Genomic DNA, 56,216 nt, shown 5'->3' on the forward strand with positions numbered 1-56,216 from the left:
GGCGGTACCGAAGCCAAACCAGACCGTCACGATCAATGCGGAGCAGGTACCGAATCCGCTGACGGCGGAAGAGATGCGGGATTTTGAAGAGTCGCGCAAAGTCGCGCCGGAGTGGGGAAAGTTTGTTCCCGATCCGCTTGACCCGGAAAAGGGAAGGTATCTGGATCCCACCTTTCCCAACTTTGCCTCAATGTATGAACGCGAAGAATACAAAACACGCGAAGACGTGTATGCCAACAGCGGGCGCATGCGTTCACTCGAAACACAAGAGGAACTCCAGGAGCGGATCAACAATTACCGTCCCGAGCCGACCAATCACAGCACGCTTCCGTCGCATGCGGAGTTCATGAAACGGGTCGTGGCCTGGGACTTGCCGATTGGTTTTTGTGATGCTGCCGAGGACTGGGATTTCTGGGCTCGACTGATCAAGAAGGCTGACTGGACGCGAGGCTACGATCCGTACTTTACGGACGGTGTTCTCAAGGCTGTCGAAAAGCCGGACATGATCGACTGGAGCACAGTGGCGGAAGAAAAGAGCCGCGCCGACGCAAAACGAATCGAATGGGGGAATTCCAATGGTGCGTAACTTCGTCATTGTCGCGCTGCTGTTGCTGATGCAGGCCTGTAGTGCACCGCGCCCGTATTCGTTTAACCTCGCGGACTTTCTGAGCGCCAAGGAACTGCCTTACGACTCGTCACCCCAAGTCATTTACCGACTTGACGATCACCGGTTCGTGACGCTGGAGCGGTATCGTGATTGCTATCACGGCGAGACGTTCTATAACGATACGAAGGCGAACATTCGCAAGAAGATCGGAATTGGTTTGTTCGAGGATTTTCAAGGACGAATAGTCAACGCCGATCAGACAGGGATGAATATCGTACTGCCTCTTGCACTTCCACCTCGAATTTCATGCGGAGATCGAGGTTGTACCGTTCCGCTGTGGTACTCGACGGATGGCGGAGCGACTTTCCATCTTTTGACGTACATGCCTCATAGCTTCAAGCCGTTCGAGGATTCGAAGGACTATACGGTGGCGGTCACGAGCGACAAGCTGTTTATAGCCAAGAAATTCCAGTACAGAAGCGATCGCCCTGAATACGATCTAAACGTTCGACAATATACGCTTGCCCCGTTTGCTGATCGGAGCAAGCCTTATCAACCGATCGTTGAGTCGGATAGTGCATGGGCATCCAAGAAAAAGCTGATGCCGGACGGACTTCGCACTCCCTCCGGTCAAGACCGCATCACGTGCGATTCATCAATCAAGCCGACCAACCTGGATGCGCCGCTGGTGCGCTAATGTGCATCTCCCTCGCTGCAAGGAACGACATCATGAAAAATCCTGTTTATGGAAATCCCTATGGTGCGTAATCTCGTCATTGTCGGGCTGATGCTGATGATGCAGGCCTGTAGTACACAAAAGCCATATTCGTTTAACCTCGCGGACTTTCTGAGCGCCAAGGAACTGCCTTACGACTCGCCACCCCAAGTCATTTACCGACTTGACAATTACCGGTTCGTGACGCTGGAGCGGTATCGTGATTGCTATCACGGCGAGACCTTCTACAACGATACGAAAGCAGGTATCCGCAGGAAGCTTGGACGGGGTACCGTCGAGAATTTCCAGGGGCGAATCATCAATGCCGATCCGACTGGAATGAATCTCGTGTTTCCATCCGCAGTCGCGCCTTATACAGTTTGTGGCGACAGAGGATGCAACCCCGTCATGGCTTACTCAACGGATGGCGGCAACACGTTTCATGGGATGGTGTATGCGAGGCACATCTATAAGCCGTTCGAGGATTCGAGGAGATATACGATATCGGCAACGAAAGATCGTGTTTATATCGAAAAGCATCGTCAATATGATTCTTATGTCGTTTCATATCCATTGATTCCGGGATTTGTCTACGACGGCAAGAGCGACATACCTGACAGCAAGCATGTCGAATACGACACAACTGTCCCGCTCGGTTTAAGGACGCCATCGGGCCAGGACCGCATCACGTGCGACTCATCAATCAAGCCGACCAACCCGGATGCGCCGCTGGTGCGTTAGAACGCGCGTCCCTCGTTGCAAGGAACAACATCATGAAAAAATCCCGTTTATGAAAATTCGTATGGTGCGTAATCTCGTCATTGTCGCGCTGATGCTGATGATGCAGGCCTGTAGTACACAAAAGCCGCATTCGTTTAACCTCGCGGACTTTCTGAGCGCCAAGGAACTGCCTTATGATTCGCCGCCCCAAGTCATTTACCGAATTGACGATCACCGGTTCGTGACGCTGGAGCGGTATCGTGATTGCTATCACGGCGAGACCTTCTACAACGATACGAAAACAAGTATCCGCAGGAAGCTTGGGCGGGGTACCGTCGAGAATTTCCAGGGGCGAATCATCAATGCCGATCCGACTGGAATGAATCTCGTGTTTCCATCCGCAGTCGCGCCTTATACAGTTTGTGGCGACAGAGGATGCAACCCCGTCATGGCGTACTCAACGGATGGTGGCAACACGTTTCATGGAATGGTATATGCGAGGCACATCTATAAGCCGTTCGAGGATTCGAAGAGATTTACGGTTGCAGCAACGAAAGATAAGCTGTTTGTCGCCCAAGTCGATTATGGTGATGAAGACGGTGATCCTTACGTGAAAGAATACCCGTTGCTTCCGAATATCGATCTGAGTAAGCCATATCCTGCGGGCGTACGCAGTTCGACATTTTTGGCGTCGAAGAGACCAGGTCTTTTTTCGAAGCTTCGCACTCCCTCCGGTCAAGACCGCATCACGTGCGACTCATCAATCAAGCCGACCAACCCCGATGCGCCGCTGGTGCGTTAGAACGCGCGTGTCCCTCGCTGCAAGGAATAACACCATGAAAAATCCCGTTTGTCTCGGTGACTCCACAACACACGGCGGCACCGTCAAAACCGCCTCGTCCACGTTCGCCCTCGACGGCCGCAAGGTAGCCTTGCTACACGACATCGTGTCGTGCCCCGAGCACGGCGATAACCGCATCATCGAGACGGGCGTCGGTTATAGCGAAAGCGGGCGCAGGTGGGTCGTCGATCGGTGCCGCACAGAGTGCGGCAGCCATGTCGTTGCCCAATCGTCGGGAGTGTCGATCGCATGAGCATGCAATGGCACATGCGTCCGCCCTTGCCACGCGTATGCGGCAAGCCGCCGCCGCTATGGATCGCGTTAGCCATCTACGTCGTCATCCAAGCGGCCGGCGTGGTCATCACGGTGCTGACCTGGGGGCCGCAGCCGGTCGCGTCCGGCGACTTTTTTGTGCGCTTGCTGGTCTTGCCGCTTGCGCTGACGGTTGCTTTATGCGGGAGCCTCTACAGCGGCTACGAGCAGGAGGTCAACGATACGGACTGGTGGAACTTCCTGTGCCGGGAGACCCAGTCGAGTTGGCGACGCTGGGCGCAGCGGCGCGTCGTCATCGTCGCGAGCACGACACTCACACCGGAGGCCGAACTGGGCGAGCGCATGTTGGGCTTGGAAGGACCGCGTCCGGCGAATGCCGGTAAACGGCTACCGCTGGCGAACCATGACCAGGCATCCAGCGAAGCGCGGCTCGAAGGCGTACTCACCAGCCTGTTGACGCCATTGTCAGCGACGATTGCAGGCGTCGCGCGCACCCGCTCGATGCACGTCTACCTGCAATCGGCAACGCAGGACGATTTGTCCGAGTTGAGGCAGCTTTGGCAACGCCTGCGCCTGCCCGATCTCGTCTCGTTCTCATGGGTATCGCTCGATACGCCGCTGTCACTCACCGAACCTTGGTTTGGCAACGATCAACCGCCGGCGGAGTTCGTGCTGACCCTTGCTTGCCAACTGCATCGACCTGACCAGGCACCAGCCTGGTCGGAGGCCGCCATAGCGCTTCTCACCACCTCATCGGACGTGATGCGCAATTACCGTGGCAAGCGCAGGCCGCAGGCGTATCTGTTGCGACCAATCACGGCCGAAGCCGATGAGGTGACAGACGCAACCGCCGCTCTTCTGCGCGCGCAGCAGGTTCCGCCCGACCGGATCAAGCACCTGTGGACGAGCAGTCTACCTGGACATCTCCGGCACGCTACCGCAGCCGCGGTCAAGGACAGCGGGCTCGATTTGCCGACGCACGACCTCGATGAAGCGATGGGTGAGCCGGGGCCAGTCAGCCCGCTGCTGCTGCGCGCATTGGCGGCGCAGATCGTGCAGCACGGCCAAGGCGTACAACTGGTCGCCACGCCGACACGGCACGGTGTGCAACTGAACCTGATTGGCACACAGCTGGCGCCGGTTGAACCCGTCAAGTCCGAGTATTACCGGATGCTCAGTTTGTCTGCGACCATCGGCTTGATGGGGGTGGCCTGTTTGACGATGTTCGGAGCCGAGACGTTGGGCGTCATGAGACCGTGGATCGGCTGGGCGGTGCTGGCGCTCGTGATCCTGATGTTGCCGATCCAGATAGGCGGTTCGATACTGAACCGGCGTCTACTGGAAGACGACTTTTTCAGTGAGTTGCAACGGTCAAAGGAACGCACATGAGTAAGCTCGGGACACGCGATGCGTGGCACGAAATCGAACGCGAGGTTCGCAAGCGGGGGCGGTGGAGCAATCATCGCCGCTACGCCGTACTGTATCTGTTTTGGGTGGGCGCGATTCTCTGTGCGGTGTGGGAGACGATCGTTTGCTGGATGGCTGCACAGGCACTGGATAGCACCTGGCCGTTCATGCCAGGAGCTGGACTGTGGGCTGCGACGCTGTGTTGGGTTGGCCCGGACGCGCTTCGTCACTGGCGACAGCAGGTGGCGATGCGTCTGTATCACGAGGACATCGCCGACGGCTTATGTTCCGATCGGGCCATGCAGATCACGGCGGAGAACGGCTGGCGGTGGTACAAGCAGCAGGGTTCGCCGCTGTGGATCAGTTCGACACGCGTCCGCCCCAAGGTGCGTGTCGCGGACGCCTTCTATCGGTTGTGCGGTGACCTTCCCCTGCCTCGACGCATGCGCGGTCGCGACCTAATCCACCCACTTGACGAGTAGCCATCGAGAGTACTTTCGAGAACCAATTTAGGATTTGTCCCATATATTGTTTCGGCCGCTCTCCTTAAAGACATTGCCAGCAAACGGCGGCGTGACCGGTGCGTCACGCCGCCGTTTTCATTTGCGCGGCGAACAGGGAGGCGCAACATGCACGCGAAGACAAGGCCGGACGTACTGGCGGGGATGCGCGATCGAACGAAGCGGCGCATCGGCGCCAGGCTGCGGATCGCCGCAACGGGGATCGGCGCCGCGCTCGCGATGTCGGGCGCCGGTGCGGCCGGGCATGCGAACGCGGATGGCGTCGTGCGATTTACCGGCGTGCTCGTCGATCTGTACGACGTGACGTTCGACGCGCCGTCGATCGGGGTATCAAGCCGTGCGACGGCGGCGACGCTCCGGTTCGATGCGCATGGCCGGCGCTTGCCCGGCGCGCACGTGGCGCTCATGGGGCTGGACGGCCAGCCGATTTCCCGGTCGGCGGGAACTGCGATTCGCGCAACTTGGCACGACGCACGCGACAATCGCATCGTGTCGCTGGAATCCGGGCGCGCGCATCGCATCGGCCCGTACGGCGGCGTGGTGACGATTGCGGCGGATGAAGCAACGGGCGCCGTGGCGCCCGTCGTGATCCATATCCGTCATCCTTGACCGGCGAGAGCCGCGCGCATGCGGATCGCCGGCCACCGCCCGCGTGTCATTCGCCCTGTTCGGCGCGCGCGTAGATGTCCCAGCTCGCCATGAACAGCGCGGCGACGAGCGGCCCGATCACGAAGCCGTTGATGCCGAACAGCGCCATCCCGCCGAGCGTCGAGATCAGCACGACCCAGTCGGGCATCTTCGTGTCCTTGCCGACGAGGATCGGGCGCAGCAGGTTGTCGACGAGGCCGATCACGCCGACGCAGAACGCAACGAGGATCACGCACTTCCATACCGCGCCGATCATCAGGAAGTAGAGCGCGGCCGGCACCCACACGAGGCTCGCGCCGATCGCGGGCAACAGCGACAGGAACGCCATCAGCGCACCCCACAGCACGACGCCCTCGATCCCGAGGATCCAGAAGATCAGGCCGCCGAGCGCGCCCTGGACGAGCGCGACCGCGATGTTGCCCTTCACCGTTGCGCGCACGACCGTCGTGAATTTCGCGAGCAGCAGGTTCTTGTGCTCTTCGTCGAGCGGCAGCGCACGGCGCACGCGGCGGCCGATCTCGCCGCCGTCGCGCAGCAGGAAGAACACCATGTACAGCATCACGCCGAAGCTCACGACGAACTGGAACGTGTTCTGGCCGATGCTGAGCGCCTGGGCGGCGGCGAACTGGCTGATCTGCGCGGCGCCGTCGGTCAGCTTCTTCTGGATGCCGGGGATGTTGGTCAGCCCGTATTTCTGCAGCAGGTTCTGGATCGACGTCGGCAGCGCATGGATGATGTCATGGAAGTACTGCGAATAATTCGGCTGGGCGTCCTTGAGCTCCTGGTACACGTACGCGATTTCCTGCACGAGCGTCGCCGTGACGAACACGAGCGGCAGGATCACGATCAGGATGATCAGCGACATCGTGACGAGCGCGGCCAGATTGCGCCGCTTGCCGAAGCGTGCGGCCAGCCAGCGCTGCACGGGCTGGAACAGGATCGCGAGAATGGTGCCCCAGAAGACCGCGCCGGAGAACGGGGCGAGGATCCAGCAGAGTCCGACGGTGACCGCGAACAGCAGGAAGTAGAAGAATTTTTGGTGATCGTGTCCGCTATCCATGGGTGACATTCGCGCAGATTGATGCGTGGTTTGATTGAATCTCGTTGTCCCGCGCGCGATCGGTTCGCGAACCTCAGGTTCGCGCCGCAACGCGCCGCCGGGCGGCCCATGCGGAGTATGCCCGCAAAGGTGCCGCCATCATAGCCGCTGCGCGATGCACATGCGAAAACGCCGCGGCCGAGGCCGCGGCGCTGCCGGGAAGCGAACGCGGCGCGAGGCCGCGCGCCGCATCGTCAGATGTTGAGCTTGGTGACCTTCGTGCCGTTCACCGACAGGTCGCCCATGAGGCCCGCGTTGGTCAGGATCAGCACTTCCACCGGTGCGGTGGCCGTGTTGGAATCGACCGCGCCGTTCGCGCCGACCTTCACGACCGCGACCGACGCATCGGCGCCGGCCGACCAGCCGTCCGACTTGCGGAACGAGTCGAGCGCATCCTGCGTCATGAACAGGAACACGACCGCCTTCGATTGCGCGCCGGCCTGCAGGCCGACCGACAGCGACGACGTGTTGTAGTAGCCGACGGTGCTGCCGCCCACGCGCAGCGCGCCGTTGCCGGACTGGGCGCCGACGATGAAGCCGGCTTGCAGCACGTTCGGGAACACGAGGACGCCGCGTGCTTTCGAGACCAGGTCGCGCGAACCGGGCACCGTCGAATACAGGCGCGATAACGTCGCGTTCACGCTGGCGTCGATCGACTCGCGCTTCGACGCGCTGGCCGCGGTGCTATCGGGCTTGCCGGACGTGGTCGTGCAGCCGGCAAGGGCGAGGCTGCCGAGCATCACGGCAGCGGCGGCTTTCATGGCGAGGGATTTCTGCATGGCGTTTCTCCTTCGTTGTCTGATGAGTGACGGGCGAGGCGGGCGGCGGTGCACGCCGCCCCGTTCAACGGCGGGAAAGCAGCAAGCCCGCAACGAACGCAAGGCCCGCGACGACGCCGGCGGTTTGCCACGGGTTGTCGTGCACGGCCTGCGACACGCGTTCGGCCGATTCGCGCAGCCGGGCGGCCGCACTGCCCGATGCGTAGTCCAGCGCGCCGCGCGCTTCGTCGAGCCGGGATTGCACGCGCTTGCGCAGCGCGGCGATATCGCCATCGCCATCGTTTTTCAGCAGATCTTCCAGTTCGTCGACCAGCCCGCGCAGATCGTCGGTCACGTCGTCATGCAGATCGCGGGCAGCCGCGCGCGTCGTGCGGCCCACGCGTCGGCCGGTGCGACGGATATCGGACAGCCCGCGGTCCAGCTTGTGTTCGATCGAGTCGGTAAGCGCCATGGTGTTTATCCTCCTTTGATTCAAGGCAATTTGAAGATAAGAAGAATCGCTGCAACTTATGTGATTCACTTGATCCGATTGAGTTTCGAGACAAATTTTCAATTCGTCGGCGGAATCGCCGGGAAACCCCGTCGCGCGGGGCGGCGCAGCGGTTGAAAAAATTTCGTGCTTCGGGGCGATACAGCGTGTCGAGCAGCGGGTCGCAGTGAAGGTCCGGTAAATATGGCGCCGCCACGGGCATCAGGTAAATAGTGCCGTTGCAGGTTGGTTGTTGATGCAAATGCACTACTCGACGCCCGGTGGAGGCGCACGATTCGTGCCTGATGCCGGCTGGGTGCCGGTGTCGTTCAGTGCGACGTCGATGACGACGGGATCGTGGTCCGACGCGCGGTAGGCGTCCGGCGCGTAATAAGCCGCCCGTCGGGCACGCGTTTTGTAATCGGGCACGGGTTGTAGCGCGAGCGGTTCGTCCGCATTGATGTGCCAGAACCGCACGGCCTTCACGCGCGCGGCGAGCGGCGGCGTGGCGAGCGCATGGTCGAGATTGCCGGCTTCGCCGCGAAATACGTAGCTGTACGCAGCATCGCCGACGAAGCGCGCGACCAGGTTCGCGTAGCCGCGCGCTTCGAGCGTGCGGACCGGGTCTTCCTTCGCATAACTGTTCAGATCGCCGATCAGCAGCACACCGTCGGCCGCGACGCCCGTCGGCGACGTGGCGAGCCAGTCGGCGACGCGCGCGGCCGCCCGCGTGCGCGCCGCGTTCCAGCAGCCTTGGCCGTCCGACTGGTCGAGATCGGCGCCGCTCGCATGCGGGCAGTTCTTCGACTTCAGGTGATTGACCGCGACCGTGAGCGCACGCTTGCCGCCGATGCGCCGGAACGTCTGCGCGAGCGGCGGGCGGTGCCGGCCGCCGAGCGAGACGGTGGCGGCGCGCCCGACCGGCTCGACCGTGCGGCTGTCGTACAGCAGCGCGACCGCGATCGCGTCGCGGCCCAGCCCCGCGGTGCCGGGATCGACCGCGCGCCAGCCGTCGCCGAGTTGCGCGGCGAGCCGACGGATGGCGCTCGCGTCGCCGTGGCCGTTGTTCGCGATTTCCATCAGCCCGATCACGTCGGCGCGCAGCGCGCGCAACGCCGCGACGATCTTCGCTTCCTGGCGCGCGAACGCGGCCGGTGTTTTCGCGCCGCGATTGGCCGGCGCGTCGAATCCGCCGCCGTGGCCGTCGCCGTTGAAATAGTTGAAGACGTTGAACGACACGATGCGCACGTCGGCATCGGGATGCCGGGCCGGTGCCGCGGTGCGCGGGTTCGCGGCGGCATCGAATACGGGCGCCGTGCCGGCCGCCGGTTGCAGCCGCCATGTGCCGTAGCGCAGCTCGAGCACACCTTCGACGCCGCGTACCGTGTAGCCCGCGCGCAGCGTGTTGGCGGCGCTCAGCGCGGGCGGCGGATAGCGGACGGTCGGCGGGTCGCGTCGGTTCGAACCGTCGTCGAGCACGATGCGATTCAATGCGTTGGCCGCTGCCTGCGCGGCAGCGTCGGCCGGCGGCGCGACCTGGGTCGGCACGCGCAGCCGGCCGTTGCTCAGCACGATGCTGCCGTAGCGGCCGAGTTCGTAGGTATCGCTGACCGTCAGCGTTTGCGGCAGGCGTACGCGCATGGCTTCGTGTGCGGCGAGGACGGCGGGCGACGTGACCGGCAGCGTGAGCGCGGCCGGTGTGACCGTCTGCCCGCGGGCGCAGACGGCCACGCGGCCCGTCAGCGTCAACTGCGTCCGGCCGTATCGCTCGTCGACCTTGCCGGTGAGGTGCACGAGATCGCCGGGTTCGGCGCGCGCGTTCGGCGCGTAGACGAACAGGCCTTCCGAAACGCCCGGCCGGCGCTGCCGCCGTGCGTCGGCCTGCTGGACGAAGAAGCCGCCCAAGCCGTCGGCGCCGCCGAACGCCGCGGTGACGACCGCCTCGATCGACGTCGTTTGCCCGGCGAGCGGCGACGGACCGCCGGCGCGGCGGATCTCGGCAATCGCCGTGGCCGCGCCGCCGCAGCCGCTGCTGACCGGCGGCGCGGCGGGGGGGCGGTCGGGCGCAGAAGGCCACGGGCAGCACGACGGACAGCACGGCGAACAGCGCGACGGCAAACAGGGGCAGCGGGCGTGACATGGGGCGGTCCACAGGATGAAAATCCGACAGTTCGGGACCGCATCTTGAAGGCAAAATGTCAGGCTGCGGTCGAAATGGCCGTTCGGCCATTGCCGGTTGGCCAACGATGCGGCAAGCCGCTCCGCGGCTGTTACGCTTTCGCACCGGGCATCGTGTACCGCTCGTCCGCTGCATGCCGCCGCGCCCCGTTCCCACAGGAGAAATCCATGTCTTACATGCTGTTGATTGTCGAACCGACCGAACAGCGCGCCGAGCGCACGCTCGACGAAGGCCAGGCGCTCTATGCGCGGATGGTCGATTTCGCCGAGTCGCTGAAGGCGCGCGGCGTGCTGCGCGGCGTCGAGTCGCTGGAGCGGTCCGAGCGCGGCACGCGCGTGCAGGTGCGCGACGGCGAGACGCGGCTGCTCGACGGCCCGTTCGCGGAGGCGAAGGAGATGGTCGGCGGCTTCTTCCTCGTCGACGTCGACACGCGCGAGGAAGCGATCGAGATTGCGCGCCAGTGCCCGGCCGCGCAGTGGTGCACGGTCGAGGTGCGCGCGGTCGGCCCGTGCTTCCTGTGAGCGTCGCGACTCGGTATTTACCCTGATCTGTCGTGGCGCGTGTCGATCCGGCTGTGTTGCGCTCGTCGTCAGGGTAAGGCGCCGCGGAACGGGCGCCGCTTTCCACCGACGACAAGGAGTGAACGATGCGATTCATGATCATGATTCGGGCGAACGCGGTCAGCGAATCCGACGCGTTGCCGGACGACCGGCTGGTCGAGGCGATGACGGTCTATCACGAGGAACTGGCGAAGGCCGGCGTGCTGCTCGACGCCAACGGCCTGAGGCCGAGCGCCCACGGCTGGCGCGTGCGCTACACGGGCGGCAAGGACACGGTGATCGACGGCCCGTTCGCCGAGACGAAGGAACTGATCGCCGGCTATACGCTGATCCAGGTGCGCTCGCGCGACGAGGCGCTCGAATGGACGCGCCGGTTCCCCGCGCCGTTCGGCGCCGAGCTCGATTGCGAGATCGAGGTGCGGCCGCTGTTCGAGCTCGACGACCTCACGCCGAGCGATGCGGTCGAGCGGTTCCGCGATCTTCACGTCGGCCGCGGCCACGCCTGAATCCAACCTCACCGGGAGCACCCGTCATGCACAAGATGGTTTTCATCAACCTGCCGGTAGCCGACCTGCCGCGCGCGAAGACGTTCTACCAGGCGCTCGGCTTCGAGGTCGTGCCGGCCTATACCAACGAGCAGGCCGCCTGCATCAGGATCAGCGACACGATTTTCGCGATGCTGCTCGTGCGGCCGTTTTTCCAGACCTTCACCGACAAGACCATCATCGATCCGGCGACGCACATCCAGGTGCTGTCGTGCCTGTCGTGCGACAGCCGCGCCGAAGTCGACACGCTCGTCGCGAAGGCGCTGGCGGCCGGCGGGGCCGCGCCGCAGGCGCCGCGCGAGTATCCGAACATGTACGGCCACGCGTTCACCGATCCGGACGGCCACACGTGGGAGCTGATGGCCATGCCGCTCGATGCGTCCGCCCAGGGGCAGGCGTCGTGACGCATGAGGCGACGCATCGTGCGATCGAAGCGGTCTGGCGAATCGAGGCGCCGAAGATCATCGCGCGCGCCGCGCGCGTGGTGCGCGACGTCGGCGTGGCCGAGGAACTGGCGCAGGACACGCTCGTCGCGGCGCTCGAGCACTGGCCCGTCGACGGCGTGCCCGACAACCCCGCCGCGTGGCTGATGACGGCCGTGAAGCGTCGCGCGCTCGACCGGGTCCGGCAGGAGTCGCTTCATGCGGCCAAGCGCGACCAGCTCGGCCACGAGATGGACGCGCTCGAAGCGCACGTCGTTCCCGACATCGCGGATGCGCTCGCCGACGCGCGCGACGACGACATCGGCGACGACCTGCTGCGACTGATCTTCACGTCGTGCCACCCGGTGCTGTCGACCGACGCGCGCGTCGCGCTGACGCTGCGGCTGCTCGGCGGGCTGACGACGGGCGAGATCGCGCGCGCATTCCTGACGCCGGAGCCGACGATCGCGCAGCGGATCGTGCGCGCGAAGCGCACGCTCGCGGCGGCGCACGTGCCGTTCGAGGTGCCGGCCGCCGATGCGCGGCCCGCGCGGCTCGCCTCCGTGCTCGAAGTGATCTATCTCGTGTTCAACGAAGGCCATGCGGCGACGGCGGGCGACGACTGGATGCGCCCGGCGCTGTGCGACGAGGCGTTGCGGCTCGGCCGCGTGCTGGCCGGGCTCGCGCCGGACGAAAGCGAAGTGCTCGGGCTCGTCGCGTTGATGGAGCTGCAGGCGTCGCGCATGCATGCCCGTGTCGACGCGCAGGGCCGGCCCGTGCTGCTGCTCGACCAGGACCGCAGCCGCTGGGATCCGCTGCTGATCCGGCGCGGCCTCGCGGCGCTGGAGCGGGCGACGAAGCTTGGCGGCGTGCGCGGGCCGTATGCGCTGCAGGCCGCGCTCGCCGCGTGCCACGCGCGGGCGCAGCATGCGGCGGACACGGATTGGGCGCAGATCGTCGCGTTGTATGACGCGCTCGCCGAAGTCGCGCCGTCGCCGGTCGTCGAACTGAATCGCGCGGTGGCGGTGGGCATGGCGTTCGGGCCGGCCGCGGCGCTCGAACTCGTCGACGTGCTGCGCGACGATCCGGCGCTCGCGCGCTATCACTGGCTGCCGAGCGTGCGCGGTGATTTGCTCGCGAAGCTCGGTCGCGCCGACGAGGCCAAGCTGGAATTCCGCCGCGCGGCGGAACTGACGCGCAACGAGCGTGAGCGCGAATTGCTGCTCAAGCGCGCGATGGATGCGTGACGCGGCCCCTCGTGCATGAGCGGAGCGCGCGGCACCGCGCGTCGCCCGCGACCCGCCCCCGGCACTATCGCCCGCATTGAAAAAGCCTATTGGGGGATGCGGACGGGAGCGCCTAGATTGAAGAGCACGACGCGCGCCCGGCGCACGCATCGTTCCCCACATATCTGATCGGCCCGGCGTCGCACGCGGCCGCGCCGACTCGAACGGAGGCGCAAATGGCTCAACTCAAGGGCAGCAAGACCGAAGAGAACCTGAAGGCCGCCTTCGCGGGCGAATCGCAGGCGAATCGGCGCTATCTGTATTTCGCTTCGAAGGCCGACGTCGAGGGGCAGAACGACGTCGCCGCGCTGTTCCGCTCGACCGCCGAAGGCGAAACCGGCCACGCGCACGGCCATCTCGAATACCTGGAAACCGTCGGCGATCCGGCCACGGGCCTGCCGTTCGGTTCGTCGCGGCTGAATCTCGAATCGTCGATCGCCGGGGAAACGCACGAATACACCGACATGTATCCGGGCATGGCGAAGACCGCGCGCGACGAAGGTTTCGACGAAATCGCGAACTGGTTCGAGACGCTCGCGAAGGCCGAACGCAGCCACGCGAACCGCTACACGAAGGCGCTGGACAGTCTCGTCGACTGACGGGCCGCCGCAGGTCGCACGGCATCTCCCGCGCGACCGGCACGCGGCCGGCTGTTCGTTCATCGCCGCCCGCCTCGCGCGGGCGGTGCGCTTGCGCACATGCGCGCCATGCGGGAGCGCCCCATGCCCCACAAGGAAGGCAGTCTCGAAGCGCCGACCCGGCATCCGCTCGACTGGCAGTCCGAAGCGTTCTACGACCAGGCCGAGATCGATGCGGAAATGACCCGCGTATTCGACATCTGCGCCGGCTGCCGGCGCTGCGTGTCGCTGTGCGGCGCGTTTCCGACGCTGTTCGACCTGGTCGACGACACGCCGATGGGCGACATCGAGGACGTGCCGAAGGAAGCGTTCCGCAAGGTCGTCGACCAGTGCTATCTGTGCGACCTCTGCTACATGACGAAATGCCCGTACGTGCCGCCGCATGCATGGAACGTCGACTTCCCGCACCTGATGCTGCGCGGCAAGGCCGCGCGTTACAAGCGCGGCGAAGCGACGCTGCGCGACAAGGTGCTGTCCAATACCGATGCGCTCGGCCGTCTCGCCGGCATTCCGGTCGTCACGCAGACGATCAACGCGGTGAACCGCACGCCGCCCGCCCGCCACGCGCTCGAAGCGGCGCTCGGCGTCGATCGCAACGCGTGGCTGCCGGAATTCACACCGCGCACGTTCCGGCGCGCGGCCGGGCGCTCGGCGAACCCGCCCGTGCGCGACGGCGAACGCACGCCCGGCAAGGTCGCGATCTACGCGACGTGCTACGTGAATTTCAACGAGCCGGGAATCGGCCACGACCTGCTCGCGATCCTCGCGCACAACGAGATCCCGTACGAACTCGTCACGCGCGAAGCGTGCTGCGGGATGCCGCTGCTGGAGCAAGGCAACCTCGCCGGCGTCGCCGCGAAGCAGGCGGTGAACATCCCGGTGCTCGAACGCTACGCCCGTGAAGGCTATGCGTTGATCGGCGCGATCCCGAGCTGCGTGCTGATGTACAAGAGCGAGCTGCCGTTGATGTTCCCCGACGACGCGGCCGTGCGCGCGGTGGCCGACGCGTTCTGGGACCCGTTCGAATACGTGATCGCGCGGCATCGCGACGGGCTGCTGAAGACCGATTTCAAGACCGGCCTGGGCACCGTGTCGTATCACGTGCCGTGCCATGCGCGCGTGCAGAACATCGGCCGCAAGACGGCCGATGCGCTGTCGCTCGTGCCCGATACGCGCGTGAACGTCGTCGAGCGTTGCTCGGGCCACGCGGGCACGTTCGGCGTGAAGAAGGCATTTCATGCGGATGCGATGCGGATCGGCGCGCCGGTATTCAAGGCGATGGCCGAGCCGCGGCCGGACGTCGTGTCGTCCGACTGCGCGCTCGCCGGCCATCACATCGTGCAGGGCATCGACGAGAACGGGCTGTCGCCGGCGCCGCTCGCGCATCCGCTGACGCTGCTGCGGCGCGCGTACGGCATCTGAGCCGCGGCCGGCCATCCACGAGGACATCCATGACGCTGACCCGCGACTCCCTGCTGACGCTCGAAGCGTACGCGAAGATCCGCAAGGCCGAACATGCGCGGCTCGTCGCGTACAAGCGCCGCCGCGCGGTGGCGCTGGGCAACCACCTGCGCTTCCTGTTCGAGGACGAGACGACGATCCGCTATCAGATCCACGAAATGTTGCACATCGAGAAGATCTTCGACGAAGCCGGCATCGAAGGGGAGCTCGACGCGTATCTGCCGCTGGTGCCGGACGGCACCAACCTGAAGGCGACGATGCAGATCGAGTACGAGCACGAGATCGAACGGCGCGCGGCGCTCGCGCGGCTGATCGGTGTCGAGGATCGCGTGTACCTGCGGGTCGACGGGCATGCGAGCGTCTACGCGATCGCCGACGAGGATCTCGATCGCGAGAACGCGGAGAAGACGTCGGCCGTGCACTTCGTCCGCTTCGAGTTCGATGCGCCGATGCGCGCGGCGCTCAAGGGCGGGGCGGCGCTATCGATCGGCTGCGATCACCCGGCCTACACGATGCCGGCGCAGCGCATCGACGCGGACGTGAGCGCGTCGCTGGTCGGCGATCTGCGCTAGCGCCGCCGTCCCCCGCCGCGCGCCGCCCACGCCGGCTTTCTCCTTTCCGTCCCTGCGGGCCAGCAGCCGCCCCGCACGTCGTGCGGCGCGGCTGTCTGCCGGTTGCCGCGAAGTTGTAACAAGCGTGACGGATTTGCATGCGGGGACACATCGGGCGCATTGCGTCAGCGTCTTTTCATTACTCGCGGAGAAATAATAAAGAGATTGTGCGTGGAGATAATTTGATTCAACGCAAATTGAATGATTTACCGATTCGTGAATGTCTTGTTACGAATTTTCCCCTGATTTACCGATTTCGGGAAACGGTTTCGGAGATTGTTGCCGGCAGGGGCGGACCAGGCGGTAACCCCCGGTTGCGCGGCATTCTTCAGACGCTGCGGAGCCCCGCCGGACGGGCCTTTCCAGCCGCCGGCATAAAGATCCCGCAAAAAAATTCAAGCGTAAATGGATTGCCCGCCCATGGCAGGTTGTTTCAGTACGTAACATTAAGTCATTGTCATATTGAGATAAACCCTGAGGATGGTATGCTTCGTGCACAAAAATTCCCACATTGGAGTGAGACCGCGATTTGTGCGCCATTGCCGGGAATCGCGGCACCGTGAAAGTGCGGTGTCGCCCGGTATGCACAACGCCGGATAACCATAATGTGCAACCTGGCCGCCCCGCGACGCGATGTGTCGTGACGGCGCCGCCAATCGCAGCCCCGGCCTGGCTGCGTGGAGAGATCGACTATGTTCTTCGATGAGCTTAACGATGAAGAGTGGTTTCGCCTTTCAGCGCTGATCGCCGATGAACCCATCAGGCTGAACCGTCGTGGGCGTCCCCGTGCCGAACCGCGCGTCGTCGCGAACGCGGTGCTCTGGATCCTGACGACCGGGGAAGCCTGGTCCAAGCTGCCCGGCCGCTATCCGTCCGGGCCGACGTGCCGTCGTCGCTACGAGGAGTGGCTCGCGAACGGCACGCTGCTGAAGATGATCGACGTGCTGACCCAGTTCAGCGGGCGCACGTTCGCGTATATTCCGCCGCCGCCGGAGGCCGTCGTGCCGGCTCGCCGCGCGGAGCCCGCGCCCGACAACGACCGTTTGCGCGGCGTGTTCTGGCAGAACCCCGAATCGTGGCAATTGCCAGTTGCCCAGGCAAACGTTTGGCAGGGCGAGGGTGCGTCGCTGAGCGCGATGGCGGACGACCAGATGGACGGCCGCGCCGCCGTGTCGTTTACCGTGCCCGGCGCGCCGGGCACGGAGTTGCGGCATGCGCGGGCGTCGGCGGCGAGCTTCGCCGCGGCCGAGCCGCAGGTCGACGAGTATCGCGGCTATACGATCAGCGGCATCGCGCAGCCCGTGCAGAACCTGATGTATCGCGCGTGGGCCGAGATCTCGCAGGACGACCGTCGGGTCGAACGCTCGGGCCTGATCGGCCCGCGCTTCACCGATGCCGAGGCAGCCGAGCAGTACGCGCTCGACTGGGCGCGCCAGTGGATCGATCGCCACGGGGCGAGCGACGCACCGGCGTGCGAGCCGCAAGGCGAAGTGCTGGCCGGTTTGTCGGCGCTGGCGCGCGCGGAATCGGACATCAAGCGCTTCATCGCCGAGCGCCGCGCGGGCGCGTTGTCGGAAAGCCGCAACGATCCCGTGCAGTCGGAGCATCGCGAATACGCGTACCGCGTGGGCTGATCGCCGTTGCCGTGTCATGCGCGGCCCGTCGTGTGCCACGACGCCCGCGCGGAACTGCAGTGTCTCCCTGTCCGCGTTGCCCGGGCGCCGCCGTCGAAGCGGCGCCCTTTGTTGCATGCCGCGTTACTGCCGGCCGTAGGTATCGTCGAAGCGGACGATGTCGTCCTCGCCGAGATACGCGCCCGACTGCACCTCGATCAGTTCGAGCGGCATCTTGCCCGGGTTTTCCAGGCGGTGCGAGACGCCGAGCGGAATGTACGTCGATTCGTTTTCGGACAGCAGGAACGTTTCGTCGCCGCGCGTGATGCGCGCGGTGCCGCGCACGACGATCCAGTGTTCGGCGCGGTGGTGGTGCATCTGCAGCGACAGTTGCGCGCCCGGCTTCACGACGATGCGTTTCACCTGGAAACGCTCGCCCATGTCGACCGAGTCGTAGTGGCCCCACGGACGATGCACCTTGCGGTGATCGGTCGCCTCGGTGCCCTGTCGCGCCTTGATGTGCCCGACGATCTTCTTCACGTCCTGCACGCGCGATTTATCCGCGACGAGCACGGCGTCGGGCGTTTCGACGACGACCAGGTTCTGCGTGCCGACGCACGCGACGAGCCGGCTTTCCGAATGCGCGAACGTCGAGTCGGCGCCTTCGAACAGCACGTGGCCGCGGCCGACGTTCCCGGCATCGTCCTTCGGCGAGATCTGCCAGATCGCGTCCCACGAGCCGACGTCCGACCACCCCGCGTCGAGCGGCACGACGACGCTTTCGCACAGTTGCGGCAGGCTCGCGAGCGGTTCCATCACCGCGTAGTCGATCGAGTTCGACGGCGACGCGGCGAACGCATCGCGATCGACGCGGAAGAAATCGCCGTCTTCCTTGCCCTGTGCGACGGCCTGTTCGCAGGCCGCGTAGATCTCGGGTTCGAGCTGCCTGATCGCCTTCAGCCAGACCGACGCGCGCACGATGAAGATCCCGCTGTTCCACCAGTATTCGCCCGACGCGACGTACTGCTGCGCGAGTTCGAGGTGCGGCTTCTCGACGAAACGGTCGAGGCGGCGGACGTCGAGGGCGCCCGTTCCGGCGTCGCCCAGCGGCGCGCCGACGCGGATGTAGCCGTAGCCGGTTTCCGCGTGCTTCGGCACGATGCCCATCGTCGCGATCTTGCCTTGCGCCGCGCAGTGCACGCCGGCCGCGACGGCCGCGTGAAAGCGCGGCACGTCCGCGACCGCGTGGTCGGCGGGCATCACGGTCATCACCGCGTCGTTGCCGCCGGCGACGAGCCGCAACGCGGCGAGCGTCAGCGCGGGCGCGGTGTCGCGGCCGAGGGGCTCGAGCATGATGGTCGCGTTCTTGGCCGTCAGGCGCAGCTGTTCGGCGGTCGTGAAGCGGTGATCCTCGCCGCACACGATCAGCACGTCGTCGTTCAGCGGATGATCGGCCGTCAGGCCGTCGAGGCGCAGTGCGGTGGATTGCAGCAGCGAATGATCGCCGAGCAGGCCGATCAGCTGTTTCGGAAAGCGCTCGCGCGACATCGGCCACAGGCGTGTGCCGGAACCGCCGGCGAGAATCACGGGCTGCACGGCGAGGCGGGTACCGACGGCGGGCGTGCCGACGACGGGTGCGGCGGAAGAAGAATGGCGCGTTTCGGCGACCACTGCCGGAGCATTCATGATGACACTCTCCACGGTTGAAGTCAGTGCCTGTCGTTGTAGCATGAAGTAAATCGACAATAAAACCGGGCCCAATGCCGGATATCCGCCGCGCCGCGATCCGGGAGAATTTTCCGCGGTAGCACCGGCCGCAAATAAAAAAATAAAAAATAATTCCGGTAATCGGCCTGTCATGCCCGCCCGCAAAGGGTGAGCGGGAAGCGAAAAGATCGAGAAAAAATCCCCGTTCCCGACCGATTCGGGAAAACCTGCCGATTTAATTAAAAAAGATCGCGGCAAGAATTTCCGATTATTTTTCGAAATACTTGTGCGCTTGAGGCGGAATTTTCTTGTCGCTTCAATAGCGTCATGCAACGTTTGAATCGAATGTGCGGCACGGGTCGCGCAAGGCGCTGTTCGGCAAACGCCTGTTCAAAGAAGAGGAAACAGACATGTTGAGCGTGCTGGCGAGAGTCATCGATATCGCGATGGTCGTGACGGGCGCGCTGATCGCGGCCGCGCTGCACGACGGCAGCATCGGGCTCAACGACCTGCAGCGCACGACGGTGCTGTTCGACTGCCTGCTGGTCGTCGTGTTCTTTCCGGCCGTCGGCATCTACCAGTCGTGGCGCGGCAAGCGTCTCGTCGGGCTGGTGGTGCGCGTGGCGTTCGCGTGGCTCGCGGTCGAGCTCGCGGGCATCCTGATGAGTTTCAGTTTTCACCAGTCGGGCGACCTGTCGCGGCTGTGGCTCGGCTACTGGGCGCTCGTGACGATGGCGCTGCTCGCCGGCTCGAAGGCCTGCGTGCACGTCGTGCTGCGGCAGTTGCGTCGCGGCGGCTACAACCTGAAGGCGGTCGCGATCGTCGGCGGCACGCCGGCGGCGCGGCGGCTGATCGCGCAGATGCGCGCGCGGCCGGAAGCCGGCTTCAACCCGGTGTGCGTGTACGACGAAAGCGAGGCGCCGGGCGAAGTCGCGCTCGACGACGTGCGCATCGAGCGGCAGTTCGAATCGCTGGTGTGGCTGGTGCGCAGCCGCGCGATCAGCGAGCTGTGGCTCACGCTGCCGATCACGGAGGAGCGCCGGATTCACCAGATCGTGACGGTGTTCCGCCACGACTTCGTGAACATCCGCTTCATCCCGGACGTGCGCACGCTGTCGTTCTTCAACCAGGAAGTGGTCGAGGTGCTCGGCGTGCCGGCGATCAACCTCGCGGCGTCGCCGATCACCGACGTGCGGATCCTGCCGAAGTTCGTGTTCGACCGGCTGTTCGCGCTGGCGGCGCTCACCGCGCTCGCGCCGGTAATGGTGCTGATCGCGGCGCTGATCAAGCTGACCTCGCGCGGGCCGGTGTTCTTTCGGCAGAAGCGCAAGGGCATCGACGGGCACGAGTTCGAGATCTACAAGTTTCGCTCGATGAAGGTGCACCAGGAAGTGGCCGGGCAGGTCACGCAGGCGACCAGGAACGACTCGCGCGTGACGCCGGTCGGCCGGTTCCTGCGCCGCACGAGCCTCGACGAGCTGCCGCAGTTCATCAACGTGCTGAAGGGCGAGATGTCGGTGGTGGGGCCGCGCCCGCATGCGCTCGCGCACGACGACATCTACAAGGATCTGGTCAAGGGCTACATGTTCCGCTACCGGATCAAGCCCGGCATCACCGGCTGGGCGCAGATCAACGGCTATCGCGGCGAGACCGACCAGATCGAGAAGATGATGGGCCGCGTGAAGCTCGACCTGTACTACATGCAGAACTGGTCGTTCTGGCTCGACATCAAGATCGTCGTGCTGACGCTGTGGAAAGGCTTCACCGGCAGCAACGCGTACTGACACCGACGCGCCGGGTCGCGCAGGCATTCCGGTTTTCCGAATTTCGAATCATTGGTCAAGGGGTCCGACACATCATGAATCTGACTATCATCGGCAGCGGTTACGTAGGGCTTGTCACCGGCGCCTGTCTCGCCGACATCGGGCACGACGTGTTCTGTCTCGACGTCGACCAGGCAAAGATCGACATCCTGAACGACGGCGGCGTGCCGATCCACGAGCCGGGCCTGAAGGAAGTAATCGCGCGCAACCGCTCGGCCGGCCGCCTGCGCTTCTCGACCGACATCGAGGCCGCGGTCGCGCACGGCGACGTGCAGTTCATCGCGGTCGGCACGCCGCCCGACGAGGACGGCTCGGCCGATCTGCAATACGTGCTCGCGGCGGCGCGCAACATCGGCCGCTACATGACCGGCTTCAAGGTGATCGTCGACAAGTCGACGGTGCCGGTCGGCACGGCCGAGCGCGTGCGCGCGGCGGTCGCCGAGGAGCTCGCGAAGCGCGGCGGCGACCAGATGTTCTCGGTCGTGTCGAATCCGGAATTCCTGAAGGAAGGCGCGGCCGTCGACGATTTCACGCGGCCGGACCGCATCGTGATCGGCTGCGACGACGACGTGCCGGGCGAGCGTGCCCGCGAGCTGATGAAGAAGCTCTACGCGCCGTTCAACCGCAATCACGAACGCACGCTGTACATGGACGTGCGCTCGGCCGAGTTCACGAAATACGCGGCGAACGCGATGCTCGCGACGCGCATCTCGTTCATGAACGAACTGGCGAACCTCGCCGACCGCTTCGGCGCGGACATCGAGGCCGTGCGCCGCGGGATCGGCTCCGATCCGCGCATCGGCTATCACTTCCTGTACGCCGGTTGCGGCTACGGCGGCTCGTGCTTCCCGAAGGACGTCGAGGCGCTGATCCGCACGGCCGACGAGCACGGCCAGTCGCTGCAGATCCTGAAGGCCGTGTCGTCGGTCAACGCGACGCAAAAGCGCGTGCTCGCCGAGAAGATCGTCGCGCGCTTCGGCGAGGACCTGAGCGGCCGCACGTTCGCGCTGTGGGGCCTCGCGTTCAAGCCGAACACCGACGACATGCGTGAAGCGCCGAGCCGCGAGCTGATCGCCGAGCTGCTGTCGCGCGGCGCGCGCGTCGCCGCGTACGACCCGGTCGCGCAGCAGGAAGCGCGCCGCGTGATCGCGCTCGATCTCGCCGATCACCCGAGCTGGCTCGAGCGTCTCTCCTTCGTCGACGACGAGGCGCAGGCCGCGCGCGACGCCGACGCGCTCGTGATCGTCACCGAATGGAAGGCGTTCAAGAGCCCCGACTTCGTCGCGCTCGGCCGGCTGTGGAAGGCGCCCGTGATCTTCGACGGCCGCAACCTGTACGAGCCGGAGACGATGAGCGAGCAGGGCATCGAGTACCACCCGATCGGCCGGCCGGGCTCGCGCCAGGCCGTCGCCGCGCGCGTGCCGGGCGCCGCGCGCGCCAGCGCGTAACTCGTTTTTCGTCACTCGTTGCGAGACGCCATGTTCCGGAACATCCTGATCGTCTGTCACGCGAACGTCTGCCGCAGCCCGGCGGCGGAAATGCTGTTCAAGTCGCACGCCGCGTCGCGCGGCGGCCCGCGCCCGACGTTCCATTCGGCCGGCGTCCACGCGAACGACGGCGACGGCATCGATCCGGTGATGCGGCAACTGCTCGCCGAGCGGGGCGTCGATGCGACGACCCATCGCTCGCGGCGGCTGTCGCGCCGGATCGTGCGCGACGCCGACCTGATTCTCGTCAGCGAGCGTCGACAGATCGCGGCCGTCGAAGCGGTCGATCCGTTCGCGCGCGGCAAGGTTCACCTGCTCGGCAAGTGGGAAGGGGCCGAGATCGCGGACCCGCACGGCGGCCCCGAGGCCGACTACCGCGAGAGCTACTCACTGATCGAACGTCTGGTTCAAGGATGGCTACAGAAACTATGCTGAAACGCCCGATGCGCCCGGTGGCGCTTGCCGTCGCGCTGACGACTTTCCTGTCGGCCTGTGCAACCGCGCCCGGCAACTACCTCGACTCGTCGAACCTGAAGGACGAAGGCCGGCAGGAAGCGGCCGAAACCTATCCGGTTCATTACATCGACGCCAAAGTGGTGATGGACCAGCTGCAGAAAGCGCAGGTCGATCATCCGCTGCCGCCCGGGCGCTATACCGATCCGTCGCAGTACACGTATCGCGTCGGCCCGCAGGACATCCTCGGCGTCACCGTGTGGGACCACCCGGAGCTGACGACGCCGCAGGGCCAGTCGTTCTCGAGCGGCGGCAACACGACGCAATCGGTCGCGGGCGCGCTGCAGCAGCCGTATACGACCGCGCTGCCGGGCCAGGCCGATCCGTACGGCCAGACGGTCGCCGCCGACGGCACGATCTTCTTCCCGTTCGTCGGCCGCATTCGCGTGGCGGGCAAGACGGTCGCGCAGATTCGCGACGAGATGGCGTCCAGCCTCGCGCGCTACGTGAAGAACCCGCAGCTCGACGTGCGCGTGCTGTCGTTCCGCAGCCAGAAGGTGCAGGTGACGGGCGAGGTGAAGCAGCCGGGCCCGCTCGCGGTGAGCGACGTGCCGCTCACGCTCGTCGACGCGATCTCGCGCTCGGGCGGCTCGACCGCCGAGGCCGACCTGCAGCGCGTGCGCCTGACGCGCGACGGCAAGCTGTACACGCTCGACGCGAACGGCGTGCTCGATCGCGGCGAGGTGAAGCAGAACGTGATGCTGCAGCCGGGCGACATCGTCAACGTGCCGGATCGCAGCGACAGCCGCGTGTTCATCATGGGCGAGGTCAAGACGCCGGTCACGGTGCCGATGCTCAAGGGCAAGCTGACCATCGCCGACGCGCTGACCGCGGGCGGCGGGATTCTCGACACCGATGCGAACCCGCGCAAGATCTACGTGATGCGCGGGATGCGCGACAACCCGACGAAGCCTGAAGTGTTCCGTCTCGACATGACGCAGCCCGATGCGCTGATGCTGTCGAGCCGCTTCCCGCTTCAGCCGCTCGACGTCGTCTACGTCAGCACGGCCAGCTCGGTGCAGTTCAACCGCGTGCTGCAGCAGGTGCTGCCGACGATCCAGACGATCTTCTACATGCGGCAGATCACGCGCTGATAGCCCGCCGGGGCGGCGCCCGCCCCCCGGCACCACTCAAGCGGGAACGAATGGTGAACACGCAAGCGAAACACTCCTACGCGGACCTGACCGCGAAGACCGAGGAAGAGGACGTCGTTCTCGGCCAGTTGCTCCAGGTCATCATGGACGACATCTGGCTGCTGCTCGGCATCGCGGTGACGGTCGTCGCGCTCGCCGGCCTCTACTGCTTCATCGCGAAGCCGGTCTACCAGGCGGACGTGCACGTGCGGATCGAGGGCAACGACAACACGTCGCAGGCGCTCACGCAGACGCAGACGGGCGCGTCGATCAACAGCGGCCCGCAGCAGGCGCCGACCGATGCCGAAATCGAGATCATCAAGAGCCGCGGCGTCGTCACGCCGGTCGTCGAGCAGTTCAAGCTGAACTTCTCGGTCGCACCGAAGACGCTGCCGCTGATCGGCAGCCTCGCCGCGCGCCTCGCGACGCCGGGCGTGCCGTCGCGGCCGTGGCTCGGGCTGAAGTCGTATGCGTGGGGCGGCGAAGTCGCGGACGTCGATTCGATCAGCGTCGTGCCGGCGCTCGAAGGCAAGAAGCTCACGCTGACGGCCGGCCCGAACGGCACCTATTCGCTGGTCGACGAGAACGGCACGCGGCTGCTGGCCGGCCGCGTGGGCGAAGCGGCGCAGGGCGGCGGCGTGACGCTGATCGTGAGCAAGCTCGTCGCGCGCCCCGGCACGCAATTCACGGTGGTGCGCTACAACGATCTCGACGCGATCAGCGGCTTCCAGGCCGGCATCCAGGTGAGCGAGCAGGGCAAGCAGACGGGCGTCGTGCAGATCTCGCTCGAAGGCAAGGACCCGGACCAGACCGCCGCGATCGCGAACGCGCTCGCGCAGTCGTACCTGAACCAGCACGTGATCGCGAAGCAGGCCGAAGCGACCAAGATGCTCGACTTCCTGAAGGGCGAGGAGCCGCGCCTGAAGGCCGACCTCGAACGCGCGGAAGCCGCGCTGACGCAATACCAGCGCACGTCGGGCTCGATCAACGCGAGCGACGAGGCGAAGGTCTACCTCGAAGGCAGCGTGCAGTACGAACAGCAGATCGCCGCGCAGCGGCTGCAGCTCGCGTCGCTCGCGCAGCGCTTCACCGATTCGCATCCGATGGTGATCGCCGCGAAGCAGCAGCTCGCGGAATTGGAGGGCGAGAAGGAGAAGTTCAGCAACCGTTTCCGCAGCCTGCCGGCGACCGAGGTGAAGGCCGTCCAGCTCCAGCGCGACGCGAAGGTCGCCGAGGACATCTACGTGCTGCTGCTGAACCGCGTGCAGGAGCTGTCGGTGCAGAAGGCCGGCACGGGCGGCAACATCCATCTCATCGATTCGGCGCTGCGTCCGGGCGCGCCGGTCAAGCCGAAGAAGGTGCTGATCCTGTCGGCCGCCGTGTTCCTCGGGCTGATCCTCGGCACGGGCGTCGTGTTCCTGCGTCGCAACCTGTTCCAGGGCATCGAGGATCCGGACCGCATCGAGCGCGCGTTCAACCTGCCGCTGTACGGGCTGGTGCCGCTCAGCGCCGAGCAGGTGAAGCTCGACGCGGCCGCGGAGAAGGGCGGCAGCCGTGCGCGGCCGATCCTCGCGAGCCTGCGTCCGAAGGACCTGAGCGTCGAAAGCATGCGCAGCCTGCGCACCGCGATGCAGTTCGCGATGATGGACGCGAAGAACCGCGTGATCGTGCTGACCGGCCCGACCCCGGGCATCGGCAAGAGCTTTTTGACGGTGAACCTCGCGGTGCTGCTCGCGCATTCGGGCAAGCGCGTGCTGCTGATCGACGCCGACATGCGCCGCGGGATGCTCGACCGCTACTTCGGCCTGACGGTGCAGCCGGGCCTGTCCGAGCTGCTGAGCGATCAGTCGCCGCTCGAGGACGCCGTGCGCGAGACGCCGGTGCAGGGCCTGTCGTTCATCGCGGCCGGCACGCGCCCGCCGAACCCGTCGGAGCTGCTGATGTCGGCGCGCCTGCCGCAATACCTCGAAGGGCTCGGCAAGCGCTACGACGTCGTGCTGATCGATTCGCCGCCGGTGCTGGCGGTGACCGATGCGACGATCATCGGCCGCATGGCCGGCTCGACGTTCCTCGTGCTGCGCTCGGGCATGCATACCGAAGGCGAGATCGCCGATGCGATCAAGCGCCTGCGCACCGCAGGGGTCGATCTGGAAGGCGGGATCTTCAATGGCGTACCGCCGAAGGCGCGCGGCTACGGCCGCGGCTATGCGGCCGTGCACGAATACCTGAGCGCCTGATCGCATTTCACGACACCGGGCCGGCGCGAGCGGCGCCTGCCCGGCCGACTGGAGAATCCTTGATGAAAATTTCCGTGCTCGTTCCGACCTATCGGCGTCCCGCCGACCTCGCGCGCTGCCTGCTGGCGCTGCAGCGGCAGCAGCGGCTGCCCGACGAGGTGATCGTCGTCGCGCGCCCGGAGGACGACGCCACGCACGAACGGCTCGCCGATCCGGCGGTCGGCGGCGCGCTGCCGCTGCGCATCGTGCCGGTGGAGGTGGCGGGGCAGGTCGCCGCGCTGAACAAGGGGCTCGACTCGGTGAACGGCGACATCGTCGCGATCACCGACGACGATGCGGCGCCGCACCCCGACTGGCTCGCGCGCATCGAAGCCGCGTTCCTGTCCGACCCGCGCGTGGGCGCGGTCGGCGGGCGCGACTGGGTGCACGAGAAGGGCCGCCTGCTCGACGAATCGCGTGAGCGCGTCGGCCAGCTGACGCTGTCGGGCAAGATCATCGGCAATCATCACCTCGGCGTCGGCGGCGCGCGCGCGGTCGACATGCTGAAAGGCGCGAACATGAGCTACCGCCGCGCGGCGATCGAACGGCTGCGTTTCGACACGCGGCTGCGCGGCGCCGGCGCGCAGGTGCACAACGACATGGCGTTCAGCATGGAAGTGCAGCGCGCGGGCTGGACGCTGCTGTACGACCCGGCGATCGCGGTCGATCATTTCCCGGCCGAGCGCTTCGACGACGACCGGCGCGATGCGGCGTCGCTGAACGCGATCAGCAACGGCGCGTACAACCTGCAACTGACGCTGCGCGAGCATCTGCCGCCGCTGCGGCGCGAGATCGCGTGGTGGTGGTGGACGCTCGTCGGCACGCGCGTCTATCCGGGCTTCGCGCACGTGCTGCTGGCGCTGCCGACCGCGCGGCGTGCCCGCGTGCTCGCGCACTGGCGCGCGGTGCGCCGCGGCGCGCGCGATGCGCGTCGCACCGACCTTGCCCCCCACCGTGCGGCGATGCCGCCGGTGACGTCTTGAACGGCCTGCGCGCGTCGCGCGCGGCCATGCCCGGAGGGCTCGCATGACCACGAAGGCTGCAACGAACGTTCACGTCCATTTGTTCTACGGCGCCGATCCGCGGACCTACCGGAAAGGCGACGACATCGGCTGCCTGTACGGCTATCACCACGCCGAATCCGACGAATTCCGGCTGACCTATTCGCAGGACGGCCGCGAGAACCGCGTCGTGAGCATCGCGCGCCGCGCGCTGAAGGCGGCGCTCGGCTTCGATGTCGTGCATGCGTGGCGCAATCGCGCGGCACTGCTCGCGACCGACGTGATCTGGACGCACACCGAGCAGGAGCATCTGGCGGCCGCGCTGGTCCTCAAGCTCGCCGGCGAGCAGGGCAAGCGCCCGCTGCTGCTCGCGCAGAGCGTGTGGCTGTTCGACAAGTGGGGCAGCTTCGGCGCCCCGCGCCGCTGGCTGTACCGCAAGCTGCTCGCGCGCGCCGACGCGCTGACCACGCTCGCTCGCGACAATGCCGACCTGTGCCGCCGCTATCTCGGGCGCGAGGCCGAGTTCGTCTATTACGGGCTGAACACGCAGGATTTCCCGCCGGTCGAGCCGAAGCAGTGGCAGCCGAACCGGCCGTTGCGGATCGCCGCGATCGGCAACGACCGCGACCGCGACTGGCGCACGTTCCTCGCCGCGTTCGGCGGCGACGAACGCTACGACGTGCGGCTCGCGACGCGCCGCCGCGTGCCGCGCGAATGGCACGCGCCGAACGTGAAGATCGGCCCGGCGTCGGGGCTCGCGAAGCAGCACGAGCTGTACGCGTGGGCCGACGTCATCGTCGTGCCGCTGCGGCCGAATTTCCACGCGTCGGGCATCACGGTGATGCTCGAGGCGGCGGCCGTCGGCAAGCCGATGATCGTGTCCGACGTGGGCGGCCTGAGCGACTACTTCCCGCACGATACGGCCGCGTATGTGCCGGCGTTCGACGCGCAGGCGATGCGCCAGGCCGCCGACCGCTTCGTCGCCGATCCGGCGGCGGCGCTCGACTGCGCGCGGGCGGCGGCTGCCTGCCTGCGCGAGCGCGACCTGACCACGCAGGCGTTTGCCGAGCAGCACATGCGGATAACGCGCGACATGCTGCGCCGGCGCCGCACGCCCGCGGCGGCCGGCGTCGCGATGCCGCTCGCCGATTCGCATCCTTCGTCGCAGTGAGCGCGGACCGATGAGTACGATTGCCGCCGAACGCGCGCCGTCGCGCGCCCGCAGCTGGTTCGCCGAGCCGAAGCACTGGGCCGGGCAGGCCGGGCTGTGGACGTTGACCGCCGCGCTGATCGCGATCCACCAGGGCAAGGTGCTGACGCTCGCGTTCCCGGTGCTGGCCATCGGGGTCGGCATCTGGCTGTATTTCAAGAGCCCGGCGCGCTATGTCGGCTTCATGTGGTGGGTGTGGTTCCTGAGCCCGGAAGTGCGGCGCCTGGCCGACTGGTCGAAGGGCGCGTTCACGCCGACGAGCCTGATCCAGGTCGCGCCGCTCGCGGTGACGATGATCGCCGGCCTGGGGCTCATCCGGCATTACCGCGTGCTCGCGCAGCGGCGCGGGATTCCGGTGCTGCTGATCCTGTTCGGGCTCGTGTATGCGTACCTCGTCGGGATCGTGTCGAGCGGCGTGATGGCCGCGACCTACGACCTCGCGAACTGGCTGTACCCGATCCTGATCGGCTTTCACGTCATGGTGAATGCGCGCGACTATCCGGAGTATCGCGACGTGCTGCTGTCCACCTTCATGTGGGGCATGCTCGTGATGGGCGTGTACGGCGTCGTGCAGTACTTCGTGATGCCGCAATGGGACGTGCTGTGGATGGTCGGCTCGCAGATGGGCTCGCAGGGCGAGCCGGTGCCGTACGGCGTGCGCGTGTTCAGCACGATGAATTCGTCCGGGCCGTTCGCGTTCGCGATGATGGGCGCGCTGGTGTTCGTGCTGGTCGCGCCGCAGAAGATCCGCTGGTTCGCGGGCGCGGCCGGTTTCGTGTCGTTCGCGCTGTGCCTCGTGCGCTCGACCTGGGGCGGCTGGGTGATCGCGCTCGCGATCCAGCTCGTCCAATCGAGCAACCGCGTGCGGATGCGGATCCTGATCAGCGGCGTCGTCCTGGTGGGGCTGTGCGTGCCGCTGCTGACCGTCGGGCCGGTGGCCGACCGGCTCGGCCAGCGCCTGCAGTCGATCACGAACCTGAAGGACGACCGCAGCTACGACGACCGCAACAAGTTCTACGCGACCTTCGCGCAGACGGCGTTCACCGACGTCGCCGGCGAAGGAATGGGCGCGACCGGCGCGTCCACCAAGCTGTCGAGCGACAGCGGCGAGCTCGGCAAGTACGGCAGCTTCGACAGCGGCGTGATGAACGTGCCGTTCGTGCTCGGCTGGCCCGGCACGCTGCTGTATCTCGCCGGCGTCGTGATGCTGTTCGGCCGCACGCTGCGCGCGGCGTTCAAGCTGCGCAAGGACAAGTTCGTCGGCGCCTGCCTGAGCCTGTGCCTGTCGACCTTCGCGATGCTCGTGTTCACGAACTCGCTGATCGGCACCGGCGGCCTGCTGATGTTCACGGCCATTTTTTCGATACTTGCCGCGGCGCACTGGCAGAAGGCGCAACGCCTGCTGGCCGCCGCGCGTTCACGGGGAGGCGACCATTGAGAATCGCGATCGTCACGCACGTCGTGCGACACAACGACGGGCAGGGCCGCGTCAATTACGAAATCGCGCGCGCGGCGCTGGCCGAAAACTACGAGGTCACGCTGGTCGCGTCGCATGTCGCGCCCGAGCTGCTGGCCGATCCGCGCGTGCGCTGGGTGCCGGTGAAGGTCGGCGGCTTCTGGCCGTCGAATCTCGTCAAGCAGCAGGTGTTCGCGCTGAAAAGCGCGGCGTGGCTGCGCGCGCACCGTAGCGAATACGACGTGCTGCACGTGAACGGCTTCATCTCGTGGATCAAGGCCGACGTGAATACCGCGCACTTCGTGCACGGCGGCTGGTTCAAGAGTCCGTACTATCCGTTCGGGCCCGCCAAGGGGCTGTGGTCGGCCTACCAGTACGTCTATACGCGCGTGAATACCGTGCTGGAGCGCTGGGCGTACAAGCGTTCGCGCGCGATCACCGCCGTGTCGCAGAAGGTGGCCGACGAGATCGCCGGGCTCGGCATCGACAGCCGCAAGATCAGCGTGATCTACAACGGCGTCGATACGAGCGCGTTCGCGGGCGCGCAGGCCGACCGCGCGGCGTTCAAGCTGCCGGCCGACGCGTTCCTGCTGCTGTTCGTCGGCGATCTGCGCACGCCGCGCAAGAACCTCGGCACCGTGCTGAAGGCGCTGACGAAGCTGCCCGCGAACGTGCATCTGGCGGTGGCGGGCTACTTGCCCGGCAGCCCGTATCCGGAAGAAGCGCGCGCGCTCGGCATCGATTCGCGCGTGCATTTCCTCGGGCTCGTGAAGAACATGCCGACGCTGATGCGCTCGGTCGACGCGTATGTCTTTCCGTCGCGCTACGAAGCGATGAGCCTGTCGTTGCTGGAGGCGATGGCGGCCGGCTTGCCGGTCGTCACCGCGCGCACGGCGGGCGGCGCGGAAATCATCACGCGCGAATGCGGGATCGTGCTGGAGGATCCGGACGATCCGGCCGCGCTCGCGCAGGCGATCGGCGCGCTCGCGGCGTCGCGCGACACCTGTCGCGCGATGGGCGACGCGGCCCGCGAACTGATGACCCGTTTCGGCTGGGCGCACATGGGCGCCCAGTACGTCGCGCTTTACCGGCGCATCGGCCAACCCTCGCAGCCGTCCGCTTTCGAGCGGGTCGAGCATGCAATCACGCAGGAGCAACCGTGATGTCCCACTCTTCCCGGCCGATCAAATCGTTGCAGATCGGCATGCACTGGTTCCCCGAACGCGCGGGCGGCCTCGACCGGATGTACTACTCGCTCGTCGGCGCGCTGCCCGGCGCGGGCGTCGAGGTGCGCGGGCTCGTCGCCGGCTCGCCGAAGGTCGCCGACGACACGGGCGGCGCGATCCAGGGCTTCGGGCCCGCGTCGCAGCCGCTCGCGCGCCGGATGCTCGCCGCGCGGCGCGCGCTGCGCGACGAGATCCGCAGCGAGCGGCCGGACGTGATTTCGTCGCACTTCGCGCTTTATACGTTCCCGGGCCTCGACGTGACGCGCGGGATTCCGCAGGTGTCGCACTTCCAGGGGCCGTGGGCCGACGAAAGCCAGGTCGAGGGCGCCGCGTCGCTCGGGCAGCGCGCGAAGCGCTATCTCGAACAGGCGGTCTATACGCGCTCGTCGCGGCTGATCGTGCTGTCGCAGGCGTTCGGCCAGATCCTGACGCACCGCTACGGGATCGATCCGTCGCGGGTGCGCGTGATTCCGGGCTGCGTCGATACCGCGCAGTTCGACACGCCGCTCACGCCCGCCGAGGCGCGGCACAAGCTGCAACTGCCGCAGGACCGGCCGATCGTGCTGGCCGTGCGCCGGCTCGTGCGGCGCATGGGGCTGGAGGACCTGATCGACGCGATCGGCCTCGTCAAGCGCCGTCACCCCGACGTGCTGCTGCTGATCGCCGGCAAGGGCAAGATCGGCGAGGAACTGCAGCAGCGTATCGACGAAGCCGAGCTGCAGGACAACGTGAAGCTGCTCGGCTTCGTACCCGACCATCATCTCGCGGCGCTGTACCGCGCGGCGACGGTCAGCGTCGTGCCGACGGTCGCGCTCGAGGGCTTCGGGCTGATCACCGTCGAATCGCTGGCATCCGGCACGCCGGTGCTGGTCACGCCGGTCGGCGGGCTGCCGGAGGCGGTCGCCGGGTTGTCGAGCGATCTCGTGCTGCCGTCGACGGGTGCCGATGCGATCGCCGAAGGGCTCGGCGGTGCGCTGTCGGGCGCGATCGCGCTGCCCGACGAGGCCGCATGCAAGCGCTATGCGCGCGATCATTTCGACAACGCGGTGATCGCGCGACGCGTGGCCGGCGTGTACGAAGAGGCGATCCAGGCGGCGGGCTGACCGCCCGCGGCGCGCATCGCGCCGCTGAACCGCAGCGAACCGAAGCCGAACCGAAAACCCGACCGGCACACGTGCGCGGCCGGTTCGCGAGCCGGCCGCCCGTCTCGGGCGGGCCGGCTTTTCCCGTTCCATCCGCCCGGCCGGCGCGCATCATGCACGCCGCAGCGTCGCGGCCCACACGCCGAGCGCGGCCACACTGACTCCCGCACCGAGCACGCAGACACCCGTCCAGCCGGCGCGCGCATACGTCATCGTCGCCGCGAGCGCACCCAGCCCGCTGCCGATCGAATAGAACAGCATGTAGCAGCCGACCAGGCGCGCATGCGCGTCGGGCCGCGCGCCGAGAATCATGCTCTGGTTGACGACGTGCACGGCCTGTCCGCCGACGTCCAGCAGCACGATGCCGACGATCAGCAGCGCAATCGACGTATTGCCGAATGCGAGCGGCAGCCACGCGCAGGCAAGCAGCGCGAGTGCGGCGCCGGTCGTCGCTTCGCCGCGCCCGCGGTCCGAGAGCCGGCCCGCGCGGGCGGCGGCGGCCGCACCCAGCGCGCCGACGAGGCCGAACGCGCCGATCTGCGTGTGCGACATCGCATGCGGCGGCGCGCTCAGCGGCAGCACGAGCGCGCTCCAGAAGATGCTGAACGCCGCGAACATCAGCAGCGCGATCGCGCCGCGCACGCGCAGCACGCGTTCATCGCGCAGCAGCGACACCATCGAGCGCAGCAGCGCCGCGTAACCGATGCGTTCGCGCGGTGCGTGCCGATCGGGCAACAGCCGCGACAGGACGACCAGCATCGCGATCGCGAGCGCACCCGATACGAGATAGACGGCCCGCCACCCGGCGATGTCGGTGACGACGCCCGCCACCGAGCGCGCGGCCAGCAGCCCGACCACGACGCCGCCCTGCGCGGCGCCCACCACGCGCCCGCGTTCGCCTGCGCCGGCGAGCGTGGCCGAGCATGCGATCAGCCCTTGCGTCATCGCGGTGCCGAGCAGTCCGACCGCGACCATTCCCGCCAGCAGCGCGACGCGTGTCGATGCGGCGGCCACGCCGATGCAGGCCGCGGTCAGCAGCAGAAGCTGCACGGCGATCAGGTGCTTGCGGTTCAGCAGGTCGCCGAGCGGCACGACGAACAGCAGCGCGAGCGCGCAGCCGAGTTGCGTCGCGGTGATGACGCCGCCGACGGCGGCCTGCGACACGCCGAAATCCCGCGCGATCGAATCGAGCAGCGGCTGCGCGTAGTAGACGTTCGCGACGCTCGCCGCGCAGCAGACGGCCAGCAGCGCGACGCGCGCCGACGACAGGCGGCCGCCGTCGGCCGGATGAATCGCATCGGTTCGCGCGTTCGATGCAACGGTGCCGGAACGACAGGACGACTCCATGGTGCCCTCATGTAATGTAGTTGCAATTTGAAACTTGTTCGGAGTGTAGGGAAACTGGTTTTAAAATGCAACCTGTTGAGTGGCGGGCGACGGGCTCGCGCACGGATGGCCGGCATCGCCGCGAAGGCGGCCGGCGCGATTGCGGAGAGGAAGATGGCCAGGCAGAAAAGTCTTGCGGAATCGCCGTGCCCGGTGGCGCGCGCGACCGATATCGTCGGCGATCGCTGGGCGTTGCTGATCGTGCGCGATGCGTTCGACGGCGTGCGCCGCTTCGGCGATTTCCGCGCGAGCCTCGGCGTCGCGAGCAACATCCTGTCCGACCGGCTGAAGAGGCTGGTGGACGCCGGCGTGTTCGACGTCGTGCCGGCCTCCGACGGCACCGCGTATCAGGAGTACGTGCTGACCAAGAAGGGCGAGGGGCTGTTTCCTGTCATCGTGATGTTGCGGCAATGGGGCGAGGCCAACCTGTTCGCGCGCGGCGAGCCGCATTCGGTGCTGGTCGACCGCGGCACGGGGCGCGCGATCCGCAAGCTCGCGCTGCGGCACGACGACGGCCGGCCTTTGAAGGCGGCCGATACGGTCGTCAGGAAACTCGACGACGAGGCCGGCGCGGCACGGCGGTGAGCGTCATGTGCGACGGTTGCGCCGTCGGATAGACTGTCGCGATCTTCGTCGTCCGGAACCGCATCGCCATGACGCATCCGCTGGATTCCGCCGGTTATCGGCGCTTGCTCGACCTGCAGCACCGCATCTACGACCATGGCGTGCGCGAGGGCGTCGAGGACGGGCGCGACCATGCGGATCCGGCGCAGCCGCTGTGGCTGACCGATTTCAATCATCTCGACGTCGCGCCGCTGCTGGGCGGGCTGCATGTCCGGTATTTCGGCGAGGCTTGGGGCGAACCGCTCGACTGGACGCTGGAATGTCTGGCGGAACCGGACGTGGCGAGCCTCGTGACCGATCTGGCATTCAGCGGCCCGGACGAAGGTGCGAACGGCACGCGCGAATGGGATTTCGGTCCGCTGCTCGATTCGGATGCGCGCTTTCCGATGCTGCGGTCGCTGTATGTGCGGCCGACTGAGCCGGCCGATCACAACATGTCGATGATCGTGCGCCGGGATCTGATCATGCAGGAGGGCGGCGAGATTGCCCGGTTCGTCGCGAAGGCGCCCTGTCTCACCGAGCTGACGGTGCCGAACGCGCCCGATGCGCGCTTCTTCGACGTGCCGTTGCCGCACCTGAACCGGTTGTGCATCGGTGGCGGTAGCGACACGCAGCAGTTCATCGATCGTCTTGCCGGCAGCGACAACCTGCCGTCGCTCGGCTGCCTCGACTTCTCCGAATCGACGGAATTGCATCTGGCGTGGAAGCACGAGCGCGGCGCCGGCAGCGTGACGTCGTTCGACGCATACGAGCGTCTGCTGAAGAGTCCGGCCGGCCAGCGGCTCCGCGCGTTGTATCTGAGAAATACCTGTCTCGATCTCGATGCGCTCGAAACGCTGCAGGCGCTGCATCCGCGGTTGCAGTTCATGGTGATTCAGGCCGGCAGCGGTGGGTACGTGAGCCACTTCCGGCGCAACGTTTTTCCGTGGCGTCACCTGATCCAGCCCGACCCCGGCGACGCGTGATCGCACGCCCTCGATCGTGCGCCGACGCTGCCTGGCGCGCACCCGGTGCGCCGCGGTGCGCATCGGTCCGCACGCGGGTCGCGAGCAGTGCGGCCGCGAGCAGTAGCGCCACCGACACGACGGTTTCGATCCGCAACCCGCTGACGACCTGCGATCCACCGCCGCCGCCGGCGAGCGCGCCGAACGCCGCGACACCGATCGCACCGCCGGCCTGCCGCGCGGTATTCAGCACCGCCGACGCGATGCCGGCCCGTTCGGGCGCGACCGATGCGAGCACGGCCGTCGTCATCGCGGGCACCGCGAACCCCATGCCCGACGGAATCAGCAGGAACGGCACGAGCAGCACGCCGAGCGGCGTCGCCGCGTCGACGAAATGCAGCGACCCGTAGCCGAGCGCGGCGACCAGCGCGCCGGCCAGCATCGGCACGCGCGGGCCGTATCGGGCGACGGCGCGTCCGCTCGCGAGATTCGACAGCAGGAAGCCGCCCGTGAGCGGCAGGAATGCGAGCCCGGCCTGCAACGCCGATTCGCCGCGCGCGCGTTGCAGATAGAGCGTGAGCACGAACACGGTGCCGTAGTACGTGAGGTTCACGCAGATCCCGAACAGCACGGCCGCGCTGAACGCGGGACGGCGGAACAACGATAGCGGCAGCATCGGCGCAGCCGTGCGCGATTCGACCGCGATGAACGCGAGCGCGGCCAGCGCCGCCAGCGCGAAGCCGCCTGCCACGACCGGATGCGCGAAGCCGAGCGGCCGCCATTCGATCACGGCGCCGGTCAGCGCGGTCAGCATCGCGATCGCGACGAACTGGCCGCGCAGGTCGAGCGAGCGGCCCGGCGCAGCCTGTTCGCGGCGCGCGGGCACCCACGCGAACGTGGCCGCGAGCCCTGCCGCACACAGCGGCAGGTTCACGAGGAAGATGCCGCGCCAGCCCCACGCGGCGATCAGCAGGCCGCCGACGACCGGGCCGGCCGCGATCGCGATCGACCCGGCCGTCGTCCACCCGCCGACCGCGCGGGCGCGCAGGCGCGGGTCGTGCCGGCACGCGTCGTTGAGCAGCGCGAGCGAATTCGGCAGCATGGCCGCGGCGCCGACGCCTTGCAGCGCGCGGGCCGCGATCAGCATCGCGGGCGCGACGGCGGCGCCGCACGCGAGCGACGCAAGCGCGCGAACAGCAGCAGCCCGGCGATGTACAGGCGGCGTGCGCCGAAACGGTCGCCGAGCGCGCCGCCCGACAGCATCAGCACCGCGAACGCGAGCGTGTACGCATCGACGACCCATTGCAGGCCGGCGACCGGCAGGTGCAGATCGGCGGCGAGATGCGCGAGCGCGATAGTGACGATCGTCACGTCGAGCTGCGTGACGACGAAACCGATGCTGACGGTGGCGACGACGCGCGCGAGCGGCGGCGGGAAAGCAGGGGACGGTGTGGTCGTATCCATGCGTCCATCGTAGGCGGCGACGGACAGGCGATGTTTCAGCGGGACGTGAAGCGTCGATACGCGTGCCGACGCGTGCTGCCTGCTACGTGCGTCGCTGCGTATTCGGCGAGGCCGATGCGTTCAGTGCCGTTCGCCGCGCCAGCGTCCCGGCGCCATGCCGAAGCGCTTCGTGAACGCATGCGTGAACGTGCTTTGATCGGCGAAGCCGACGCTGCCCGCGATGTCGACGAGCGAATGCCGGCCGTCGGCGAGCAGCACGATCGCGGCGTCGAGCCGCAGCCGCTGCAGGTAGCGATGCGGCGTTTCGCCGAACGCGTCGACGAACAGTTGATGAAACCGGCGCATCCCGTAGCCGCAGTGCGCGGCGAGATCGGCGATGCGCAGCGGATCGGCGAGCCGCGCGCGCAGCCAGCGGTCGATGCGCGCGAAATCGAGGCCCGACGCGGGCGCGGCGATGCCCGCATCGTCGAGCAGCGCGTCGCACAGGCGCGCGGCGGCCTGCCACTGGAAACGGTGCGCGGCGGCCTGCCGTGCGTCGCCGGCCGGCGCATCGTGCTGCGCGGCCGCCGCCGCGACCTGCGCGACGAGCGACGTGAGCGCCGGGTCGATCGACACGGCGCGCGCATGGTCGAACAGCCGCCGCGGTACCGCGAGCGACGCCGCGGGCAGGTCGATCACGAGCTGGCGATTGTCGCCGAGGCCCGCGTAGTCGTGGCGCGCGCCGGCCGGAATCAGCCAGGCCGCGTGCCGGTCGATGCGCCGGCCGATGCCGTCCACCGCCATCACCATCGCGCCATCGACGCCGAGCACGACCTGGTGGAAGTCGTGCACGTCCGACGCTTCGCACGTGGCGTAGCGGCGCAGCGCGATGGCCGGGGAGGCGAGGCGTTCCATCGGGAAGGAACCGGCGGGATGCGGGGTCAGACGTCGAGCAGTTCGACTTCGAACACGAGCGTCGCATTCGGCGGAATCACGCCGCCTGCGCCGCGCGGGCCGTAGCCGAGTTGCGGCGGGATCGTCAGGCGACGCACGCCGCCGACCTTCATGCCTTGCACGCCTTCGTCCCAGCCCTTGATGACCATGCCGCCGCCCAGCACGAACGCGAACGGGTCGTTACGATCCTTGCTCGAATCGAATTTCTGACCGTCGGTCAGCCAGCCCGTGTAGTGGACGCTGACGGTCTTGCCGGCTTGCGCTTCCGCGCCGGTCCCTTCGGTCAGGTCTTCGTACTTGAGGCCCGATTCGGTCGTGATGACGGACATGATTTCTCCTGAAAGAGCGTGACGTAAAACCGCTATTGTAGGCGAGCGCGCCGCGGGCCGGCGCGTGCGGATTTCGTGCCGCCGTACGCGTGTCGTCAAGCGGGGCGGAGCGTCGCGCGCGGGATCGCCCGAAATGCGATTGGAACGCGCGTTTGAATTTTTCGCGTGTCGCGGGGCCGAGGTTGCGCCGCGGCAGTGCGCCGCGCGTATGAATCGATGCGACCGGCACGCGTTGCCGCAGGCTGCACGACCGGCGCCGGAGCGGCGAAAGGCCCGCCACATGGGGCTTGCGGCCTGATGGCGGCGCGCTGCATCGGGCCTGGCAGCTCGCCCGTACGCGAGTTCGCGCGTTCGAATCGCGCCGGGTCCGGGCTCCGTTCGAGCGCCGTTTTTTCCATCTTTCCGACCGTGCCCCGTTTGGAAGCGCGCATCTACCGCGCGGCTTGCGTGCGCCGGCGCGCGCGGCCTATCTTTACATCTGTCGATGTCAGAATTTGGCGGCGCGCGATGTGCCGCCCGGGCTTGCGCCGGCCGCGTCGGATGATGCCGCGCCGCTCGGCAACAGGAGAACGATGAACATGAAGTCAGCCGCTTCCGCCACCGCGGCCGGGATCATGCCGGTGCGTCGCGACCTGCGCTTCGACCTGCCGGTCGAACGCGCGAAGGACTGGCATGGCCTCGGGTCGCACGTGACCCATTTCTTCAACGCGCTGTCGCTGCTGTTTCCGGCCGGCGAGCGCTTCTTCATGGATTCGGTGCGCAACTACCGCGACCGGATCGACGATCCCGTGCTGAAGCAGCAGGTGCTCGGCTTCATTGGCCAGGAAGCGATGCACACGCGCGAGCACGTCGAATACAACGAGCTGATGCAGGCGAACCGGCTGCCCGCGCGCAAGCTGGACAAGCGCGTGTGGACGGTGCTCGGCTACATGAAGCGCAAGCTGCCGCATTCGGTGCAGCTCGCGCAGACGGTGGCGGCCGAGCACTACACGGCGATGCTCGCCGACTGGCTGCTGAGCGACCCGACGCGCCTCGACGGTTCGGTCGAAGGCTACCGGCAGATGTGGTTGTGGCACGCGCTGGAGGAAACCGAGCACAAGGCCGTGTCGTTCGACGTGTGGAATGCCGCGATGAAGCCGGGGCTGCGCCGTTACCTGATCCGCATCGGCGTGTATCTGCTGACGACGCTGACGTTCTGGCCGACCGTGTTCCTGCTCCATGTGACGCTGCTGCGGCGCGATCGCGGCGCCGGCCATCACGTGCGCGGCCTGCTGCGGGTGATCGCGTTCCTGTACGGGCCGCGCCGCGGGCTGTTCCCGCGCATCGCCGGCGAATGGCTGAGCTTTTTCCGGCCGGGCTTCCATCCGTGGGATCACGACAATCGCCACCATCTCGCGCGGGTCGACGCGCTGGCCGCCCGCTACGGCCAGCAAGGCGGCACGCCGGCCGGCCGCGGCCGCGCGAACGCGCCGGCACCGCTCGCGTCGGGCCGCTGACCCGGCCGCCCGCCGCCCGGCGGGGCGCCGCGCATGTTGCGTGCGTGCATCATCTGATTGCTTCCCACGATTGACGCAAATCAACCGGAACCGGTTGCGCGGGCGCCCGCCTGCCCGGCCGGCCGGTTGCGCGCGCATGCGCCGGCGCGCCGAGCGTGCATGCGCCGCGTCGTCGCAGGTAATCGCCGCGCGCCAGCACCGGCGCGGCTTCGCGCGAGCGGCGCCGGTCGCTTCCGGTCGCGCGCCGTGCCCGCCTCCGGGATAACACCCCTCTAGCCGCAGGCCGGCCGCATCGATATACCGTTCATGGCAACGTCGACCTCCGGCGCGATTCATGAGCGGGGGGATTTTATTCGGACGGAAATACGGCCAATATGTCGGTTCGATCGTGTCCGTCGTACGCGGCGGTGAGCCGGCGCGCGATACCAACGCCAAGCGGGGAACAACGATGGTTGCTAGGTCACCCGACGCAAACGGGCAGGCGGCGCCCGAGATGACGGACGTATCCGTCACCGCTCCCGAGGCCGGACGCAAGCTGTTCGTGATCATGCGCACGCCCGACGAGCCGTTGCTCGCACAACTGCGCGGCCTTGGCTGGGAGATCGCGGTCGCGAAGACGGCCGGCGCCGCGCAGAACATGACCTCCGGCGTGAGCGTGGCCGCGGGGCTGGTCGATTTCACCGGGTTCACGTCGCGCGACTATCCCGCGCTGAAGATGTGCCTGAGCCAGCCGGCGATCGGCTGGATTTCCATCGCGCAGGCCGGCATCACGATCGGCCCCGCCGTGCGCGAATTGATCCGCAGCTATTGTTTCGATTACGTGACGCTGCCGCTGCCGTACGAATGGATTTCGCACGTGCTCGGCCATGCGCGCGGGATGGCCGCGCTCGATCGCGTCGACGGCGCCGCCTATGCGGCGTCGATCGGCGAACACGGGATGATCGGCAACTGCGAGGCGATGCAGCAGTTGTTCAGCACGATCCGCAAGGTCGCGAAGACCGACGCGAGCGTGTTCATCTCGGGCGAGTCGGGCACCGGCAAGGAACTGACGGCGCTCGCGATTCACGAACGCTCCGGCCGCGGCAAGGGGCCGTTCGTCGCGATCAATTGCGGCGCGATTCCGCATCACCTGCTGCAGTCGGAGCTGTTCGGCTATGAACGCGGCGCGTTCACCGGCGCGAACCAGCGGCGCGCGGGCCGGATCGAATCGGCGAACGGCGGCACGCTGTTTCTCGACGAGATCGGCGACATGCCGGTGGAAAGCCAGGCGAGCCTGCTGCGCTTCCTGCAGGAAGGCAAGATCGAGCGGCTCGGCGGGCAGGAATCGATCGCGGTCGACGTGCGGATCATCTCGGCCACGCACGTCGATCTCGACGGCGCGGTCGAGGCCGGACGCTTCCGCGCGGATCTCTATCACCGGCTGTGCGTGCTGCGCATCCACGAGCCGCCGCTGCGCGCGCGCGGCAAGGACATCGACATCCTCGCGCACTACGTGCTGCAGAAATTCAAGTCCGACAGCGGCCGCAAGATCAGCGGCTTCACGTCGGCCGCGCTCGACGCGATGCGGCGCTACGAATGGCCCGGCAACGTGCGGGAGCTGATCAACCGCGTGCGGCGCGCGATCGTGATGGCCGAGAGCCGGCTGCTGACGCCGCACGATCTCGGGCTCGACACGCCCGGGGAAACCGAACCGGTGACGCTCGAACAGGCGCGCTCGCTGGCCGAGCGCACCGCGATCGAGAACGCGCTGCTGCGCAACGACCACCGGATCAACAAGGCCGCCGCCGAACTCGGCATTTCACGCGTGACGCTCTACCGGATGATGATCGAGCACGGGCTGAACGATCACGACAACACCGCCGGCAACGGAGGGAATGGCGACAGCGGCGGGCACGATGGCGCGCCGTCGGGCGACGCGGAGCATCAGCGGGTCGGATGAGCGGCTTCGCGCGCTGCGCGCGGTGCGGCTCACCGATAGGTCCACAGCCGGTGCAGCACGAACGTGACGGGCGGCACGCACAGCACGACCGCGACGATGCTCCATGCCCGGGCGAGCCCGAGCGCGTCGGTGCCGCGCGCCAGCAGCATCGTCGCGGCGAGGCCGGCCGTCGCGACCGCGAGAAAGCGCACGAAGTTGCCCCACGTCACCGGCGACGAAAAACTCCACAGCGTGTTGGCGAGATACGAGAACGCGGTCGAACAGGCGAACGCGGTTGCGTTCGCGATGACGGGCGTCGCGTCGAACGACGCGAACATCGCGGCGGCGATCAGCGCATGCAGCGCGGTCGAGCCCAGGCCCGCCACGCCGAAGCGGATCAGTCTCGCGCGCTCGGCGGCATGGAAGGTGCGGATCATCGTGGGCGGAGCGTTTGCGTGAAGTCGCGTGAGGTCGCGTGAAGCGGTGTCGCAGTATAGCCATGCGATCGGCCGCCGCGTCCAGCGTTCGGCAGCGACCCACGGTGCGGCTTGCCGCCGGCATGTAAAGCGCATGAAACATTTCGCGTCGGCCGCCGGGCGAATTTCCGCGGCGAAGCGGGCCGATCGGCCAGCCCGCCGCCGGTAAAAATTCCGCGCTCCATTGTTCAGCCTTATCCCGCAAGGCCCCCGCCGTTGCAAGGCCGGCACGCGCCGCGGCGCCCACGTTTCAGTTCCGTAACTTCCGGCATTCCACGGCCGTTCTGGCCGCCAGCCGGCCCGGTCACCGCCTTGTCCGGCCGGGCTCGCACGGCGCTGGCCCGGTCCTTGCGAAGAAGGTCATGCGAGAGTCGACGACGCGAGATTCGTCCGGTCAGGCAGCGAAAGCCGCCCGTACCGGCCAGGATGCGGTCCGCGGGGATGCGGCGGCCGGGCGCGGTGCGGCGGGCCGCGTCACGGCGAGCACGGCACGTCGTCGCCCGATCGCCGGGGCATCGGCATCGTCCGGTTGCCGGAAAAAACATCAGACAGCAAACGGGGTAGAAAAATGATCGATCGTCACACGCCGCGGTCCGCAGGCCGCGATCGCCGTGATTCGGGACATCGCCGCTCGAACGTCGCGCTGGCGGCCGACAGGCGTGCCTCGACAGGCCATCTCTCCGCGCCCGGTGCGAGGCGGATCCGGCTGGTTGCCGGTCATCCGCGCCGGGTCGGCACTTTCCTGCACGCGAATCCGATCCGCATGGGCATGTGCGCGCGGGCGCCGATACCGCGACGCCCGATCTTCGCCTATTGACGCGGGCGGCACGAGATCCGTTCGCATGACCCTCTTTGCCGCGAACGATTGATCCGTTATCCGAACGATGATCGACGCATCGTGCCGCGCGCGATGCAGGAAGACAGGCATTCGATGCAACGGCGAACCACGCGCCGCCGTTGCCATCCGGTTGAAGGGGAGGGGCGGTCGGACGCGCGCGACGGAAGCGGTATCCGTACGCGCGCGACGCCGTTTTTCAGCCGCCGTAGATGTCGAAGTCGAAGTACTTCGACGCGAGTCGCTTGTAGGTGCCGTCCTTGACCATGTCGGCGATCGCGCGATCGATTTTCGCCTTCAGGTCGGTGTCCTCCTGACGCAGGCCGATGCCGGCGCCGACGCCGAGCAGCTTTTCGTCGACGAGCTCGGGCCCGACGAACGTGTAGTTCGCGCCGCGCGGCGATTTCAGGAACCCGATCGCGGCCTGCACTTCATCCTGGAGCGCCGCGTCGAGGCGGCCGGCGATCAGGTCGGCATACACGCCGTCCTGGTTCTGGTACGACACGACGTTCGCGCCTTGCTTGCCCCAGTACGCCTTCGCATACGTCTCCTGCGTCGTGCCCTGCTCGACGCCGATCGATTTGCCCTTCAGCGATTCGGCGGTCGGCAGCAGCGACGAGCCCTTCTTCACGACGAGCCGCGTCGGCTGGTTGTAGATCTTCGTCGTGAAGCCGATCTGCTGCGCGCGCTGCGGCGTGATCGACATCGACGACAGCACCGCGTCGAACTTCTTCGCCTTCAGCGCCGGAATCATCCCGTCGAAATCGTTCTCGAGCCACACGCATTTCGCCTTCAGGCGCGCGCAGATCTCGTTGCCGAGGTCGATGTCGAAGCCCACGAGCTTGCCGTCCGGCGCCTTCGACTCGAACGGCGCGTAGCTCGCGTCGGTGCCGAAGCGGATCGTGGTCCAGTCCTTCGCGACGGCGGGGCCTGCGGATACCGCGAGCAGGGCGATCGAAACAGCGGCAATCAGTCTCTTCATGGTGCGTTCCTTGGGCAGGGTGCATCCGGGTTCCGGGCGACACGGTTTCCACGGACACGACTCGCGCCGTGACGCGGTGTCCGCCCGGCCATTAACGCAGAAAATAAAATAAGAGTCCAGAATGGACAAAAAATATCGATTTGCCGGATCAGCGTGACGAGCGATGGGTGCGACCCTTGCAAAAATACGAGAATGGACTAATCTTGTTAGTAAATTCGTTTCGAGACTAACCGTCATGTCACAGCCCGCTTACGAGTCGCATTCCGCCGTGCCGCACGCTTCGGTCGCGCAGATGTCGGCCGCCGGTCTGCGTGCGTTTTTCAACATCGCGCGCGACTGGGAGTTGACGATCGACGAGCAGATCGTGCTGCTCGGGTCGCCCGGCCGCTCGACGTTCTTCAAGTGGAAGGCCGCGCCGGAATCGGCACGTCTGCCGCGCGATACGCTCGAGCGCCTGTCGCTGCTACTCGGCATCTACAAGGCGTTGCAGATCCTGCTGCCGCAGCCGGCCGCGGCCGATGCGTGGGTCAAGCGGCCCAACGATGCCGCGCCGTTCGGCGGCAAGCGCGCGCTCGACCGGATGCTGGCCGGCAACGTCGGCGATCTGGTGGCCGTCCGGCAATATCTCGACGCGATGCGGGGTGGCTGGGCGTGACGACACCGATCGACGTCACCCGGTGGCCCATGACCACCGTCGACTGGGCGCCCGCCTATCGCGTGATTCCCACCCGTTTTCCGGCCATCAACCTGTTCGACCGCGTCGCGTCGGCGGACGATTTCGACGCGCTCTACGCGCTCGAATCGCTGACCAACGACCGCATCCGCAACGAAGTCGGCACGCTCGACCTCGTGCCGCCCGCCGAGCGCCGCTACGGGCAGGGCTGGGGGCCGATCATGGCCGCGTTCACGCACCTGAATCCGCTGGGCAGCCGCTTCTCGGACGGCAGTTACGGCGTGTTCTACTGCACGCGCTCGCGCGACACGGCGATCGCCGAAACGCGTTATCACAGCGGGCTGTTTCTCGCCGCGACGAAGGAGCCGCCGATGCGCCAGCAGATGCGGCTCTATACCGTGTTCGCGCACGGCGACGTCGCCGACGTGCGCACGTGGCCGCAGCGCGCCCCCGCGTTGCTGGATCCGGTCGACTACAGCGCGGGGCAGGCGTTCGGCCGCGCGGTGCGCGATGCCGGCGGCGCGGGGATCGTCTATCCGTCGGTGCGCGATCCGCGCGGCGAGTGTCTCGCCGCGTTCCGCACGACGCTGCTGCGCGACTGTCAGCATGCGGCCTATCTCGAATACAACTGGAACGGCTCGGTCGTCGATGCGGTGTTCGAACTGAATCAGGTCGGCTAGCGTTCGCGTGCGGGACGAAGCGCCGGCTGGCGCGTCAGGGCAGCGGCCAGTCTTCCGCGTGGCGCTCGCGTGCTTCGGCTTGCGTCATCGACCAGATGCGGCCGGTGCGCGGCTCGGCGAGCGTGAGCCACCCGGCCGGCGCGAACGCACCCGTGTCGATGAACCATTGCGCGCCGATCCGCTGCGGCTCGCGCACCGGCGTGTGTCCGGTGCAGGTCAGCGACAGCCCGGCCTGCACCGCCGGATCGGCGAGCCCCTGAACGAGATCGCGGCCCCAGATCAGCCGCTCGCGCACGTCGTGCGGATAGCTGCCGGTATCGAGATCCGCGTCCGAGCCGAAGAATTCCGCATGCAGCACGTTGAAGCGCGCCGGGCCGTCGCCGATCACGCGCACGAGCGGCAGTGCGTCGACGCGCGCCGCGTGCGCGCGCAGCCGTTCCGGCGGCAGGTCGGCGCCCCAGTCGCCGCCAATCCCGCGCCACGCGTCGGGCGGCAGCTTGCCGCGCGCGACGAGGCTCAGCACTTCCTCGTGATTGCCGCGCACGACGTGGCACCACGGCCGGTCGAGCAGGTCGAGCGCGGTGTCGGAGGCCGGGCCGCGGTCGACGAGATCGCCGACCGAGAACAGCCGGTCGCGGGCCGGATCGAAGCGGACGTCGTGCAGCAGCGCACGCAGCACGTCGACGCAGCCGTGCAGGTCGCCGACGACGAAGTCGCGGCCGGCCGTGTTCGCGGGATGGCGGCAGAGCAGGGCGGTGGCGGTCATCCCCTTATCTTAGGCGCTCCTCAGGCGCTCGCGCCCATCGCCATGTCACGCCGGAATGAGGATAATCGGGGCGCGTTTCGCGCCGGCGCCGTGGCGCAGCCGCGCACGCGGCCGAACCCTTTCTATCTGCTTTCGGAATCACACGATGACGCTTTATCCGCAGGTATTACGCAACCGGCCGCGCATGGTCTCGGCATTCGTCGCCGGCGTGCTGTGCGCGGTGCTGCTGCCGTTTCCGCTGCGAGCCACCGCGCGGGCGCTGATCGGGTGGGATTGCGCGGTCTGGTTGTATCTGGCGTTGATGTGGGGGCGCATGGTCACCGCGCATCATCACAAGGTGCGCGAAGTCGCGATCCGCGAGGACGAAAATGCGACGACCGTGCTGACCGTCGTGTGCCTTGCGACCGTCGCGAGCGTGGCCGCGATCGCGATCGAACTCGCGACCGCCAAGAGCGTCGGCTTTAGCGCGGGGCTCAGCCACTACGCGATCACGGGCGCGACGCTGTTCGGCGCGTGGTTCCTGATCCCGACGATCTTCACGCTGCACTACGCGCGGCTCTATTACGGCTCGCCGTGCAGCGACCGCGCGCTGCGTTTCCCGGATCAGCACCCGGAGCCCGACTACTGGGATTTCCTGTATTTCGCCTTCACGATCGCGGTCGCGTCGCAGACGGCCGACGTGTCGCTCGCGAATCGCGCCGCGCGGCGCTCGGTGCTCGCGCAGTCGATCCTGTCGTTCTACTTCAACATGGCCGTGCTCGGCTTGTCGATCAACGTCGCGGCGGGGTTGCTGAGTTGACGCCGATCACTTGAGCAGGTCGTACCGGCCGCCGCGTTCCAGCGCCCGCTGGTAGGCCGGCCGCGCATGGACCGTGTCGAGAAAGCGCGCGATCGCCGGATACCGGCCGCCGCCGCCGCGCGCGGTCGCGGCTTCGAGCGGAAAGCTCATCTGGATGTCGGCCGCGCTGAAGCCGTCGCCGACGAACCAGCCGCTGCGCGCCAGCGCGCCGTCGACATGGCCGAGATGCAGGTCGATCTGCGGATCGACGAAGCCCGACTGCAGCGTCGCGGCGATCTTGCGTGCGATCGGCCGCGCGAAGAACGGCATCGGCGCATGCGCGATTCGCAGCGCGACGAGCTTGAGCAGCAGCGGCGGCATCGCCGATCCTTCCGCGTAGTGAAGCCAGTACGTGTAGTCGTGCCGCTCGGGCGAGCCGGGCGGCGGCGCGAGGCGCCCGTCGCCGTAGCGTTCGACCAGGTATTCGATGATCGCACCCGATTCGGCGAAGGTGCGGCCGTCGTCGGTCACGACGGGCGACTTGCCGAGCGGATGGATCGCGCGCAATTCGGCCGGCGCGAGCATCGTCTTCGGATCGCGCTCGTAGCGCACGATCTCGTACGGCACCTCCAGTTCTTCGAGCAGCCAGAGCACGCGCTGCGAACGCGAGTTGTTCAGGTGGTGGACGGTCAGCATGTCGAGGTCGGAAGGGGGCGGGAACGTCATCATACCGAGCCCATGCGCCGCGTACGAGAATCGCGTCGTGTGCGCCGTCGCGGGCGCGTCGAACCGTCATGCGCGCCGCACCGCGACCCACGCCCCCCAGAACAGGCTCGCGAAAAAACGCAGCGGCGCGTCGAAGCCCGCGTCGCGCAGCAGCGCGAATACGGCTTCCTCGGACGCGGGCGGATCGGCGCCCTGCAGGATCTTCGCGAGTTGCGCGCGCACGGCGTCGGGCGTGGCGCCCTTCATGCGCCAGCGTTGCTGCCACGCGTCGAGCAGGCGCGGGTGGTCCGCGTAGCGGCGATGGTTGCCGGCGAGCACGAGCGGCGCGCCGGGCTTCAGGCGTCGCGCGATCGCGTGCAGCAGCGCGGCTTTCGCGTCGTCGCCCGGCACGTGATGCAGCACGCCGATCAGCGTCGCGCCGTCGAACGCGGGCACGTCGGGCAACGCGTCGACACCGTCCTCGACGAACGTCGTGCGCGCGCCGAAACCCGCGGCTTCGACGTTCGCACGCGCGAGCGCGAGCATCGGCGCGGACGGGTCGACGGCCGTGAATTGCCAGCCCGGTTCGAGCGCGGCCGCGACGCAGATTTCCTGTCCCGTGCCGCCCGCGCCGGCAACGAGGATCCGCGCATCGGTCGCACCGATCGCCGACGCGAGCATGCAGGTGGTGAGTTCGTGGCACGCATCGTAGCCGGCGAGCGCGATGCGCGATTGCTCGGCGTATTCGTGGGCACGCGACGGATCGAATTTCGCGGCGCTGGCGGGAAGCGACATGGCGGGTCCTCGGGTAGGGGCGGACGACATGTCCGCGAACATGGCGCAGAGCGTATGTGCGCGCGGCCCGCGCAACAAGACGACCCATCATTCCGGTATGCCGACTACCCGACTCAGCGGCGCATGCCGGCCCGTTTCCAGCGGCGATGTTCCAAGGGTCGATTCGTATTTAAAAATGTCTGACTACGATGCATCGACGGGGCGAATCCGGCGCATACTCGGTGCTCTCCCCCGCCTGGCCGTCGCATGCCGGGCTCCGATGCGCTGCGCCATCGGCGCGGCCATGCCGCTCGGTACGCACGAGGAGCGCATGATGTCCGATTGTCCGCACGATCCGTACGCGCAGCACTACATCCATTGTTTGCCGTTTGGCGCGCAGCCCTGCGGCGCGCTCAGCACGACGCCGCGCACGCATTTTCGCGTGTGGGCGCCCGGCAGCACCCACGTCCAGCTCGAACTCGATACCGGCTACGGCCCGATGCTCGTCCCGATGACGAGCGCCGGCCCGAACTGGTTCGAGGTCTTCGTCGACTGCGGCGCGGGCGCACGCTACCGCTATCGTCTCGACGATACCGTGTCGATTCCCGATCCCGCATCGCGCTCGCAGCCCGACGGGCTCGACGGCCCGAGCGAGGTCGTCGATCCGCGCGCGTTCACGTGGCGCAATACGTTCTGGCACGGGCGCGCGTGGGAAGACATCGCGCTCTACGCGATCCGCCCGCACGCGGTGGGCGGCTTCGACGCCGTGCGCCGCCGCCTGCCTCGGCTCGCGCGTCTCGGCGTGACCGCGCTGGAGCTGCTCGCGTCGCCGCACGACAGCCTGCCGTTCGCGCCGCTCGCGGCCGAAGGCGGCCCCGACGCGCTGAAGGCGCTGATCGACGATGCGCACGGCTACGGTCTCGCGGTGCTGCTGGAGCTCGACTACGCGCGCTTCGGCAGCGGCACCGATGCGCTGCGCCACTACGCGGGGCCGTTCTTCCATACGCGCGACGATCCGCTGCAGGCTGCCCCGCTCGCGCTCGATCATCCGGAAGTCTGCGATTTCTTCTGCGACAACGCGCTGTACTGGATCGACGAATACCGCTGCGACGGGCTGCGCCTGCGCGAAGCCGACCGGATCGGCGTGTCGTGGCTGCGCGAGATCGCGGATCGCGTGCGCGCCGCCGTGCCGGCCGACCGCCTGATCCACCTCGTGCTCGGCAGCGAGCGGCATCCGGCGCATCTCGCCGATACCCATTTCGACGCGCAGTGGAACGGCTGCGGCGAACGCGCGCTGCACCGGCTCACCGGGCGCGACACGTCGGCGCATGAAGGCATTTCCACGCACCAGTCGATTCACACGCTCGCCCGCGCGCTGACCGCGGCCGGCGCGGCATACCGGCCGGCCGCGTCGGCGGACGGGATGACCGCCGACAGCGGACTGTCGCTGACGTCGCTCGTGCTGTCCGACGGCGCGTGGCGCGACGGCGGCCCGGGCGATCGCGGGCAGGCGGCCGGTCTGGCCGCGCTCGCGCTGTCGCTGCTCACGCCGCAGATCCCGCTGATCTTCGACGAAACCGCGCGCGACCTCGACCGTGCGCATTTCGTGCAGTCGGCGCTCGCGGTGCGCGCGAAGCTGATCGCGCCGCGGCTGTCCGATTGCCGGCCGCAGGAAGCCCATGCGCTGAAGGCGGACGGCGATGCCGACGCGCTGTGCGCATCATGGCGGCTCGCCGACGACGAGACGTTGACGATCGCGTTGAACCTGTCGCCCGATGCGGTGCCGTTCGACGCCCCGGTCGGGCGGGTGGTGTTCGAGACGCCGGCACGCGCGCGCGACCGGGTCGATGAAGGGGAGTTGCCGCCGTATTCGCTCGTCGCGTGGCTGACGGGCGACGTCAATCGCTACGCGCTGACGCACGACGTGCGCCGCATGGACGACGGTTCGTGGCGCGGAATGCGTCCGAGCCTGAATGCATGAGCGGACGAACGCGTGAAGGGGGGCTGCCGGCCGCCTGCCGGAAAGCACCGAATCACCAGAACCCGCGAATGCCCGCGATGCCGTACGCGCCGTGACGGCGCGCGTCGTCGAGGTGTGCGCGCGTCATGCCGCCGAGCGCGAACACGGGCATCGCGGCCTGTGCGGCCAGCGCGTCGAATCGCGCCCAGCCGAGCGTCGGCGCACCGGGGTGGCTGAGCGTCGGCAGCACCGGCGACAGCGTGACGAAATCCGCGCCGGCACGTGCGGCCAGTAGCAGCTCGTCCTGCGCGTGGCATGCGGCGGACACCCATCGCCCGGCCGGCAGCGGCCGCTGCGCGGCGGCGCGCAACGCGGGGCCGTCGAGATGCCAGCCGGCGCCGTCGAGCCGCATCACGCCGGCCGCGTCGATCGGGCCGTTCAGCATCAGGTGCGCGCCGGCCGCGTCGCAGCGCGCGAGCGCCGCGGCGGCCAGCGACGCGAACCCCGCCGCGTCGAACGATTTCACGCGCAGTTGCACGAGCGTTTCGCCGCGTGCGAGCACGGCCGACAGCCGGTCGAGGAACGCGGCCCGATCGGCCGCCGACGCGGACGCCGGCTCCGGCGTGATCACGCAGCAGCGCGGCAGCGGCGCGTTCATCGCGCGATGCGACGCGCGGCCGTCATTCGTCGGCCTCTTTCGCGATCTTCGGATAGACGCGCACGAGCACGATGCGCGGCCCGTTCATCTTCTTCACGACGACGTCGAAGCGGTCGAACGCCACGCGCTGCCCTTCGGTCGGCAGGTCGCTCAACGCCTGGATCACGAGGCCGCCGACCGATTCCGCGCGGCCTTCGTCGATGTCGATGCCGAGCGCCTGCTCGAGCGACACGACGGGCAGGCTGCCCTTGCCCATCAGCGTGCCGTCGTCGAGGCGACTCCAGTCCGCATCGCCCTGGCGGAACTCGTCGTGGATCTGGCCGACCAGCGCGCCGAGCAGGTTGTCGAGCGTCAGGAAGCCGATCGGCTTCTCGCCCTTGTTGCCGACCAGCGCGAAGTGCGGCGCGCCCTTGCGGAAGCGGCGGAACAGCTCCAGCGCCGGCGTGTCGGGCTTCACGTACTGGACCGGGCGCACGTAGTCGGAGAGATCCTCGAGCGCGGCGCCCGCGTGACGCGCGAGCAGCAGGTCCTTCAGGTGGATCAGCCCGCTCACCTGTTCGCGCGACGCATCCTCGAACAGCGGATAGCGGCTGAAGCGGTGCCGCGCGACGATCTCCATGTTGTCGGGCAGCGGCAGGTCGCGCCGCAGGCCGATCATTTCATGGGCCGGCCGCATCAGGTCCGACACGGTCATCGACGAAAAATCGAGCGAATGCGCGAGCGTGTTCCATTCGTCGTTGCTGTACGTGCCGCGCGCCGGCTGCGCCGCATTGCCGGCCGCGCTGCGGCGGCTGCGCAGGATCAGCTTCAGCTCGTCGGTCGAATAGTGCGCATCGCCGCCGTGGTCGGCCGACAGCCCCGCGAGCCGCAGCACCGCGTTCGCGCTGGTGTTGAGCACCCAGATCGCCGGATACATCGCCCAGTAGAACGCGTAGAGCGGCAGCGCGACCCACAGGCCGACTTTCTCCGGCTGGCGGATCGCCATCGATTTCGGCGCCAGTTCGCCGACGACGATGTGCAGGAACGAGATCAGCGAGAACGCGAACACGAGCGAGATCAGGTGCACGACGCGTTCGGACTCGACGCCGATCAGGTCGAGCAGCGGGCCGAGCAGTTGCGCGAACGCGGGTTCGCCGACCCAGCCGAGGCCGAGCGACGCGAGCGTGATGCCGAGCTGGCACGCGGAAAGATACGCATCGAGCCGGCCGTGCACGATGCCGAGGATGCGCCCGCGCAGGCCGTGCTTGCGGGCGAGGGTCTTGACGCGCGTCGCGCGGAGTTTGACGAGGCCGAATTCGGCCGCAACGAAGAACCCGTTCAGGGCCACCAGGAACAACGCGCCGATGAGCGCGAAGATCTGTAACAAAGAATCGCTCCGGTTATGACAGGCCCGTCAGTATAGAGCCAGAAAGGAATTTGTAATGCGTCGGGCGACCGCTTGCTTACACCGGCGCCTCGCACGGAATCGAGAACGTGAGGGTGGCGAGCGCGCCGTCGGCGAACAGGTCGTGTGTGAACGTCCCGCCGTGCGCGAGGGCGACGCGCTGGCACAGCGCGAGTGTCCACGCGCTGCGTTTCGTGTCGCGCTCGCGCAGCATCTCGCGCCGTGCGAACGATTCGAACGCGTGCGGCTGGGCGGGATCGACGAGCACGTCGGCGTTCACGGTGCAGGTGGCGCGCGCGGTGAACTGCGCGCCGTCGCGCGTGCAGGCGAATGCGACGCGGCTGCCCGCGGCGCTGGCCTCGACGGCCGTCGTCAGCAGGGTCCAGAGCGCCTGCGCGACGCGCTCGCGATCGGCGGTGAGCGACGGCTCGCCGTTGGGCGGCGTCGTGTCGAGCGCGACCTGGCGGGCGTCCGCGAGCGCGAAACGCACGAGCGCGATCGTTTCGTCGAGCAGCGCGCGCAGCGCGAACGGCTGCGGCGCGAGCGCGAGCGTGCGGGTTTCCGCGCGCGGCGCGTCGAGCACGCCGTCGATCAGCGCGACCTGCTGATCGATGCCCGTGCGGATGCCCGCGAGCGCGCGCTGCAGGTTCGGATCGGCATTGGCAAGCTGGCGCTCGAGCACGTAGGCCCAGCTGTGCATCGCATTCAGCGGGCTGCGCAGGTCGTGCGACGCGGTGGAGAGCGCCTGGTCGCGCAGGAACAGCGCCGCCTGGGCGGCGTAGTGCGCTGCGCGTTCGCGCAGCAGGTCGGCGGCGGGATCGACGGAAGTGGACGTCACGGAGCTGGCCTGTCGGAAGCGGTTGGCGTGGAAGTCACGCGAATCGCCATTATAGGGACGGTGGGCGTCACGCCGGCAGCGCGTCCTCGTCCTTTTTCCGCGCGTCGCCGTTCGGCAGCAACTGGCACGCGAGCAGGCCGGCCAGCATCAGTGCGCAGCCGACGAGCGCGCGCAGCGTCAGCGTTTCGCCGAGCGCGGCCCAGCCGGCGATCGCCGCGAACACGCCTTCCATGCTGAAGATCACCGCCGCGTGCGCGGGCGCCGCGTCGCGTTGCGCGACGACCTGCAGCGTATAGCCGACCCCGACCGACAGCAGCCCGCCGTACAGCAGCGTCGGCAGCGCGCCGCGCAGCATCGCGACGCTGACGGGTTCCACGGCCAGGCCCACCGCGAGACACGCGACGCCGCATACGGCGAACTGCAGGAACGCGAGCACGAGCGGATCGTGGCGTTTCGCGAGATGGCCGACCGCCATCACGTGCGCGGCGATGATGACGGCGCCCGCGAGCTGGAACCAGTCGCCGTAGAGCACCGAGAAGTGCTCGTCGATGCTGAGGAAATACAGGCCGATCGCGGCCAGCAACGCGCCGAACCACGTGCCCGTGCCGATCCGGTGGCGCGCGAACACGCCCATCAGCGGCACGATCACGACGTACAGCGAGCTGATGAAGCCGGCGTTCGCGATCCGCGTGTATTGCAGGCCGACCTGCTGCAACGAGATCGACACGGCGAGCAGCCCGCCGAGCGCCAGGCCCGGCAGCAGCAGCGCCGGTGCGCGCCGGATCGCCGCGAGCTGCGCGCGCGACGCGGGATTCAGGATCAGCAGCGGCACCAGCACGAGCGCGCCGAGCAGGAAGCGCAGCCCGGTGAACAGGAACGGGCCGATCACGTCGAGACTCAGGCGTTGCGCGACGAAAGCGGAGCCCCAGATCGCGGCGGCGCCGAGCATCAGCAGGTTGGCGCGGAGGTGCTTGCGGGCGTCGGGCTTCATCGGAATTCGTCTGGAGATTACGGGCGGCGGGCCCGCTAGTTTACGCCGAGATTGCAAGACTGTCGGCGAACCTGCGCAGCGCGGCGGCGGCCCGGGCGTCGCGGACGCGCGAATACAGCACGACCTGCGACTGCGGCAGCGCCGGCAGCCCGAATTTCGCGCCGACGTCGACCAGCGTGCGCGGGGCGACGCGCCGCGCGAGCGGGCAGACGGCCAGCCCCGCCGCGGCGGCGGCCGCGACCGCCGCGACGCCGCCGCCCGTGAAGCGCTCGCGCCACGGCAGCCCCGCGCGGTCGAGCGCGCGCAGCGCGGCGGCGCGCACGCCGCAGGGGCCGGCCAGCACGGCGAGCGGCAGCGGCTCGCCAGCGCGCGGCGCCCAGTCGGGCGCGGCGAGCCACGCCAGCGGCTCGGTGAACAGCGGCGTGGCGTCGTCGCGCGGCGGATCCTCGCCGGGTTCGTGCCGCGCGATCACCGCATCGAACCGCCGTTCGTCGTATTGCGGAAGCAGGCTCGTCGACGCCCCGAGATGCATTTCCAGCGACAGCCCCGGATCCTGCCGGTGCAGGCTCGTCAGCACGGCGGGCAGGTCGGGCACCGCGACGTGCTCGCTGACGCCGAGCGACAGGCGCGCCGTGCCGGTCGAGATCGCGCCGAGCGCACGCTCGTGCGCGTCGAGCAGCGCGCGGGCGGCCGGCAGGAAGTTCTCGCCGTCGGCCGCCAGCTTGACGACGCGCGGCGTGCGTGCGAGCAGCGGCTTGCCGAGATGGGCTTCCAGCCGCTTCAGCTTCAGGCTGACGGCCGATTGCGTGGTGCCGAGCGCATCGGCGGCGCGCGTGAAACTGGCGAGGTCCGCAACCAGCACGAACGCGCGAACCGCATCGAGATCGAGTACTTTCATTTCAAATGAAAATGGATGAAATATTCATCAATGACTGTTCATTATAGATTGTCGCGCCTAACCTGACGCTGTGTTTTCGATCCTCAACGTCACTTACCGACAGGAGCAGCACCATGCCATTCACCCGTATCGCCGTCCGCGAAGGCAAACCGGCCGCCTATCGCAAGGCCCTCGTTAACGGCGTGCAGCGCGCGCTGATACAGGCGTTCAACGTCCCCGAGGACGACATCTTCATGGTCGTGACCGAGCATGCGGCCGAGAATTTCGTGTTCGGCCGCCATTACCTCGATATCGAACGCAGCGACGATCTCGTGATCATCCAGATCACCGCGAACAACACGCGCACGCTCGAGCAAAAGCGCTTGCTGTACCGGACGATCGCCGACAACCTTTCGCAGCAGCCCGGCGTGCGGCAGGAAGACGTCTTCATCAATCTTGTCGAGGTGCTGAAGGAGAACTGGTCGTTCGGCAACGGCATCGCGCAATACGCGGTCTGACGTGCCGGCTTGACCTGACACAGGGAGACAGGGCCGGATCGTCGCCTGCGCCCTTTTGGGGCGTGTACTATGGAAGTTGCTTCACGAGCGACGCCGGCGCGGTCGATGCGCCGGCGATTCTTCTTGTGCAGGGGCCTCCATGTCGCGTGTGCTGGAAATCGTGTTGTCGTTGTCGCTGGAAGGGTGGCCGGGAAAGGGCGCAAGCCGCGCCCGTGGCGCGCAGCGCGACTTCGGCGCCGAACTCGTGCGCGCGTGGCGCATTTGCCCGCAGGTCCGGATGCGCCGCGGCCACGAGCGCGTGACGATCGAGCCGTGCCAGATCGAGGAGGCCGAGCGGAGCCCGGGCGCGAGCTGGTGGACCTGGGTCGAATCGAACGCGCATGGCACGCGGGTCGTCGCGTCGCGCACCGAGACCTTCGCCCCCGGCGTCACGCAGCGCGAACTGTTCGACGCGGAGCACGCGGGCGTCGTCGTCGCGACGCCGCTTCCGATACCCGCGACAGGTGCCGCGGCCGATGCCGACGCGCCTGCCGCCGAAATCGACGGCGTTCCCTCGGACACCGACGAAGCGCGGTCCCAGGCGTCGGCGCTGCGTATCGTCAGCGAACGGCGGCGTGGGCGCTGGGCCGACGACAGCGGCGTCGTGGTCGAGATGACGCTCGACGACATCACGCTGCACGGCGGCGGCGAGCCGCCGCGCCGCTACGTCGAGTTGCGTCTGGCCGCGCCCGACTGGGAAACCGTTGCCGCGCGCACGGCCGCGCTGCACGCGCTGTTTGCCGCGGCGCGCGAACTGACCGGCGCGTGGCCCGCCTTCGTGCAGCTGACGAGCGTGATCGACCGCGCCTGTGCGGGCGGG

General features: G+C 67.6%; 54 protein-coding genes and 2 pseudogenes (2 of these 56 only partly in view). 37 read left to right on the forward strand and 19 right to left on the reverse strand.

Features of this window, described 5'->3' with window-relative positions; translation table 11 throughout:
- The 8 genes from CFB89_RS19435 to CFB89_RS19470 all read left to right on the forward strand — a co-directional run.
- A protein-coding gene (locus CFB89_RS19435; RefSeq protein ID WP_089469262.1) for a DUF3274 domain-containing protein crosses the window boundary here: on the forward strand, window positions 1-586 show its final stretch. 1,376 nt of this gene lie to the left of the window's left edge; the window shows 586 of its 1,962 coding nt (coding positions 1,377-1,962); its start codon lies off the left edge, out of view; it ends in the stop codon at window positions 584-586.
- Entirely contained in the window at window positions 576-1,304 is a 729-nt protein-coding gene (locus tag CFB89_RS19440) for a hypothetical protein (protein WP_089469263.1), read from the forward strand. The genes CFB89_RS19435 and CFB89_RS19440 overlap by 11 nt, the downstream gene beginning before the upstream one ends.
- Window positions 1,305-1,364: 60 nt before the next feature.
- A complete protein-coding gene (locus tag CFB89_RS19445; RefSeq protein ID WP_256979714.1) occupies window positions 1,365-2,063 on the forward strand; it encodes a hypothetical protein in 699 nt (232 codons plus the stop codon).
- 61 nt (window positions 2,064-2,124) lie between these two features.
- A complete protein-coding gene (locus CFB89_RS19450) occupies window positions 2,125-2,844 on the forward strand; it encodes a hypothetical protein (RefSeq protein WP_256979715.1) in 720 nt (239 codons plus the stop codon).
- 34 nt (window positions 2,845-2,878) lie between these two features.
- Window positions 2,879-3,136: a PAAR domain-containing protein gene (locus CFB89_RS19455; RefSeq protein ID WP_089469445.1), complete on the forward strand. Its 258-nt coding sequence runs from the start codon at window positions 2,879-2,881 to the stop codon at window positions 3,134-3,136.
- Window positions 3,133-4,545, forward strand: coding sequence for a hypothetical protein (locus tag CFB89_RS19460; RefSeq protein ID WP_089469266.1), 1,413 nt, complete (start codon window positions 3,133-3,135; stop codon window positions 4,543-4,545). The genes CFB89_RS19455 and CFB89_RS19460 overlap by 4 nt, the downstream gene beginning before the upstream one ends.
- A complete protein-coding gene (locus tag CFB89_RS19465) occupies window positions 4,542-5,045 on the forward strand; it encodes a hypothetical protein (protein WP_089469267.1) in 504 nt (167 codons plus the stop codon). Before CFB89_RS19460 ends, CFB89_RS19465 begins: the two co-directional genes overlap by 4 nt.
- Window positions 5,046-5,228: 183 nt before the next feature.
- A complete protein-coding gene (locus CFB89_RS19470; RefSeq protein WP_089469268.1) occupies window positions 5,229-5,693 on the forward strand; it encodes a thioesterase in 465 nt (154 codons plus the stop codon).
- A 46-nt stretch (window positions 5,694-5,739) separates the two neighbouring features.
- Here the strand turns inward: CFB89_RS19470 and CFB89_RS19475 are convergent, their stop codons facing one another.
- The 4 genes and pseudogenes from CFB89_RS19475 to CFB89_RS19490 form a co-directional block, all read right to left on the reverse strand.
- Complete coding sequence (locus CFB89_RS19475) at window positions 5,740-6,792, reverse strand: AI-2E family transporter (RefSeq protein ID WP_089469269.1); 1,053 nt, start codon at window positions 6,790-6,792, stop codon at window positions 5,740-5,742.
- Window positions 6,793-7,025: 233 nt separating this feature from the next.
- Window positions 7,026-7,610: a YSC84-related protein gene (locus tag CFB89_RS19480; RefSeq protein WP_089469270.1), complete on the reverse strand. Its 585-nt coding sequence runs from the start codon at window positions 7,608-7,610 to the stop codon at window positions 7,026-7,028.
- A 64-nt stretch (window positions 7,611-7,674) separates the two neighbouring features.
- Complete coding sequence (locus CFB89_RS19485; RefSeq protein WP_089469271.1) at window positions 7,675-8,061, reverse strand: YqjD family protein; 387 nt, start codon at window positions 8,059-8,061, stop codon at window positions 7,675-7,677.
- A 285-nt stretch (window positions 8,062-8,346) separates the two neighbouring features.
- Window positions 8,347-10,219 (reverse strand): annotated as a pseudogene (locus CFB89_RS19490) (ExeM/NucH family extracellular endonuclease).
- A 206-nt stretch (window positions 10,220-10,425) separates the two neighbouring features.
- On the opposite strand from CFB89_RS19490, the gene CFB89_RS19495 reads away from it, so the two are divergent.
- The 8 genes from CFB89_RS19495 (at window position 10,426) to CFB89_RS19535 (ending at window position 17,415) form a co-directional block, all read left to right on the forward strand.
- Window positions 10,426-10,779: a YciI family protein gene (locus CFB89_RS19495; RefSeq protein WP_006482933.1), complete on the forward strand. Its 354-nt coding sequence runs from the start codon at window positions 10,426-10,428 to the stop codon at window positions 10,777-10,779.
- A 125-nt stretch (window positions 10,780-10,904) separates the two neighbouring features.
- A complete protein-coding gene (locus CFB89_RS19500; protein WP_089469272.1) occupies window positions 10,905-11,324 on the forward strand; it encodes a YciI family protein in 420 nt (139 codons plus the stop codon).
- Between the two features lie 26 nt (window positions 11,325-11,350).
- Window positions 11,351-11,767: a VOC family protein gene (locus CFB89_RS19505; protein WP_089469273.1), complete on the forward strand. Its 417-nt coding sequence runs from the start codon at window positions 11,351-11,353 to the stop codon at window positions 11,765-11,767.
- Window positions 11,764-13,032 carry an RNA polymerase sigma factor gene (locus CFB89_RS19510; protein WP_089469274.1) on the forward strand — a complete coding sequence of 423 codons (1,269 nt, stop codon included), beginning with the start codon at window positions 11,764-11,766 and terminating at the stop codon, window positions 13,030-13,032. Before CFB89_RS19505 ends, CFB89_RS19510 begins: the two co-directional genes overlap by 4 nt.
- 215 nt (window positions 13,033-13,247) lie before the next feature.
- Entirely contained in the window at window positions 13,248-13,670 is a 423-nt protein-coding gene (locus tag CFB89_RS19515) for a rubrerythrin family protein (RefSeq protein ID WP_089469275.1), read from the forward strand.
- Between the two features lie 123 nt (window positions 13,671-13,793).
- On the forward strand, window positions 13,794-15,131 hold the full coding sequence (locus tag CFB89_RS19520; RefSeq protein ID WP_089469446.1) for a heterodisulfide reductase-related iron-sulfur binding cluster: 1,338 nt from the start codon (window positions 13,794-13,796) through the stop codon (window positions 15,129-15,131).
- 29 nt (window positions 15,132-15,160) lie between these two features.
- The gene (locus tag CFB89_RS19525) at window positions 15,161-15,742 is read left to right on the forward strand and encodes a DUF3501 family protein (protein ID WP_089469276.1); all 582 of its coding nucleotides are present in this window, start codon (window positions 15,161-15,163) and stop codon (window positions 15,740-15,742) included.
- Window positions 15,743-16,473: 731 nt separating this feature from the next.
- On the forward strand, window positions 16,474-17,415 hold the full coding sequence (locus CFB89_RS19535; RefSeq protein ID WP_089469278.1) for a transposase: 942 nt from the start codon (window positions 16,474-16,476) through the stop codon (window positions 17,413-17,415).
- A 123-nt stretch (window positions 17,416-17,538) separates the two neighbouring features.
- On the opposite strand, the gene CFB89_RS19540 is transcribed toward CFB89_RS19535, so the two are convergent.
- On the reverse strand, window positions 17,539-19,080 hold the full coding sequence (locus CFB89_RS19540) for a mannose-1-phosphate guanylyltransferase/mannose-6-phosphate isomerase (RefSeq protein WP_089469279.1): 1,542 nt from the start codon (window positions 19,078-19,080) through the stop codon (window positions 17,539-17,541).
- Window positions 19,081-19,511: 431 nt separating this feature from the next.
- On the opposite strand from CFB89_RS19540, the gene CFB89_RS19545 reads away from it, so the two are divergent.
- The 10 genes from CFB89_RS19545 to CFB89_RS19590 all read left to right on the forward strand — a co-directional run bounded on the left by CFB89_RS19545 (window position 19,512) and on the right by CFB89_RS19590 (window position 32,329).
- On the forward strand, window positions 19,512-20,885 hold the full coding sequence (locus CFB89_RS19545; RefSeq protein WP_089469447.1) for an undecaprenyl-phosphate glucose phosphotransferase: 1,374 nt from the start codon (window positions 19,512-19,514) through the stop codon (window positions 20,883-20,885).
- Window positions 20,886-20,959: 74 nt separating this feature from the next.
- Window positions 20,960-22,372: a UDP-glucose/GDP-mannose dehydrogenase family protein gene (locus CFB89_RS19550; protein ID WP_089469280.1), complete on the forward strand. Its 1,413-nt coding sequence runs from the start codon at window positions 20,960-20,962 to the stop codon at window positions 22,370-22,372.
- A 30-nt stretch (window positions 22,373-22,402) separates the two neighbouring features.
- Window positions 22,403-22,846, forward strand: coding sequence for a low molecular weight protein-tyrosine-phosphatase (locus tag CFB89_RS19555; protein WP_006482944.1), 444 nt, complete (start codon window positions 22,403-22,405; stop codon window positions 22,844-22,846).
- Complete coding sequence (locus CFB89_RS19560) at window positions 22,840-24,018, forward strand: polysaccharide biosynthesis/export family protein (RefSeq protein ID WP_089469281.1); 1,179 nt, start codon at window positions 22,840-22,842, stop codon at window positions 24,016-24,018. The genes CFB89_RS19555 and CFB89_RS19560 overlap by 7 nt, the downstream gene beginning before the upstream one ends.
- A 50-nt stretch (window positions 24,019-24,068) precedes the next feature.
- On the forward strand, window positions 24,069-26,294 hold the full coding sequence (locus CFB89_RS19565; RefSeq protein ID WP_089469282.1) for a polysaccharide biosynthesis tyrosine autokinase: 2,226 nt from the start codon (window positions 24,069-24,071) through the stop codon (window positions 26,292-26,294).
- 62 nt (window positions 26,295-26,356) lie between these two features.
- Window positions 26,357-27,316 carry a glycosyltransferase family 2 protein gene (locus tag CFB89_RS19570; RefSeq protein ID WP_089469283.1) on the forward strand — a complete coding sequence of 320 codons (960 nt, stop codon included), beginning with the start codon at window positions 26,357-26,359 and terminating at the stop codon, window positions 27,314-27,316.
- A 43-nt stretch (window positions 27,317-27,359) separates the two neighbouring features.
- Entirely contained in the window at window positions 27,360-28,505 is a 1,146-nt protein-coding gene (locus tag CFB89_RS19575) for a glycosyltransferase family 4 protein (protein WP_089469284.1), read from the forward strand.
- A 10-nt stretch (window positions 28,506-28,515) separates the two neighbouring features.
- Window positions 28,516-29,982 (forward strand): O-antigen ligase, encoded by a 1,467-nt coding sequence (locus tag CFB89_RS19580; protein WP_089469285.1) that lies wholly within the window; start codon window positions 28,516-28,518, stop codon window positions 29,980-29,982.
- Window positions 29,979-31,163, forward strand: a complete 1,185-nt coding sequence (locus CFB89_RS19585; RefSeq protein ID WP_089469286.1) for a glycosyltransferase family 4 protein — start codon at window positions 29,979-29,981, stop codon at window positions 31,161-31,163. Before CFB89_RS19580 ends, CFB89_RS19585 begins: the two co-directional genes overlap by 4 nt.
- The gene (locus CFB89_RS19590; protein ID WP_089469448.1) at window positions 31,163-32,329 is read left to right on the forward strand and encodes a glycosyltransferase family 4 protein; all 1,167 of its coding nucleotides are present in this window, start codon (window positions 31,163-31,165) and stop codon (window positions 32,327-32,329) included. The genes CFB89_RS19585 and CFB89_RS19590 overlap by 1 nt, the downstream gene beginning before the upstream one ends.
- A gap of 150 nt (window positions 32,330-32,479) precedes the next feature.
- Here CFB89_RS19590 and CFB89_RS19595 read toward each other — a convergent pair whose 3' ends face one another.
- The gene (locus CFB89_RS19595; protein WP_089469287.1) at window positions 32,480-33,715 is read right to left on the reverse strand and encodes an MFS transporter; all 1,236 of its coding nucleotides are present in this window, start codon (window positions 33,713-33,715) and stop codon (window positions 32,480-32,482) included.
- Between the two features lie 153 nt (window positions 33,716-33,868).
- On the opposite strand from CFB89_RS19595, the gene CFB89_RS19600 reads away from it, so the two are divergent.
- Window positions 33,869-34,339 carry a helix-turn-helix domain-containing protein gene (locus CFB89_RS19600; RefSeq protein WP_179233481.1) on the forward strand — a complete coding sequence of 157 codons (471 nt, stop codon included), beginning with the start codon at window positions 33,869-33,871 and terminating at the stop codon, window positions 34,337-34,339.
- Window positions 34,340-34,407: 68 nt separating this feature from the next.
- Entirely contained in the window at window positions 34,408-35,343 is a 936-nt protein-coding gene (locus CFB89_RS19605; RefSeq protein ID WP_089469289.1) for a hypothetical protein, read from the forward strand.
- Here CFB89_RS19605 and CFB89_RS19610 read toward each other — a convergent pair.
- The 3 genes and pseudogenes from CFB89_RS19610 to CFB89_RS19620 form a co-directional block, all read right to left on the reverse strand.
- Window positions 35,243-36,786 (reverse strand): annotated as a pseudogene (locus CFB89_RS19610) (MFS transporter). The gene CFB89_RS19605 and the pseudogene CFB89_RS19610 overlap by 101 nt on opposite strands.
- A gap of 120 nt (window positions 36,787-36,906) precedes the next feature.
- The gene (locus tag CFB89_RS19615; protein WP_089469290.1) at window positions 36,907-37,680 is read right to left on the reverse strand and encodes an AraC family transcriptional regulator; all 774 of its coding nucleotides are present in this window, start codon (window positions 37,678-37,680) and stop codon (window positions 36,907-36,909) included.
- A gap of 26 nt (window positions 37,681-37,706) precedes the next feature.
- On the reverse strand, window positions 37,707-38,048 hold the full coding sequence (locus CFB89_RS19620; RefSeq protein WP_006479474.1) for an FKBP-type peptidyl-prolyl cis-trans isomerase: 342 nt from the start codon (window positions 38,046-38,048) through the stop codon (window positions 37,707-37,709).
- 578 nt (window positions 38,049-38,626) lie between these two features.
- Here CFB89_RS19620 and CFB89_RS19625 point away from each other — a divergent pair.
- On the forward strand, window positions 38,627-39,544 hold the full coding sequence (locus CFB89_RS19625; RefSeq protein WP_089469449.1) for a metal-dependent hydrolase: 918 nt from the start codon (window positions 38,627-38,629) through the stop codon (window positions 39,542-39,544).
- Window positions 39,545-39,992: 448 nt separating this feature from the next.
- Window positions 39,993-41,483 (forward strand): sigma-54 dependent transcriptional regulator, encoded by a 1,491-nt coding sequence (locus CFB89_RS19630; RefSeq protein WP_089469291.1) that lies wholly within the window; start codon window positions 39,993-39,995, stop codon window positions 41,481-41,483.
- 29 nt (window positions 41,484-41,512) lie between these two features.
- On the opposite strand, the gene CFB89_RS19635 is transcribed toward CFB89_RS19630, so the two are convergent.
- Entirely contained in the window at window positions 41,513-41,899 is a 387-nt protein-coding gene (locus CFB89_RS19635) for a GtrA family protein (RefSeq protein ID WP_089469292.1), read from the reverse strand.
- A gap of 607 nt (window positions 41,900-42,506) precedes the next feature.
- On the opposite strand from CFB89_RS19635, the gene CFB89_RS19645 reads away from it, so the two are divergent.
- Window positions 42,507-42,755, forward strand: a complete 249-nt coding sequence (locus tag CFB89_RS19645; RefSeq protein WP_089469450.1) for a hypothetical protein — start codon at window positions 42,507-42,509, stop codon at window positions 42,753-42,755.
- 217 nt (window positions 42,756-42,972) lie between these two features.
- Here the strand turns inward: CFB89_RS19645 and CFB89_RS19650 are convergent, their stop codons facing one another.
- Entirely contained in the window at window positions 42,973-43,755 is a 783-nt protein-coding gene (locus tag CFB89_RS19650; RefSeq protein WP_089469293.1) for an ABC transporter substrate-binding protein, read from the reverse strand.
- Between the two features lie 235 nt (window positions 43,756-43,990).
- Between CFB89_RS19650 and CFB89_RS19655 the strand changes: the two genes are divergently transcribed.
- A complete protein-coding gene (locus CFB89_RS19655) occupies window positions 43,991-44,410 on the forward strand; it encodes an MbcA/ParS/Xre antitoxin family protein (protein WP_050017968.1) in 420 nt (139 codons plus the stop codon).
- Window positions 44,411-44,439: 29 nt separating this feature from the next.
- Window positions 44,440-45,108 carry an RES family NAD+ phosphorylase gene (locus tag CFB89_RS19660; RefSeq protein ID WP_089469294.1) on the forward strand — a complete coding sequence of 223 codons (669 nt, stop codon included), beginning with the start codon at window positions 44,440-44,442 and terminating at the stop codon, window positions 45,106-45,108.
- 34 nt (window positions 45,109-45,142) lie between these two features.
- Here CFB89_RS19660 and CFB89_RS19665 read toward each other — a convergent pair whose 3' ends face one another.
- Window positions 45,143-45,874: a metallophosphoesterase gene (locus CFB89_RS19665; RefSeq protein WP_089469295.1), complete on the reverse strand. Its 732-nt coding sequence runs from the start codon at window positions 45,872-45,874 to the stop codon at window positions 45,143-45,145.
- 145 nt (window positions 45,875-46,019) lie between these two features.
- Between CFB89_RS19665 and CFB89_RS19670 the strand changes: the two genes are divergently transcribed.
- Window positions 46,020-46,673, forward strand: a complete 654-nt coding sequence (locus CFB89_RS19670) for a DUF1345 domain-containing protein (protein WP_089469296.1) — start codon at window positions 46,020-46,022, stop codon at window positions 46,671-46,673.
- Between the two features lie 6 nt (window positions 46,674-46,679).
- Here CFB89_RS19670 and CFB89_RS19675 read toward each other — a convergent pair whose 3' ends face one another.
- Together CFB89_RS19675 and CFB89_RS19680 are read right to left on the reverse strand one after the other, a co-directional pair.
- Entirely contained in the window at window positions 46,680-47,348 is a 669-nt protein-coding gene (locus tag CFB89_RS19675; protein WP_089469451.1) for a glutathione S-transferase, read from the reverse strand.
- A 96-nt stretch (window positions 47,349-47,444) separates the two neighbouring features.
- A complete protein-coding gene (locus CFB89_RS19680; protein WP_089469297.1) occupies window positions 47,445-48,152 on the reverse strand; it encodes a class I SAM-dependent methyltransferase in 708 nt (235 codons plus the stop codon).
- 313 nt (window positions 48,153-48,465) lie between these two features.
- Here CFB89_RS19680 and CFB89_RS19685 point away from each other — a divergent pair, with 313 nt between their 5' ends.
- Window positions 48,466-50,112: a DUF3459 domain-containing protein gene (locus CFB89_RS19685; RefSeq protein ID WP_089469452.1), complete on the forward strand. Its 1,647-nt coding sequence runs from the start codon at window positions 48,466-48,468 to the stop codon at window positions 50,110-50,112.
- A 52-nt stretch (window positions 50,113-50,164) separates the two neighbouring features.
- On the opposite strand, the gene CFB89_RS19690 is transcribed toward CFB89_RS19685, so the two are convergent.
- From CFB89_RS19690 to CFB89_RS19710, 5 genes are all read right to left on the reverse strand, one after another.
- Window positions 50,165-50,749, reverse strand: a complete 585-nt coding sequence (locus CFB89_RS19690) for a thiamine phosphate synthase (protein WP_089469298.1) — start codon at window positions 50,747-50,749, stop codon at window positions 50,165-50,167.
- 22 nt (window positions 50,750-50,771) lie between these two features.
- Window positions 50,772-52,115 (reverse strand): hemolysin family protein, encoded by a 1,344-nt coding sequence (locus CFB89_RS19695; protein ID WP_089469299.1) that lies wholly within the window; start codon window positions 52,113-52,115, stop codon window positions 50,772-50,774.
- Between the two features lie 76 nt (window positions 52,116-52,191).
- Window positions 52,192-52,971 carry a sensor histidine kinase KdpD gene (locus tag CFB89_RS19700; RefSeq protein WP_089469300.1) on the reverse strand — a complete coding sequence of 260 codons (780 nt, stop codon included), beginning with the start codon at window positions 52,969-52,971 and terminating at the stop codon, window positions 52,192-52,194.
- A gap of 67 nt (window positions 52,972-53,038) precedes the next feature.
- Window positions 53,039-53,962, reverse strand: a complete 924-nt coding sequence (locus tag CFB89_RS19705) for a DMT family transporter (RefSeq protein ID WP_089469301.1) — start codon at window positions 53,960-53,962, stop codon at window positions 53,039-53,041.
- Between the two features lie 40 nt (window positions 53,963-54,002).
- Complete coding sequence (locus CFB89_RS19710) at window positions 54,003-54,860, reverse strand: LysR family transcriptional regulator (protein WP_089469302.1); 858 nt, start codon at window positions 54,858-54,860, stop codon at window positions 54,003-54,005.
- A 113-nt stretch (window positions 54,861-54,973) separates the two neighbouring features.
- Here CFB89_RS19710 and CFB89_RS19715 point away from each other — a divergent pair, with 113 nt between their 5' ends.
- Window positions 54,974-55,357, forward strand: coding sequence for a tautomerase family protein (locus tag CFB89_RS19715; protein ID WP_089469303.1), 384 nt, complete (start codon window positions 54,974-54,976; stop codon window positions 55,355-55,357).
- A 139-nt stretch (window positions 55,358-55,496) separates the two neighbouring features.
- Window positions 55,497-56,216, forward strand: the start of a protein-coding gene (locus tag CFB89_RS19720) for a CHAD domain-containing protein (RefSeq protein WP_089469304.1). It continues 900 nt past the right edge of the window; only the first 720 of its 1,620 coding nucleotides appear in the window; the start codon lies at window positions 55,497-55,499; its stop codon lies off the right edge, out of view.

It is taken from the genome of Burkholderia sp. AU16741 (genome assembly GCF_002223345.1).
Classification (GTDB): domain Bacteria; phylum Pseudomonadota; class Gammaproteobacteria; order Burkholderiales; family Burkholderiaceae; genus Burkholderia; species Burkholderia sola.

Bases quoted from the DNA above. Each gene is read 5' to 3' on its own strand.
- CFB89_RS19440 (WP_089469263.1), top strand. From the start codon at position 576: ATGGTGCGTAACTTCGTCATTGTCGCGCTGCTGTTGCTGATGCAGGCC.
- CFB89_RS19445 (WP_256979714.1), top strand. From the start codon at position 1,365: ATGGTGCGTAATCTCGTCATTGTCGGGCTGATGCTGATGATGCAGGCC.
- CFB89_RS19450 (WP_256979715.1), top strand. From the start codon at position 2,125: ATGGTGCGTAATCTCGTCATTGTCGCGCTGATGCTGATGATGCAGGCC.
- CFB89_RS19455 (WP_089469445.1), top strand. From the start codon at position 2,879: ATGAAAAATCCCGTTTGTCTCGGTGACTCCACAACACACGGCGGCACC.
- CFB89_RS19460 (WP_089469266.1), top strand. From the start codon at position 3,133: ATGAGCATGCAATGGCACATGCGTCCGCCCTTGCCACGCGTATGCGGC.
- CFB89_RS19465 (WP_089469267.1), top strand. From the start codon at position 4,542: ATGAGTAAGCTCGGGACACGCGATGCGTGGCACGAAATCGAACGCGAG.
- CFB89_RS19470 (WP_089469268.1), top strand. From the start codon at position 5,229: ATGCGCGATCGAACGAAGCGGCGCATCGGCGCCAGGCTGCGGATCGCC.
- CFB89_RS19475 (WP_089469269.1), bottom strand. From the start codon at position 6,792: ATGGATAGCGGACACGATCACCAAAAATTCTTCTACTTCCTGCTGTTC.
- CFB89_RS19480 (WP_089469270.1), bottom strand. From the start codon at position 7,610: ATGCAGAAATCCCTCGCCATGAAAGCCGCCGCTGCCGTGATGCTCGGC.
- CFB89_RS19485 (WP_089469271.1), bottom strand. From the start codon at position 8,061: ATGGCGCTTACCGACTCGATCGAACACAAGCTGGACCGCGGGCTGTCC.
- CFB89_RS19495 (WP_006482933.1), top strand. From the start codon at position 10,426: ATGTCTTACATGCTGTTGATTGTCGAACCGACCGAACAGCGCGCCGAG.
- CFB89_RS19500 (WP_089469272.1), top strand. From the start codon at position 10,905: ATGCGATTCATGATCATGATTCGGGCGAACGCGGTCAGCGAATCCGAC.
- CFB89_RS19505 (WP_089469273.1), top strand. From the start codon at position 11,351: ATGCACAAGATGGTTTTCATCAACCTGCCGGTAGCCGACCTGCCGCGC.
- CFB89_RS19515 (WP_089469275.1), top strand. From the start codon at position 13,248: ATGGCTCAACTCAAGGGCAGCAAGACCGAAGAGAACCTGAAGGCCGCC.
- CFB89_RS19520 (WP_089469446.1), top strand. From the start codon at position 13,794: ATGCCCCACAAGGAAGGCAGTCTCGAAGCGCCGACCCGGCATCCGCTC.
- CFB89_RS19525 (WP_089469276.1), top strand. From the start codon at position 15,161: ATGACGCTGACCCGCGACTCCCTGCTGACGCTCGAAGCGTACGCGAAG.
- CFB89_RS19535 (WP_089469278.1), top strand. From the start codon at position 16,474: ATGTTCTTCGATGAGCTTAACGATGAAGAGTGGTTTCGCCTTTCAGCG.
- CFB89_RS19540 (WP_089469279.1), bottom strand. From the start codon at position 19,080: ATGAATGCTCCGGCAGTGGTCGCCGAAACGCGCCATTCTTCTTCCGCC.
- CFB89_RS19545 (WP_089469447.1), top strand. From the start codon at position 19,512: ATGTTGAGCGTGCTGGCGAGAGTCATCGATATCGCGATGGTCGTGACG.
- CFB89_RS19550 (WP_089469280.1), top strand. From the start codon at position 20,960: ATGAATCTGACTATCATCGGCAGCGGTTACGTAGGGCTTGTCACCGGC.
- CFB89_RS19555 (WP_006482944.1), top strand. From the start codon at position 22,403: ATGTTCCGGAACATCCTGATCGTCTGTCACGCGAACGTCTGCCGCAGC.
- CFB89_RS19560 (WP_089469281.1), top strand. From the start codon at position 22,840: ATGCTGAAACGCCCGATGCGCCCGGTGGCGCTTGCCGTCGCGCTGACG.
- CFB89_RS19565 (WP_089469282.1), top strand. From the start codon at position 24,069: ATGGTGAACACGCAAGCGAAACACTCCTACGCGGACCTGACCGCGAAG.
- CFB89_RS19570 (WP_089469283.1), top strand. From the start codon at position 26,357: ATGAAAATTTCCGTGCTCGTTCCGACCTATCGGCGTCCCGCCGACCTC.
- CFB89_RS19575 (WP_089469284.1), top strand. From the start codon at position 27,360: ATGACCACGAAGGCTGCAACGAACGTTCACGTCCATTTGTTCTACGGC.
- CFB89_RS19580 (WP_089469285.1), top strand. From the start codon at position 28,516: ATGAGTACGATTGCCGCCGAACGCGCGCCGTCGCGCGCCCGCAGCTGG.
- CFB89_RS19590 (WP_089469448.1), top strand. From the start codon at position 31,163: ATGTCCCACTCTTCCCGGCCGATCAAATCGTTGCAGATCGGCATGCAC.
- CFB89_RS19595 (WP_089469287.1), bottom strand. From the start codon at position 33,715: ATGGAGTCGTCCTGTCGTTCCGGCACCGTTGCATCGAACGCGCGAACC.
- CFB89_RS19600 (WP_179233481.1), top strand. From the start codon at position 33,869: ATGGCCAGGCAGAAAAGTCTTGCGGAATCGCCGTGCCCGGTGGCGCGC.
- CFB89_RS19605 (WP_089469289.1), top strand. From the start codon at position 34,408: ATGACGCATCCGCTGGATTCCGCCGGTTATCGGCGCTTGCTCGACCTG.
- CFB89_RS19615 (WP_089469290.1), bottom strand. From the start codon at position 37,680: ATGGAACGCCTCGCCTCCCCGGCCATCGCGCTGCGCCGCTACGCCACG.
- CFB89_RS19620 (WP_006479474.1), bottom strand. From the start codon at position 38,048: ATGTCCGTCATCACGACCGAATCGGGCCTCAAGTACGAAGACCTGACC.
- CFB89_RS19625 (WP_089469449.1), top strand. From the start codon at position 38,627: ATGAAGTCAGCCGCTTCCGCCACCGCGGCCGGGATCATGCCGGTGCGT.
- CFB89_RS19630 (WP_089469291.1), top strand. From the start codon at position 39,993: ATGGTTGCTAGGTCACCCGACGCAAACGGGCAGGCGGCGCCCGAGATG.
- CFB89_RS19635 (WP_089469292.1), bottom strand. From the start codon at position 41,899: ATGATCCGCACCTTCCATGCCGCCGAGCGCGCGAGACTGATCCGCTTC.
- CFB89_RS19645 (WP_089469450.1), top strand. From the start codon at position 42,507: ATGATCGATCGTCACACGCCGCGGTCCGCAGGCCGCGATCGCCGTGAT.
- CFB89_RS19650 (WP_089469293.1), bottom strand. From the start codon at position 43,755: ATGAAGAGACTGATTGCCGCTGTTTCGATCGCCCTGCTCGCGGTATCC.
- CFB89_RS19655 (WP_050017968.1), top strand. From the start codon at position 43,991: ATGTCACAGCCCGCTTACGAGTCGCATTCCGCCGTGCCGCACGCTTCG.
- CFB89_RS19660 (WP_089469294.1), top strand. From the start codon at position 44,440: ATGACCACCGTCGACTGGGCGCCCGCCTATCGCGTGATTCCCACCCGT.
- CFB89_RS19665 (WP_089469295.1), bottom strand. From the start codon at position 45,874: ATGACCGCCACCGCCCTGCTCTGCCGCCATCCCGCGAACACGGCCGGC.
- CFB89_RS19670 (WP_089469296.1), top strand. From the start codon at position 46,020: ATGACGCTTTATCCGCAGGTATTACGCAACCGGCCGCGCATGGTCTCG.
- CFB89_RS19675 (WP_089469451.1), bottom strand. From the start codon at position 47,348: ATGCTGACCGTCCACCACCTGAACAACTCGCGTTCGCAGCGCGTGCTC.
- CFB89_RS19680 (WP_089469297.1), bottom strand. From the start codon at position 48,152: ATGTCGCTTCCCGCCAGCGCCGCGAAATTCGATCCGTCGCGTGCCCAC.
- CFB89_RS19685 (WP_089469452.1), top strand. From the start codon at position 48,466: ATGTCCGATTGTCCGCACGATCCGTACGCGCAGCACTACATCCATTGT.
- CFB89_RS19690 (WP_089469298.1), bottom strand. From the start codon at position 50,749: ATGAACGCGCCGCTGCCGCGCTGCTGCGTGATCACGCCGGAGCCGGCG.
- CFB89_RS19705 (WP_089469301.1), bottom strand. From the start codon at position 53,962: ATGAAGCCCGACGCCCGCAAGCACCTCCGCGCCAACCTGCTGATGCTC.
- CFB89_RS19710 (WP_089469302.1), bottom strand. From the start codon at position 54,860: ATGAAAGTACTCGATCTCGATGCGGTTCGCGCGTTCGTGCTGGTTGCG.
- CFB89_RS19715 (WP_089469303.1), top strand. From the start codon at position 54,974: ATGCCATTCACCCGTATCGCCGTCCGCGAAGGCAAACCGGCCGCCTAT.